We start from the raw sequence: 57,671 nt of genomic DNA, 5'->3' as shown, positions 1-57,671 counted from the left end.
TACAGCCGGAGTCGGCCGTGGCCGAAGACGGGGGTCATGTCATGCCTCCTGAGTGCCGGCGGAGGGGAGTTCCTTCACCAGGTTGGGGCGGTCGTCCGGCTCGGGGCGGCGGAGCACCGTCACCGCGCCGGAGACGGTGGTGACCTGGAGCCTGCCGCTGCCGCTGCCGAGCTGGCCGGAGAGCTTCTTGGCGCCCCAGGTGCCGCCGAGCTTGAGTTCGTCGAAGGTGCTGGTCAGGTCGCCGCTGGTGGTGCCGGCCTCGACCTGGGTGTCGGCGAGCGAGGGCAGCCGGACGCCGACCGCGCCGCTGACGGTGGTGACGCGGATGTCGGCGGCGGTCTCGACGTCCAGGTCGAGGGTGACGTCGCCGCTGACGGAGTTGGCCTGGACCTTCTCGGCCTCGCCGGCGACCAGTGTGACCCGGCCGGAGACGGTGTTGACCCGCAACTCGCCGGCCACCGACTGGGCGTCCACGTCGCCGGAGACGGTGTTGGCGTCGGTCCGGCCGGTGAGGCCGACGAGGGTGGTCTCACCGCTGGCGCCGTTCACCGAGACCTTGCCGGTGAACCCGGAGACGGTGGCGTCGGCCGAGACGGTGCCGACCTTGACCTCGGCGCCGGCCGGGACGGCCAGCGAGACGACGGCCCGGCGCTTGCGGCGCAGCGAGGCGAAGAAGTACTTGACCGACTGCACCGATTTCACGGCCTCGCCGAACTCGCTCCAGCTGAGGTCCTTGTAGGTCACGGTGAGGACGCCGTCCTCCAGGCTGACCAGCAGCGGCTCACCCTCCAGCTCGGTGACCTCCAGGCGGGCCGGGCCCTCGGTGGCGACGACGTTGACCGCGCCGCCGATGGTACGCACGTGCAGGGTGTCGACCTGCTGTCCGTCGAAGCCGATGCGCTGCGGCTCGCTGACCGTCCACTGGTTCATGGTGCTGTCGCCTCCCGTTGAGCGTTTCGCGATGTATCGCGTCTACCTGCCTAAGACGATATATCGCGTAACGGCCAAGTCAAGGTCGCCCCGACCCTGGTCTCTCCCGCAGGGGCGGCGGTCTCTCCCGTAGGGGCAGCCCCGACCGCACGCACGCCGAGGGCCCGGCAGGCGGTTGCCTCCGGGCCCTCGATGCCGCGCGGATCAGTCCTCGTCCTCGTCGTCCAGCCGGGCCAGCCAGGTGGCCAGCCGCTCGACCGGGATCTCGAAGTCGGGGTTGAGGTCGACGAACTCCCGCAGCCGCTCGGCCAGCCACTCGAAGGTGACCTCCTCCTCGCCGCGCCGGTTCTCCAGTTCCTCGATGCCTCGGTCGGTGAAGTACACGGTTCTGCGCTCCGCTCCGATGGGAATTGACCTGGTCAGGATAGCCGCGGGCCCGGCCCCCGCCGGAGCGGGGACCGGGCCCTTCAGTGCCTTGCGAGGCCGTCGACTCAGAGGCTGAAGACCTCGTCGAGGAGAGCCTGCTGCTCGGCGGCGTGCCGCTTGGCCGAGCCGACCGCGGGGGCCGAGGAGGCCGGGCGGGCGACGCGGAGCAGGCGGGCGCCACCGCCCGCGCTGCGGCCGATGACGACCTGCAGGTGGTCGACCAGGTTCATCGCGATGAACGGCCAGGCACCCTGGTTGGCCGGCTCCTCCTGCGCCCAGATGAACTGGACGTTGTCGCCGTAGCGGGCCAGCTCCTCCTGGAGTTCGGCCACCGGCAGCGGGTAGAGCCGCTCCATCCGGACGATCGCGGTGTCGGTGACGCCGCGCTCGGCGCGGGCCGCCTCCAGGTCGTAGTAGAACTTGCCGGAGGTGATGACCACCTTGCGCACGTTCGCCGGGTTCACGGTGGTGTCGCCGATGACCGGGCGGAACGAGCCGGAGAGGAACTCCGAGGTGGCCGACGCCGCCGCCTTCAGGCGCAGCATCGACTTCGGGGTGAAGACGACCAGCGGCTTGTGGTGCGGGTTGTGCGCCTGCCAGCGCAGCAGGTGGAAGTAGTTCGACGGCAGCGTCGGCATCGCGACCGTCATGTTGTTCTGCGCGCACAGCTGGAGGAAGCGCTCCGGGCGGGCGGACGAGTGGTCCGGGCCCTGGCCCTCGTAGCCGTGCGGCAGCAGCAGGGTGACGCCGGAGTGCTGGCCCCACTTCTGCTCGGCGGAGGCGATGTACTCGTCCACCATGGTCTGCGCGCCGTTGACGAAGTCACCGAACTGCGCCTCCCACATGACCAGCGCGTTCGGGCGGGTCAGCGAGTAGCCGTACTCGAAGCCCATCGCCGCGTACTCCGACAGCAGGCTGTCGTAGACGGTGTAACGGGCCTGGTCCTCGGTCAGGTACAGCAGCGGGGTGTAGTCCTCGCCGGTATTGCGGTCGATCAGGACCGCGTGGCGCTGGCCGAAGGTGCCGCGGCGGCTGTCCTGGCCGGCCAGGCGGACCGGGTGGCCCTCCATCAGCAGCGAGCCGATGGCGAGCGTCTCGCCCATCGCCCAGTCGATGGTGTTGTCCTCGACCGAGGCGGCGCGGCGCTGCAGCTGCGGCAGCAGACGCGGGTGGACGGTCAGCCAGTCCGGCAGGTTGACCTGCGAGGCGGCGATCCGCTTCACCATCTCCTCGGAGATGGCGGTCTGGATGGAGACCGGGAAGTCGGCGACCGGCTTGCCGTTGGCGGCCGGAGCCGGGGCGGTGGCGGCCGCGCGGACCTCGGAGAAGACCTTCTCCAGCTGGCCCTGGAAGTCCTGGAGCGCCTGCTCCGCCTCTTCCATGGTGATGTCGCCACGGCCGATCAGGCCCTCGGTGTACAGCTTGCGCACCGAGCGCTTCTTGTCGATCAGGTCGTACATCAGCGGCTGGGTGAACGACGGGTTGTCGGCCTCGTTGTGACCGCGGCGGCGGTAGCAGATGAGGTCGATCACGACGTCCTTGTGGAACGTCTGGCGGAACTCGAAGGCGAGCCGCGCGACGCGGACCACGGCCTCCGGGTCGTCGCCGTTCACGTGGAAGATCGGGGCCTCGATCATGCGGGCCACGTCGGTGCAGTACATCGAGGAGCGGCTGGACGCCGGGGCGGCGGTGAAGCCGACCTGGTTGTTCACCACGACGTGCACGGTGCCGCCGGTGCGGTAGCCGCGCAGCTGCGACATGTTCAGGGTCTCCGCGACGACGCCCTGGCCGGCGAAGGCCGCGTCACCGTGGATCTGGATCGGCAGCACCGGGAAGGTGGTGCCGCCCTGGTCCAGGATGTCCTGCTTGGCGCGGGCGATGCCCTCGACGACCGGGTCCACGGCCTCCAGGTGGGAGGGGTTCGCAGCGAGCGAGACCTTGATGGTCTCGCCGTCCAGGCCGGTGAAGGTGCCCTCGGCGCCCAGGTGGTACTTCACGTCGCCGGAGCCGTGCATCGACTTCGGGTCGAGGTTGCCCTCGAACTCGCCGAAGATCTTGCCGTACGGCTTGCCGACGATGTTGGCCAGCACGTTCAGGCGGCCGCGGTGGGCCATGCCGATGACGGCCTCGTCCAGGCGGTGCTCGGCGGCGGCGTCGATGGTGGCGTCCAGCAGCGGGATGAGCGACTCGCCGCCCTCCAGCGAGAAACGCTTCTGCCCGACGTACTTGGTCTGCAGGAAGGTCTCGAAGGCCTCGGCGGAGTTCAGCCGGCGCAGGATGCGCAGCTGCTCCTCGCGCTCGGGCTTGGTGTACGGCTTCTCCAGGCGCTCCTGCAGCCACTTGCGCTGCTTCGGGTCCTGGATGTGCATGTACTCGATGCCGACGGTGCGGCAGTAGGTGTTGCGCAGCAGGCCGAGGATGTCGCGGAGCTTCATCATCTTCTGGCCGCCGAAGCCGCCGACCGCGAACTCGCGCTCCAGGTCCCACAGGGTCAGGCCGTGCGAGACCACGTCCAGGTCCGGGTGCCGGCGCTGCTTGTACTCCAGCGGGTCGGTGTCCGCCATCAGGTGGCCGCGCACGCGGTAGGCGTGGATCAGCTCCATCACGCGGGCGGTCTTGTTGACCTCGTCCTCGTGGGTGGCGGCGACGTCGGTCGCCCAGCGGACCGGCTCGTACGGGATCCGAAGGGACTCGAAGACCTCGTCGTAGAAGTTGTGCTCGCCCAGCAGCAGCTGGTGGATCGAGCGCAGGAACTCACCGGAGGCGGCACCCTGGATGACCCGGTGGTCGTAGGTCGAGGTGAGCGTCATGATCTTGGAGACGCCCAGGCGGGCCAGCGTCTCCGGGGAGGAGCCCTGGAACTCGGCCGGGTACTCCATGGCGCCGACACCGACGATGGTGCCCTGGTTCTGCATCAGGCGCGGGACCGAGTGGACGGTGCCGATGCCACCGGGGTTGGTCAGCGAGACCGTGACGCCGGTGAAGTCGTCCATGGTCAGCTTGTTGGCGCGGGCGCGGCGGACGATGTCCTCGTAGGCCTGCCAGAAGCCGAAGAAGTCCAGCGTCTCGGCCTTCTTGATGGCCGCGACGACCAGCTGGCGGTCACCGTTCGGCTTGACCAGGTCGATGGCCAGGCCCAGGTTCACGTGCTCGGGCTTGACCAGGTAGGCCTTGCCGTCCTTCACCTGGTAGCTGTAGTTCATGCCCGGGTTGGCCTTGACGGCCTGGACCAGGGCGTAGCCGATCAGGTGGGTGAAGGAGACCTTGCCGCCACGGGCGCGCTGCAGGTGGTTGTTGATGACGATGCGGTTGTCGATCAGCAGCTTGGCCGGGACCGCGCGCACCGAGGTCGCGGTCGGCACCTCCAGCGAGGCGTCCATGTTGCTGGCGACGGCCTTGGCCGGACCGCGCAGCTGGATCAGCTCGGGGCCCTCCGCGGCCGGCGCGGGCGCGGCCGGGGCGGCGGCCTTGGGCGCGGGCGGCGCGGCGGGGGCTGCGGCGAGCGGCGCGGGCGCCGGCTGCACCGGCGCGGCCGGTGCAGCGGGGGCGGGCGCCACGGCAGCGGCAGCGGGGGCGGCGGGAGCAGCAACGGTGGTCGGCGCGGGGCCGGCCGGGGTTGCGGCCTGGGTCACTGGAGTCACCTCGGTACCGGGCTTGTAGTCGGCGAAAAAGTCCCACCAGGCTCGGTCGACCGAGTTGGGATCCTGGAGGTACTGCTGGTAGATCTCGTCGACGAGCCACTCGTTGGGGCCGAAGCCAGTGGAGCTTGCCGAGCTGACAGGGGTTTCAGGGTGTGGCGACACGGGGCAACCGCCCTCTTCCGCTTCCTTTTGGGATGGTGGACAGCGGGGATTAAGGCTACGCCTCCGAACAGTGATCGCGCAGTCCCCAGCCGGGAGGCGTCGTCCAGATCACAGTACCAACCTGCAATTTGGCTGAAAACCTGCGTTAGAACTCTCGGCCAGCGGGTAGGCGGACGTCCTCTCGCTGGGCTGAAACCCCCACAAAATCGGACAATACCGCAGGTCGCTGCCCGATGACACGCGGGGCAGGGCAGGGCCGGACGCCTAGTGTCCCAGTTCTGTGACAGATCGCGGCGATCAGCTCACAGCGGGTTCGTCCGGCTCCTCGGCCGTTCCGGTGCCGGGCAGGGCGACCTCGATCCGGCAGCCCTCGGCCGTCTCGGCCACCTGGATCCGGCCACCGTGCAGGTCCACCGCCCAGCGGGCGATTGCCAGCCCCAGGCCGGTTCCGCCGTCGCTGCCCGGCCCCTGGGCGGTTGCCGTGCCGCTGCGGCCGAACCGCTCGAAGACATGGCTGCGGTCCTGCACCGGGATGCCCGGGCCCTGGTCCTCGACCTCCAGCAGCAGGGCGCCCGGCTGCTCCCCGGCCCTGGCCCGGACCGTCACGGCGCCACCGGTGGGGGAGTGCTTGCAGGCGTTGTCCACCAGGTTGGCGACCACCTGGTGCAGCCGCTCGGTGTCGGCGACACCGGTCAGGTCGGCCGGGCTGACGTCCAGGCGCAGGGTCACGTCGTCGCGCCTGGCGTACGCGCCGCCGGCCGTGGCCCCGTCCACGGTGACGCCGCGCAGCACGCCGTCCAGGAAGGGCCGCACCTCGAAGGGGCGGGCGTCCAGCGGCACCACGCCGTCGTCCAGCTTGGAGAGGTCCAGCAGGTGGGTGACCAGTCGACCGAGGCGTTCGGTCTGCTCCAGGGCGGCGCCCAGGGTCTTCGGATTGGGCTGGACGACGCCGTCCACCACGTTCTCCAGCACGGCGCGCAGCGCGGCGATCGGTGTGCGCAGCTCGTGCGAGACGTTGGCGACCAGCTCGCGGCGGTGCCGGTCGGCGGCCTCCAGGTCGGCGGCCATCCGGTTGAAGGTGGCGGCCAGCTCACCGACCTCGTCCCGGGAGGAGACCTCCACCCGGGCGCTGTAGTCGCCGCTCGCCATGGCCCGGGCGGCGGCGGTCATGGCGCGCAGCGGCGCGGTCAGCCCGTGCGCCAGGAACTGCATGAAGAGCAGCGAGGCGATCATCGAGAAGATCATGATGATCCGGATCTGGGTCTCCGACCGGATCGCGACCACCGCCATACCGGTGGCCAGGAAGACCGACACGCTCACCAGCAGGGCCAGCTTGCCCTTGATGGAGCGGACCGGGTCGAGCGGGCGGATGTCCGTCCAGATGCGGCTGGCGGCGCGCGCCAGCAGACCACGGCGCGGCTGTGCGGCGGTGTCCGCCTCGTGGTGCCGCGCCTGGGTCGCCCCGTTGCGTTGCTGTGGAAAGGTCATGTCGTCCCTGCGTCGTCCCCCGACCTGCCGGACCTGGGCCCCCCGGTGGCCCAAGCGCCGGTTCGGCTAGGAGAGCGGTGCCTCCAGGGCGTACCCGACCCCGTGCACCGTGCGGATCCAGCTGGCGCCGATCTTGCGGCGCAGTGCCTTGACATGGCTGTCGACGGTGCGGGTGCCGGAGGCGTCGGTCCAGTCCCAGACCTCGGCCAGCAGCTGCTCGCGGGTGAGCACGGCGCGCGGCTGGGCGGCCAGGCAGGCGAGCAGGTCGAACTCGGTCGGCGTCAGGTGGACGTCGCCGCTGCCCAGTCGCACCCGGCGCTGGACGTGGTCGATCTCCAGCTCGCCGAAGCGCAGGGAGCCGAGCGCGGGCGTCCTGGCCGCCTGCTGGGCCCGCTCCACGCGGCGCAGCAGCACGTTGACCCGGGCCGCCAGTTCCCGCATCGAGAACGGCTTGGTCATGTAGTCGTCCGCGCCGACGCCGAGGCCGACCAGCAGGTCCGTCTCGTCATCCCGTGCGGTCAGCATCAGGACCGGCACCGGGCGCTGGGCCTGGATCCGGCGGCACACCTCAAGGCCGTCGAAGCCGGGCAGCATCACGTCGAGGACCACCAGGTCCGGCTGCCAGGTGTGGAAGCCGTCCACCGCGCCGGGGCCGTCGTGGGCCACGGCGACCTTGAAGCCCTCGGCGCCGAGCCGGGCCGCGATCGACTCGGCGATCGTCGGCTCGTCCTCGACGACGAGCACCCGTCGCTGTGTGGTCACCGGACTGCCAGTGCCGGTGCTCTCCTGCTGAATTTCTGTCACGGTCACGCCACCGCCCCCAGGGCTGCGGGCCGACTGCCTGTGGGGACAGCGGGCTCCGCTCGTAGTCGTCTTGTTCCGTCATGGGCCGTGTTCGGGCCCGCGGTCCACCCGAAATGCCGTCCGCCGTCGGCACCGGAAGGAAAGGCCCGCAGGTGTGGGTCTGCGAGCCCTCCGCTCTCATCGCAGCGTACGGACACTGCGAGCATCCCGGCAGGTGAACCGGATACAACCGGCCTGTTGGCCGGGGCCGGAGACCTGCCCGGGATTGGGTACGGGGCGATACCTTACCCGGCAAAAATATCGACCGTAACGGTGCGTATGCCCTCGAACGGATGGCACACTTCATTGCGAAGTGACTACTTGTCCGTAAACAAAGGGCTGGTACGGACCAAGGTGGGGAGGGTGTCCGGCCCGGTGTGGCGTGATCTTCACAGGTCCCTCCCAGCAGGCTCTCAGGAGCTCGACGTAACGTGGGCACGACAATGCCACTCGGCCCGCACGACCTGGAGCGGAGGCGGGATGCGGAGCCGCTGGGCGGTGCCGCAGGCGGCCTGGGGGGCCGGTGGGTCGTTGGCCCGCGCGCGGTCGCGGGCGTGCTGTCGGGTGTGGGCGGGGAGCTGGCGTGGCAGGTGAGCGGTGGGTCGGACGGCCGGCGGTGAGCGACCTGCCGGCCCTGGTGCGGCGGCTGGTGCCCACCCCCCGGCGCAATCCCTTCGCGTTCGGCTATCTGCTGGTGCTGCTCGGCATCGCCCTCTTCTCCCATGTCGCCGATCCGGCCCTGGTGTACCGGCTCCAGGCGTTCTCCAGCACTGACGGGCACAACCTGCTGCACCGGACGGTGCTGCCCCTACTGCTCAGCGGACTGTGGGTCGCCGGACCGGTCTGGATGCCGTACCTGTGGGCCTTCGCCGTCACCGTGGCGCCGCTGGAACGGCGGGTCGGCGGGTGGCGGGCGGTGGGCGTCTTCGCCGCCGGGCACATCCTGGCCACCCTGCTTTCGCAACTGGTCGTCGCGGTCGCCGTGGCCTCGGGCCGGCTCGGCTCCGACGCCCTGGACAGTCTCGACATCGGCGTCAGCTACGGCGTGCTGGCCAGTCTCGGCGCGCTCGCCGGACTGCTCCGGGCGCCCTGGCGGCTCGTGGCGCTGGCCGGGGCGGCCGCCGTGATCGGGCACGGCATCCTCGCCGACCGGGACCTGGTCACCGGTGTCGGCCATCCGGCGGCCCTGCTGGTCGGTATCTCGCTCTGGCGATGGCTGCGGCGCGGCGGGCCGCGCAGCGAAGCGTTCCAGGGGCGCGAGGAGTTGTGCGAGCAACCCGCGGTGGCGCGAGCGTAGGCCCCGGTCGGGCGGCGCCGTGGCGGTGCGGCGAGCCGCGAGCGGGGTCGTGCGCCGTCGCGGGGTGGCCGTTTCCTCCGTGTTCTGAGCGGTGCGGCTCGGTGCGTCCCGCTGCTCGGGCTTCCCGCGGTCGAGTCGTTCGCTCAGGGCGAACGCGGCGCTGGGAACATCCCGATGCCTCCAATCCTTAGTCAGGTCAACTCAAGTTCGCTGACTGGGGAGAGATCATGGCATCGACGTCCGCTTCGCTCACCCTGCCCGTACTGCCACTCGACGACGAAGTGGTGCTGCCGGGCATGGTGGTCCCGCTGGACCTGTCCGCCACCGAGGTGCGCGCCGCCGTGGAGGCGGCCAGGGCGGGTGCGGCGGGCGGTGTGAAGCCGCAGGTCCTGCTGGTGCCCAGGCTGGACGGCTCGTACGCGGCGGTCGGCACCCTGGCCACCGTCGAGCAGGTCGGCCGGCTCGCCGACGGCGACCCGGCAGCCCTGGTCCGCGCCGTCCGCCGGGTACGGATCGGTGCCGGTACGACTGGGCCGGGTGCCGCGCTCTGGGTGGAGACCAGCCCGTTCCGCGAGTCCGACCCGGGGCTGCCGGTGGCCGGCCGGGCCGCCGAGCTGGTCAAGGAGTACAAGTCGCTCTCCACGAAGTGGCTGCGCAAGCGAGGGGCCTGGCAGATCGTCGACCGGGTGGCCCAGACGGAGGACGTGGGCGAGCTCGCCGACAACATCGGGTACGCGCCCTTCGCCACCGCCGAGCAGAAGCTCAAGGTGCTGCTGGAGGCGGACCAGCTGGCCCGGCTGGAGTACGCGCTGACGCTGCTGCGCGACCACCTCGCCGAGGAGGAGGTCAACGACACCATCCGCAAGGACGTCGAGGAGGGCGTGGCCAAGCAACAGAAGGAGTTCCTGCTCCGTCGGCAGCTGGAGGCGGTCCGCAAGGAGCTGGCCGAGCTGAACGGCGAGGCGGTCGACGAGGAGGGCGACTACCGGGCCCGGGTGGAGGCCGCCGACCTTCCCGAGAAGGTCCGAGAGGCCGCCCTCAAGGAGGTGGACAAGCTGGAGCGCGCCAGCGACCAGTCACCCGAGGGCTCCTGGATCCGCACCTGGCTGGACACCGTCCTCGAACTCCCCTGGAACGAGCGCAGCGAGGACTCCTACGACATCGCCGGTGCCCGTGCGGTGCTGGACGCCGACCACGCGGGCCTGGCCGACGTGAAGGACCGGATCGTCGAGTACCTGGCCGTGCGCAAGCGCCGGGCCGACCACGGGCTCGGCCTGGTCGGCGGCCGCCGTGGGGGTGCGGTGCTGGCCCTGGTCGGCCCGCCCGGGGTGGGAAAGACCTCGCTCGGTGAGTCGGTCGCCCGTGCGATGGGTCGGAAGTTCGTCCGGGTGGCACTCGGCGGCGTCCGGGACGAGGCGGAGATCCGTGGCCACCGGCGCACCTACGTCGGCGCACTCCCCGGCCGTATCGTGCGCGCCATCAAGGAGGCCGGGGCGATGAACCCGGTGGTCCTGCTGGACGAGATCGACAAGGTCGGCTCGGACTACCGGGGCGACCCGGCGGCCGCGCTGCTCGAAGTCCTCGACCCGGCTCAGAACCACACCTTCCGCGACCACTACCTGGAGGTCGAGCTGGACCTCTCCGACGTGGTCTTCCTGGCCACCGCCAATGTGCTGGAGGCCATCCCCGAGCCGCTACTGGACCGGATGGAGCTGGTCCGCCTGGACGGCTACACCGAGGACGAGAAGGTCGTCATCGCCCGCGACCACCTGCTGCCCCGGCAGCTGGAGAAGGCCGGGCTGACCGGTGAGGAGGTCTCGGTGGACGAGGCCGCCCTGCGCCGGCTGGCCGGCGAGTACACCCGGGAGGCCGGCGTAAGGAACTTGGAGCGCTCGATCGCCCGCATCCTGCGGAAGGTCGCCGCGCAGAGCGAGTTGGGCGAGCGCGAGCTGCCCGCCGCCATCGGTGCCGACGACCTGCGGGCGCTGATCGGGCGGCCGCACCACATCCCCGAGTCCGCCCAGGAGCCCACCGAGCGGCGCACCGCCGTCCCCGGCGTGGCCACCGGCCTCGCGGTGACGGGCGCCGGAGGCGACGTCCTCTACATCGAGGCGTCACTGGCCGACGCCGAGACGGGCGGCACCGGCCTCACCCTGACCGGTCAGCTGGGCGACGTGATGAAGGAGTCCGCGCACATCGCGCTCTCCTTCCTGCGCTCGCGCGGCGCCGAGCTGGAGCTGCCGGTCACCGACCTGCGCGACCGGGGCGTCCACCTGCACATCCCGGCCGGAGCCATCCCCAAGGACGGGCCCAGTGCGGGGATCACCATGACCACCGCACTGGCCTCGCTGCTCTCCGGCCGCAAGGTCCGGACGGACGTCGCGATGACGGGCGAGGTCTCGCTGACCGGCCGTGTGCTGCCGATCGGCGGGGTGAAGCAGAAGCTGCTCGCCGCCGACCGGGCCGGGATCACCACGGTGATCATCCCCAGGCGCAACGAGCCCGACCTGGACGACGTCCCGGCCGAGGTACTGGACCGCCTCACCGTCCACCCGGTGGGCGACGTCCGCGAGGTGCTCAAGCTGGCCCTGGAGCCGGCGGAGGTCCTGGTCGCCGCGGCGTGAGGGGGTCCGTCAGGGACGCGGGGACCTGTTCGGTCGGCCGCACACCTTCATGGTGGGCCGGTCGCGCGGTTCCCCGCGCCCCTGACGGCGAAGCATGCTGACCGCCTGCCAGCTCCGGGCGCCCGCAGGGTGAGTCGACCCCGTACCCCTAATTACTGCGCCGGGACGGACCAGGAGACCGGGGTGCTGCGGAACGCGGCGGGCCGCCGGATAGCGGGCCCGTCCGGCGGGCGCAAGGGCAACCAGGCGGTAATGCCCCGGGCGGGTCTGCGGGGTACCGGCACGAAACCCCAGCGTGCGACACTGCCGAAATGCCGTCACCTACTCAGCGGGCCCTGGCCCTGGTTCCGGCCCGGCTGCACCCCTTCCTGGTACGGCACCGCAAGCTGGTGAAGTTCCTGGTGGTGGGCGGCACCTGCTTCCTGCTCACCATGGCCGTCAACTTCGCGCTGAAGCTCACGGTGCTGCATGCCAAGCCGGTGGCCGCGCTCACCGTCGCGACCGTGATCGCGACCGTCGTCTCCTACGTCCTCAACCGGCAGTGGTCCTTCCGGACCAACGGCCGGCAGCGCGAGGCCCTGCTCTTCTTCGTGGTCAGCGGGGTGGCGATCCTGGTGAACGACGCCCCGCTGGCCGTCTCCCGCTATGTGCTGGACCTGCGCGAACCGGACGTCAGCGCCTTCACCCAGGAGGTGGCCGACTTCGTCAGTGGAATGATCCTCGGCACGCTGCTGGCGATGGCCTTCAGGTACTGGGCGATGAAGCGCTGGGTGTTCCTGCCCGAGTCGCCGCCGGCCGCCGGGGAACGGCGCAGGCCGCAGCAGAAGCACGAACGCGTCTGAGGCCCCCTGCCCCGGCGCGGTGTGCAGGGGGAGGGGGCCTCAGACCTGTTGGACCTACGGTCCGTCAGTTGGCCAGTTCGCGGCCGCCACGGGGACCGCGGAGCACCGCGAGCATCGTGACGGCGATGCCGAGCACGGCCCAGGCGCCGAGCACCAGCAGCGGAGCGGCGATGTTGGTGCTGTCGAAGTAGGCGATCGAACGGGTCGCGTCCGTGCCCGCACCGTTGGGGATCCAGGAGCCGATGGCCCGCCAGAACGGGGGCAGCAGTGGCGGAGCGTAGACGCCGCCCGCACTCGGGTTGCCGAGCACCACGAAGATCAGTACCGCCAGGCCGATGCCGATGACGTCGAACAGCGACTGCAGGGCCATGGTGATCGCCCCGGTCGCGAAGACCACCAGGCTGCCGAGGCCGATCAGCTCCGCGCTGGAGCCCGGCAGGGCGCCCAGGACCGAGCCGACGAGGATCGTGCCGCCGATCCCGGCCGCGACCGAGTAGAGCGCGAGGGCGCCGAGGCGGATCAGCGCCCGGTGGCGGTTGGCGGGCCGGGCGCCCGCGCTGATGCCGAGGATCGAGGCGACCAGGTAGCCGCCGACGCACCAGCCGACGACCAGGTAGAAGGAGGAGAGCCCCCGGCCGTCGCCCGCCGCCAGCGGGGCCACGTCCTGGATCTTCACGGTGCGGTTCTGGGTCTTCTCCAGGCCGGTGACGATCTGCTCGGCAGCGGTGGCGACGGACGCGCTGCGGGCACTGGCGACCAGCAGGGTGTCCTCGGTGCCCTTCGGGTTGAACACCAGGGCCGCGTAGATCTTCTGGTCCTTGAGCAGGTCGGTCGCCGCCTGCGGACTCTCCACCGCGCCCGCCTTGACCGCGTCGTTCGGTACCGACTCGAGGCCCGCGACCAGCTTCGGGCTGACCTGCGGCGGCGCGACGACGGAGATCGACAGCTGGTGCGGGGTCGGGTGGTGCAGGGCACCGACGTACGAGGTGATGAAGCCGAGCTGGAGCAGCAGTACGGCGATCACCATGAGCGCGGCGCGGGGCTTCACCGCGTCCTTCAGTTCTGCGAGGAACCCTTGGTCCGGGCCGGCCATCGACTCTCTCCCCTTACTGATCGAGAACGCGGTCAAAACGGATACTTCATGAGGATGATACTTCATGTCGTGAAGCAGTTCTCGGGCTGGGGGGATCTCGCGCGGTCTGCGGGATACTTGTCGCCATGAGTGACGAGGCGGCTGCCGAAGAGGCGTTCCAGGCGGTCGAGCGCGAGGTCGCGCTGCTGTTCCGGCGCGGCCGGGCCCGCGCGGCGGACATGTCCCGGCTGGTGCATCCGCAGCTGGAGGGCGTCGCCTACAGCATGATGGCCTTCATCGAGGCTGCCGGGCGGGTGCGGATGACCGACATCGGCGTGCACTTCGGGGTGGGCAAGGCCACCATCAGTCGTCAGGTCAAGGTGCTCGAGGCGCTTGGTCTGGTCGCGCGCGAGGTCGATCCGCTGGACCGGCGCTCCTCGCTGGTCTCGCTCACCGAGGACGGTTCCGAGCGCTTCTTGCGGGCCAAGGGGCGGCGGATGGCCGAGTTCCGGGCGATGCTGGGGACCTGGGAGACGGTCGACGTGCGGCAGTTCGGCGAGCTGTTGCAGCGCTTCAACGCCCTGACCGCCGAGTCGCTCGAAGCCTGAGGCTCCGGCTCCGTTCGCATCCAGCCCGCCGTGACCGGCGGGCTTTGCTTTGCCCCAAAGAAGGTTGCCAAATTCAACCATCTCGAATTATGGTTGCCTAAGGCAACGAATCTCAGTGGAGGATCCCGATGAGCGCTTCCCCGACCGAATCCATGAACCATCGCCAAGTCCTGGAAGCCCTGTCGGGTCTGCTCCTCGGTCTGTTCGTCGCGGTCCTCTCCTCGACCGTGGTGTCGAACGCCCTGCCCCGGATCCTCAACGACCTGCACGGCGGCCAGACGGCGTACACCTGGGTGATCACCGCCGCGCTGCTCTCGCTCACCGCCTCCACCCCGATCTGGGGCAAGCTCTCCGACCTGGTCAGCAAGAAGCTGCTGGTCCAGGTCGCGCTGGTGATCTACATCGTGTCGTCCGCCCTGGCCGGCCTGTCCCAGAACACCGGCGAGCTCGTCGCCTGCCGGGTCCTGCAGGGCATCGGAGCGGGCGGTGTCACGGCACTCGGCCAGATCTGCCTGGCTGCGATGGTCCCGCCGCGTGAGCGCGGCCGCTACAGCGGCTACTTCGGCGCCGTCTTCGCGCTGGCCACCATCGGTGGCCCGCTGATCGGCGGCGTCATCGTGGACACCAGCTGGCTCGGCTGGCGCTGGTGCTTCTACGTCGGCATCCCGTTCTCGTTGATCGCCATCCTGGTGCTGCAGCGGACGCTGAAGCTGCCGGTCGCCAAGCGCAAGGTGAAGATCGACTACCTGGGCTCGCTGCTGATCGCCGGCGCCGTCAGCCTGCTGATGATCTGGATCAGCCTGGCCGGCCAGAACTACGCCTGGATCTCCTGGCAGACCGCCGTCATGGTGCCGGGCGGCCTGGCGCTGGCCGCGCTCTTCGTCCTGGTCGAGAGCCGGGCTGCCGAGCCGATCATCCCGCTCGGTCTGTTCCGCTACCGGACCGTCTCGCTGGCCGCGATCGCCAGCGCCCTGGTCGGAATCGGGATGTACGGCGCCACCACCTTCCTGAGCCAGTACTTCCAGCTGGCCCGGGAGAAGTCGCCGACCATGGCCGGGATCATGACCCTGCCGATGATCCTCGGCTTGGCCGTCTCCTCCACCGTGGCCGGGCGGCTGATCACCAGGTACGGCAAGTGGAAGGCGTACCTGGTCTCCGGGACCTTCCTGCTCGCGGCCGGCTTCGGGCTGCTGGGCACCATCCGGGACAACACCGCCTACCCGATGCTCGCCCTCTTCATGGCGCTGACCGGGATCGGTCTCGGTCTGACCATGCAGAACCTGGTCCTGGCGGTGCAGAACACCGTCCCGCGCCAGGAGCTCGGCGCGGCCAGCTCGGCGGTCACCTTCTTCCGGACCATGGGCGGTGCGATGGGTGTCACAGCGCTCGGCGCCCTGCTCTCCAACCGGGTCACCCACCACCTGACCGAGAATCTGATCGCCGCGCACATCAACCCCGCGGCCGCGGCCGGCGGCGGGGAGATCCCCGATCTGCACAAGCTGCCCAAGCCGGTGGTGCCGCTGGTCACCGACGCCTTCGGGCACGGGGTGGCGGAGGTCTTCCTGGTGGCCGCGCCGTTCGCGCTGGTGGCCTTCTCGGTGGTGCTGCTGATCCGCGAGGTGCCGCTGCGGACCCGTCAGGAGGAGGCACCCGTGCGCCGGGCGGACCTGCAGCTCGTCAAGGACTGAGAACCTCGTCAAGGACTGAGAACCGGAGCCGGGTGCTGGGACGGCCCGGGGCGCCACGGACGGTGCCCCGGGCCGTCCCCATACCCGGGAGAAGTCGCCGGGCTTCGGGGGCGTGTGAGCGGGCCTTCGCCGCTGAGACAGGGGCGGGTAGTGCCGGTGCACGCCCGGGCGTGGGGGCTGCGTGAGCGCCCCTCTGAGGGCTTCGGCGGGACTGGCTCGCCGGGGACCGGTCCTGTGCGGCGCTCGGGGTCGTGTGGGCCCCCCTTCTGTGGGAGGTAGGCGCCAGGGCGGCCCGACAGCACTCAGGGGCGCGGGGAACGCGCGCGGCCAGCCCTCGACGGAGGTGCATGGTCGTGCGCGCGTGTTCCCCGCGCCCCTGAAGGTGCGGCTTGCGCTTCCGGCTCAGTGCGGCGTGGCTGCCGTCCCGTCCGCCTCGGCGCGGCTGTCGCGGCTGTCGCGGCTCAGCCGGCGATGAGGCTGAGGCCGTAGAGGACGGCGCCCGCGCAGGCGGTGAAGCAGACCGACGCGAGTGCCAGGCTGCCCTTGCCCGCGGTGGCGCCGCCGGTGCCGGCGGTCTCCAGGGCCGCCTCGCGGCGGCAGAGGGCGAGGACGCCGACCGAGAAGACCGCGACCACGGCGATGGTGACGGCGAAGCTGACGCCCGCGGTCTGGGCCAGGGCGGCCCACTTGATGCTGACGCTCATGAGTGACTGCCTTCCGGTCTCAGGCCGCGACGGTGGTCGAGGCGGCGGTCGGGGTGGTGACGGGGCCGGCGGGGGTGACCTCGACGGTCTCGGTGGCGGTGACCGGGGTCACGTCGTTGACGTTGCCCGCGTGCACCGGCTGGCGGCGGGAGATGAGGTACATCGAGCCGGAGCCGAGCACCAGGGCCGCGCCGATCAGGACGATGCCCCAGGTGCCCTGGTCCACGACCACGGCGGCGAGACCGGAGACGACGGCGGCGGCGGGCAGGGTCAGGCCCCAGGTGTAGACCATGCGGCGGGCCATCGCCCAGTTCAGCCGGGGGTTACGGCCGCCGAGACCGGCGCCCATGATGCCGCCGGAGCAGACCTGGGTGGTGGACAGGCCGTAGCCCATGGCGGAGGAGGTCAGGATGACCGTGGCGGCGGCGCTCTCGGAGGACAGGCCCTGCGGCGGACGGATGTCGGCCAGGCCCGAGCCCATGCTGCGGATGATCCGCCAGCCACCCATGTAGGTACCGAGCGCGATGGCCGCACCGGCGCCGGCGATCACCCAGACAGGCGGCGTCGCACCCTTGTGCAGGGCGCCGGCGGAGACCAGGGTCAGGGTGATGATGCCCATGGTCTTCTGGGCGTCGTTGGTGCCGTGGGCGAGCGAGATCAGCGAGGCCGAGAACATCTGGCCCTTGCGGAAGCCCTTGTCGCTGGTCTTCTCGTCGGTGCCCCGGGTCAGCAGGTACGCCAGCTTGGTGGCGCCCCAGGCGGCCAGGCCGGCCACGATCGGGGAGGCGACGGCCGGAATGACGATCTTGGACAGTACGGTCGCGAAGTTCACGCCGTTGATGCCGGCGCCGACCACGGTGGCACCGATCAGACCGCCGTACAGCGCGTGGGAGGAGCTGGAGGGCAGGCCCTTCAGCCAGGTCAGCAGGTTCCAGAGGATTGCGCCCACCAGCGCCGCGAAGATGATCGACGGCTGGAGGCCCGCCTTCTCGTTGACGATGCCGCCGGAGATGGTGGTGGCGACCTTCACGGAGAGGAACGCACCCGCGAAGTTGAGGACGGCCGCGATGGCGACGGCGACCTTGGGCTTGAGTGCTCCCGTGGCGATGGACGTTGCCATCGCGTTGGCAGTGTCGTGGAAGCCGTTGGTGAAGTCGAAGGCGAGCGCCGTGATGATCACAACGGCCACCAGGAACGTGATGTGTTCCATACCCAAACAATCGTCGTAGGAGTCGACCTGACAGAGCTGTCACCGGCGACCGTAGGGACGGTTGGTGAACGGAAGGTGAACTGGGCCGGGAATCGTGGTTCCGACAGTGGCGTGAGGGTTGCGTGAAGGCGGACGCGGCGTGACGGATAGGCCGTTGACGTGGGCATTTGTCGATGATCAGACGATTTGACGGTGTCTCGGTGAGACGGGGCTCACACTGAATCTGAAAATTCATCAGCACCGTGCGCACGGCCCCTGTCTGTCGTGGTCGGGGCATGGCAGGATCAGCCGGTAACTCGTGGGTAACAGAGGTCCGGCGCCGCCGGGCAGGGGAGGGCCGGCCGATGGGTGCTGCGCAACGGGTCGAGGCAACCGGCAGCGGGACGACCGGCACCAATCCGTGGGTGCGCGCCGCGCTGCGCTGCGGGGCGGCCCTGGTGGCGGCCGCGCTCGCACTGCCGATGGCCGGGACGGCCTACGCGGCCCCGGATCCCGGGCCCACGGCCACCGTCGCGCCCGGCGCCGATCCGCTGGCGAACGCCAAGGCCACCCTGCTGCCGCTGCTGCAGCGGCTGCACCAGCTGTACACCGAGGCCGAGGCCGCCACCGAGACCTACAACACCGGCGTCGACCGGCTCAGGAAGCAGCAGGCCGCGGTCGCGGACCTGGGTGTCCGGCTGACCAGGCAGCAGGCCGCCGTGGACGCCGGCACCGACCTCGCCGCCCAGCTGGCGGGCGCGCAGTACCGCAACGGCAACGTCTCCCAGTTCGCCGACCTGCTGCTGGCCAAGGACCCGTACGAGGCGGTCGTGATCGCCGAACTGCTCCAGGCGGCCGGGCGTTCGCAGGCGGTGTTCCTGGACAAGCTGAAGGCCGACCGGGCCGAGCTGACCGTGCTTCAGCAGCAGGCCCAGGCCGCCCAGGCGCAGGCGCAGGCGCTCGCCGCCCAGCAGGAGAAGGCCAAGAACGAGGCGGCCAAGCGGCTGCAGGACGTCGAGGCCATGGTCGGCTCGCTCACCGGCGCGCAGCGCGACGAGCTGGCGCAGCTGGAGAAGGAGCAGGCCGACGAGGCGCAGCTGGCCCTCCTCGCCTCCGGTGTGCTCGGCAAGGGCGAGCGCACCCCGTCGGCCGCCGGGCGCAAGGCGGTGGCGTTCGCGCTGGCGCAGCTCGGCAAGGACTACAAGTGGGGCGGGGAGGGGCCGGAGGTCTTCGACTGCTCCGGGCTGACCTCGCAGGCGTGGCTGCACGCGGGCCGTCCGATCCCGCGGACCAGCCAGGAGCAGTGGGCGGAGCTGCAGCATGTGCCGCTGAACCAGCTGCGCCCCGGTGACCTGGTGATCTACCACGCCGAGGCGACCCATGTCGCGATGTACATCGGCGGCGGTCTGGTGGTGCAGGCTCCGCACACCGGTTCGGTGGTGAAGATCTCGCCGGTCGCGATGATGCCGATCCTCGGTGCGGTCCGGCCCGACCCGGGGGCGGCGGCGGACGATCAGGGCGGGGCCTGGAAGGTGCCGGACGTCGCGGCATCGGCGGACCAGGTCACGCCGATCAAGCCCGCGAAGCCGTCCACGCTGCCGAAGCCGGCCCCGAGCGACACCCCGAAGCCCGGCGGTACGCCGTCCGGCAGCCCGTCGGCCACGGCGTCGGCCGGTACTTCGGGTACGCCGTCGGCCACGGCGTCCGGGTCCGCCTCGCCCTCGGCGTCCGGGTCCGCCTCGCCCTCCCCGTCACCCTCGAACCGGAGCTGAGGACGGCGGCCGGGACCTCGCCGCCGGCGAGGCCCCGGCCGGGCCCGGCCGTCAGACGCGCAGCGCCGCCCCGTCGGGGGCGGTGTCGGCCTCGAAGCGGATCACCACGGCCTTCGAGGTGGGCGTGTTGCTGATGTCCGCCGTCGAGTCCAGCGGGACCAGCACGTTGGTCTCCGGGTAGTACGCCGCCGCTCCGCCCCGGGCCACCGGGTAGTGCACCACCTTGAAGTGCGGGGCCCGGCGCTCCACGCCGTCCTGCCACTCGCTCACCAGGTCGACGTAGCCGCCCTCGGTCAGCCCCAGCTCGGCGGCGTCGGCGGGGTTCACCAGGACCACCCGGCGGCCGCCCGTGATGCCCCGGTAGCGGTCATCCAGACCGTAGACGGTGGTGTTGTACTGGTCGTGCGAGCGCAGGGTCTGCAGCAGCAGCCGGCCCGCCGGGACCTCGGGGGCGGTCATCGGGTTGACGGTGAAGTTGGCCTTGCCGGTGGCGGTCGGGAAGGTGCGGCTGTCCCGCGGGCCGTGCGGGAGGGCGAAGCCGCCGGGGCGGCGCACCCTGGTGTTGAAGTCCTCGAAGCCCGGCACGACCCGGGCGATCCGCTCCCGGACGGTGTCGTAGTCGGCGGCGAACTCCTCCCAGGGGACCGGGTTCTGCGGTCCGAGGGCGGCGCGGGCCAGCCGGCAGACGATCGCCACCTCGGAGAGCAGCTCGGGGCTCGGCGGGCGCAGCCCGCCGCGCGAGGAGTGCACCATGCCCATCGAGTCCTCGACGCTGACGAACTGGTCGCCCCCGGCGGTGCGGTCCTTGTCGGTGCGGCCGAGGGTGGGCAGGATCAGCGCGCGGGCGCCGGTGACCACGTGCGAGCGGTTGAGTTTGGTGGAGACGTGCACGGTCAGCCGGCAGCGGCGCATCGCCGCCTCGGTCACCTCGGTGTCGGGCGTGGCGGCGACGAAGTTGCCGCCCATCGCGAAGAAGACCTTCACCCGGCCGTCGCGCATCGCCCTGATGGTGTCCACCGAGTCCAGGCCGTGGTGGCGCGGCGGCTCGAAGTCGAACTCCTTGCCGAGGGCGTCCAGGAAGGCCTGGGTGGGCCGTTCGAAGATGCCCATGGTGCGGTCGCCCTGCACGTTGCTGTGCCCGCGCACCGGGCAGACCCCGGCACCCGGGCGGCCGACGTTGCCGCGCAGCAGCAGGAAGTTGACCACCTCGCGGATGGTCGGCACCGCGTGCTTGTGCTGGGTCAGGCCCATCGCCCAGCAGACGATGATCTTCTCCGAGGCCAGGACCAGCCGGGACAGCTCCTCGATCTGCTCGTACGGCAGACCGGTGGCGGCCTCCACCTCGGCGCGGTCGGTGGTCTTCGCCTCGGCCGCGAACTCCTCGAATCCCAGGGTGTGTTCGGCGATGAAGCCGTGGTCGACGGCGCCCTCGGTGGTGAGCAGGATCCGGTTGAGGGCGCGGAAGAGCGCCAGGTCGCCGCCGAGGCGGATCTGCAGGAAGAGGTCGGTCAGCTTGGTGCCCCCGCCGATCAGGCCGCGGGCGTTCTGCGGGTTCTTGAACCGCTCCAGGCCGGCCTCGGGGAGCGGGTTGACGCTGACGACCTTCGCGCCGGCGCGCTTGGCGCGCTCCAGGGCGGAGAGCATCCGGGGGTGGTTGGTACCCGGGTTCTGGCCGGCCACGATGATCAGGTCGGCCTGGTAGAGGTCCTTGAGGTGGACGCTGCCCTTGCCCACGCCCAGGGTCTCGGTGAGGGCCGAACCGGACGACTCGTGGCACATGTTGGAGCAGTCGGGCAGGTTGTTGGTGCCCAGCTGCCGGGCGAACAGCTGGTACGCGAAGGCGGCCTCGTTGCTGGTCCGGCCGGAGGTGTAGAAGGCGGCGCCGTCCGGGGTGTCGAGCTGCCCGAGCTCCTCGGCGACGATGGCGAAGGCGCGGTCCCAGGACACCGGGACGTAGTGGGTGGCGCCCTCGTCCAGCAGCATCGGCTGGGTCAGACGACCCTGCTGGCCGAGCCAGTAGCCGGAGCGAGTGGCCAGGTCGGCGACCGGGTGGGTGGCGAAGAAGTCGGCGGTGATCCGGCGTTCGGTGGCCTCCTCGGCCACGGCCTTGGCGCCGTTCTCACAGAACTCGGCGGTGTGGGTCTTGCCAGGCTCGGGCCAGGCGCAGCCCGGGCAGTCGAAGCCCTTCGGCTGGTTCACCTTGGTGAGGGTGGCGAGGGTGCGGGCCGGGCTCATCTGGGCACCGGCCATGCGGAGGGTGTGGGCGATGGCGGGCAGGCCGGCGGCGGCGCGGTGGGGTGGCGACACCCGGGGCGCGTCCTGTGCCGGGTCGCTCTGCGGGGCCTGCTTGGCCATTACTGCCCACCTCCTGACTCACCAGGTCCCCCGCATCCTTGCAGGGGGCCGGCGGCAATCCTTTCACCTGCGGCACCCCGCCGGGGAGAGGGGATGGGCCCGGAGACGGGCACGAGGCCCGTCGGGGGCGGGAGGCGGCTGTGCGTGGTCGACGACGCGATCGACTTCGGCCGGTGCGTGATCCCGATCGTCCGTGCGGAGGTCGCCGGGCGGGACGCCGAGCGCGCCGCCAGGGGAGGCGGCCCGGGAGAACCACCGGCGGCAGCTGATCGCGTTCCAGGCATGACGCCGCGCACCCGCGGAACACCCGGTCGAACCACCCTGAGCGATCGACGACGTACCCGTCCGGCCGGCGCGGAAGGGCCGGATCCCGTGAGACACCGGACGGCGAGGCCGTGAGGCGCTCCGGGACCGACCCGCCCGGGCCCGTCCGGGCCCGCCCGGACGGGGTGCGGCCGGTGTCCGACGGCTGGTGGTTGCCGGGCGGCGGGCGGCAGCGCAGGCTGGAAGGTACCGATGGCCCGGGTGGCCGGGCCGGGAAGCGAGGCTTCCGATGAGCAGGCTGGAAGAGCAGATCAACATCGATGTCCCGGCGCAGGAGGTCTGGGCGCAACTGCACCGCATCGACGAGTACCCGAAGTTCGTGGAGGGTGTGAAGAGCGCCGCCGCGCACGGCAGTAGCCGAGCCCATCTCGACATCCGGATCGGTGACGGCGAGCAGGCATTCGAGACCAGGCTGGCCGACCGCGGCGGCCAGAAGGTCATGGACTGGACGGTGGACAAGCCGGAGCTGAAGTGCGCCTTCGCCGTGAACCCGCTGGACGAGGAGCACACCCAGCTCCAGGTCCGGCTGGAGTACGACGCGGAGGCCGTGCGGACGGCCTTCGGCGGCCCGAAGGGGTTCGCCCAGGTCCATGCGATCGAGGAGGCGGTCCGGACCGACCTGGAGAAGTTCAAGGACCTGCTGGAGAGCCGGAAGTAGCCCTGGGCGGCTCTCCGCCGGACTCCTGGGAGGACCGGGGTCGAACGATTCGATCGCGCCCGCCTTGCGGCCCGGGTGTCGCCGTTAGTCTGAACGTCGATCCGAACTCTGATCTGAACTTCGTTCGATTCGGCGACACTTGGGTGTCGGGGTGGGGGCGCGATGAAGGCGGGGGACGTGCTGGACGGCCGGTACCAGCTGATCGGCGAACTCGGCCGGGGCGGCTTCGGGGTGGTCTTCCGGGCGTACGACCAGCAGCTGGAGCGCGAGGTCGCGGTCAAGCTCCTCACGGACCGGTACACGGCTTCGCCGCGCGATCTGGCACGCTTCAGGGCCGAGGCGATCGCGGCGGCCAGGCTCAACCACCGCAACATCGTGGCCCTGTACGACTTCCCCAAGGCGCGGCCCGAGCCCTACATGGTGATGGAGCTGATCACCGGCCGCTCGCTCGCGGGCGTCATCGGGGCGGGCCCGACCGAGCTGGAGACCGCGCTCGGCTGGGTCGGCCAGCTCTGCGACGCCCTGGACGCCGCCCACCGGGCCGGGGTCGTCCACCGGGACGTGAAGCCGGAGAACATCATGATCACCGCCGCCGGGGAGGTGCGGGTACTGGACTTCGGCATTGCCCGCCTGGAGAGCCGCACCACCGGTCTCACCAGTACCGGCTCGGTCGTCGGCAGCCCGCACTACCTGGCCCCCGAACGCTGGCGCGGCGAGGACAGCGGTGGTCGCTCGGACCTGTACGCCGTCGGCTGCGTGATGTACGAACTCTGCACCGGCAGGAAGACGTTCCAGGCCGAGGACACCTACGGGCTGATGTACTGCCACCTCGAACGCGAGCCGGACTCCCCGCGCGGTCAGGTGCCCCTGCTGCCGGCGGAGTTGGACCGCCTGATCCTCGACCTGCTCGCCAAGGACCCCGACCGCCGTCCGGCGGACGCCGCCGAGGTCCGGCGCAGGCTGGACGCGATCCGGCCCGGCCGGTGGCGGGAGCTCAAGGCGCGGGCCGATGCCGCCTGGGCGCTCGGCGCGGACGGCGATCCTGCGGCCGCCGTCCGCGAACTGCGCCCGCTGGTCGAGGAGTTCGCCCGCGAGTGCGGTCCGGAGGACCCCCGCACCCTGCGCACCCGGCACGACCTGGCCCTCTGGCTGGCCGCCGCCGGCCGGCCGGATGAGGCCGTCGGCCTGCTCCGCGACGTCCTCACCGCCGCCGGCCCCGGCGGCCCGCTCGCCGAGGCGGCCGCCCGCGACCTCGCCCGCTTCGAACGCGACTGAGGCAGGGGCCAGGGCTGCGGGACGCCCTTGCGACGGGGCCGTGCGCGGCCTGGATGCGCCCTGTCCAGCGTCAAGGCAGCCGATTCGGTGACCCGGCCGACTGGATGGATCGATAGGAATCGGCCGATCCGTGTGGGCCCGCCGGACGCCGACCTTTGCGCGACACGCGGGTCGGGAGCCGCAACCGACCGCCTCGGCTACCCCTCCGCCCGAGGGCCCGCTCCGGCCGGCCGCGCCGACTGCGCCAACGGCGCCAGCTGCGCCACCAGGGCCGCCGCGGAGCCGTCCGCCGGCTCCAGTGCCAGCAGGGCCGCCAGTGCCCGGGCGGTCTGCCCGTCGTGTCCCGCCGCCGCCACGGCCATCGCCACGAACTCGTCCACCAGCCAGGCGCAGAGCGACTCCTGGGGGATCTGCCGCCCCTCGTCGAGCCAGCTCAGCGCGGACGCCTCCACCACCGAGATCCACGCCCGCACCAGCAGCGTCAGCCGGGGGCCGGCCTCCCGGACGCCGAGGTAGCGCAGCGTCTGCCGGAGCGCTGCGCGTCGTACCTCGTCCACGGTCGCCGAGGTGCGCGCCGTCTCCACCACCGAACCGCCGCGCAGTAGTGCGGCATAGCCGGTGTGGTGCTCGGCGACGAAGCCGAAGTACCGGTTCAGCACGGCGGCCAGCCGTTCGGTGGGGGTGCCCTCGGCGGGCACCGAGAGCCTGCTGGTCAGCTCCTCGGCCGCGGTGCGCAGCGCGGCCTCGTACAACTGCTGCTTGCCGCCCGCGAAGTAGCGGTAGACCAGCGGCCTGGACGCCCCTGCGGCCTCCGCCACGTCGTCCAGGCTGACCTCCTCCGGCGGCCGGTTGCCGAACAACTCCAGGGCCACCGCGATCAGTTGCTCGCGCCGCTGTTGCACCGGCAGCCTCCGGTAGCCGGAGCGCCGCGCCCTGGGCTCGCCCGCCGCGGACGTCGCGGTGCCGAAGGCCGGGGAGGCGGCCTCGGGCGCGGGGTCGGGGGTGATCGCTGAGCTGGTTGCCATGCGCGCCAGCGTAGTGGCCCACCCGCCGTTCGGCTCGGGTGCGCGGTCGCCTTCCTCCGCGCGGCCGCCGGTCTGACCATCCGACAGGCGATGCTGCCCCCAAGGCTTCAGCGGTCGGACATCCTCCACCCCAGCGGTCAATCATCCTCCGAAAGACTCTTGAAAACCGGCCCAGCTGCGAAAAGATGGCTGAATGGTTGAAGAACTGATCAACTCTCCCGCGGACGGCACCACCCCTCGCCGTATCGCCGACGCCTATGTGCACGCGCTCGCCGACCTCGATCCGGTGACCGCGGTGTACCTCGGGCTCAACCCCGAGGACGACCGGCTGCCCGACCTCTCCCCGGCCGGCCAGGAGGAACTGGCGGACCTCGCCCGCCGCACCCTCGCGCAGCTGGACGAGGCCGAGGGCGCCGCCGCCGAGCTGGACGAGGCCGAGCGGCGCTGCGCCCGGCTGCTGCGCGAGCGGCTCACCGCCGAGCTCGCCGTCCACGACGCGGGCGAGAACTTCCGCGCGGTGCGCAACCTCGGCTCGCCGCTGCACAACGTGCGCGAGGCCTTCACCCTGATGGCCACCGACACCGACGAGCAGTGGGAGATCATCGGCCGCCGGTTGGCCCGGGTGCCGCTGGCCGTCCGGCAGTACCGCGAACTGCTCGCCGAGGGCATCGAGCGCGGTCTGCTGTCCGGCCCGCGCCAGGTCACCACGGTGATCGGGCAGATCGCCGAGTGGGCGGAGGGCGACGTGGCCGGCGGTTGGTTCGGCTCCTTCGTCCAGGGCGCCCCCGAAGCGCAGCGCGAGGCCCTGAGCGCCACCGCCGTGGCGGCGACCGAGGCCATCGCCGAGCTCCGCGACTGGCTGCGCGACGTCTACGGTCCGGCCGCCGCCGAGACCCCGGACACCGTCGGCCGTGAGCGCTACCGCCGGTGGGTGCGGTTCTGGACGGGCGCCGACCTCGACCTGGACGAGGCGTACACCTGGGCCTGGGGCCAGTTCCACGACCTGGACGCGCAGATGCGCGCGGAGGCCGAGAAGGTGCTGCCGGGCGCCACCCCGATGCAGGCCATGAAGTGGCTGGAGACCGACGGCCCGGCGATCAAGGGCGAGGAGGAGGCCCGCGCCTACCTCCAGGGCCTGATGGACCAGGCGATCAACGACCTGCAGGGCAAGCACTTCGACCTGGCCGACCCGCTGCTCAAGGTCGAGTCGAAGATCGCCCCGCCCGGCAGCGCCGCCGCGCCGTACTACACCGCGCCCTCGTTGGACTTCTCCCGCCCGGGCCGCACCTGGCTGCCCACCCTGGGCAAGGACAGCTTCCCGGTCTGGGACCTGGTCTCCACCTGGTACCACGAGGGCGTCCCCGGCCACCACCTCCAACTCGCGCAGTGGACGTACGTCGCCGACCGGCTCTCCACCTACCAGGTCACCCTGGGCGGCGTCAGCGCCAACCTGGAGGGCTGGGCGCTGTACGCCGAGCGCCTGATGGACGAGCTCGGCTACCTCACCGACCCCGGCCACCGCCTCGGTTACCTGAACGCGCAGATGATGCGCGCGCTGCGGGTGATCGTGGACATCGGCATGCACGCGGACCTGGACTTCCCGGCCGACTCGCCGTACAAGCCGGGCGAGCGGATGCTGCCGGACGACGCCCGGGAGTTCTTCGGCCGCTACTGCGGGCTCTCCACCGACTTCCTGGACAGCGAGCTGGTCCGCTACCTCGGCATGCCCGGGCAGGCGATCGGCTACAAGCTCGGCGAGCGCGCCTGGCTGCGGGGCCGCGCCGAGGCGAAGGCCAGGGCCGAGGCGCGGGGCGAGGAGTTCGACCTCAAGGCGTGGCACATGGCGGCGCTCTCCCAGGGCTCGCTCGGCCTGGACGACCTGGTCGCCGAGCTCAGCGCGCTCTGACCCACGGGCGTGAGGACCCGCGCGACCGGCCCCGACACCTTCGCGGGGGCGCTCGCGCGGCTCCCGCGCCCCGGAGGAGGACCGCCGGGGCGCGATGCGACCGGCCGCCCCGGCACCCGTCTGATGTAACGTCAAAAATCTTTTCGAACGGAGCCCGGTCAGGCCGCCGGGCCTTCGTGGCGAGCGGCGCCGGGCCCCCGATTCTCACGGCTTTCCCAGCATAGGATCACGCGATTTCCAGTTGATCACCGCATAGTCGAAGGTACGCACTTAGATCCGAGCGTGTGGCGAACCGTATGCTGGGCAGGAGTGACCAACCTGATGAGCCGTCATCGAAGGACAGGCCGGCGCATGAATCGTCGCCCCTGGGCGCTGACCACCCTCCTCATTCTCGGTACGGCCGCTGCCATAGCGGGCGCCACCACCATCACCACCGAGACCACCGCCTTCGGCCACCACCTCGCGGCCGCCTCGAGCCACGTCGCCGCCGGTCACACCGCACCCTCCGCCCCCGCCTCCGCGGCCGGTACGCCGAGCGTGCAGGTCGCACCCGGCGAGTCCGCCGCCGCGGGGCCGTCGCCCAGCAGGGACCCGTCCGACCTGCCGTCCCTGCGCCCCGCCCCGGGGACGACCGGCGTCGCCCCGGTCAGCGACGAGTCCTCCCGGGTGGGGGCGCTATACAGCGGCTCGGCGCCCAGCGGCAACCACTTCTGCACCGCCAGCGTGGTGCACAGCGGCAGCAAGAACCTGCTGCTCACCGCCGCGCACTGCGCGTCCAACACCGACAACCTCTACTTCGCCCCGGGCTACCGCAACGGCCAGAGCCCGTTCGGCACCTGGCAGGTCACCAAGCTCTACCAGACCACCGGCTGGACCCAGAACGGCAACCAGGACGAGGACTTCGCCATCCTCCAGGTCGCCCAGAACAACGGCCGCTCCATCGAGGACGTGGTCGGGGCGAACAACCTCGCCCTCAACGTGGACTTCGGCGCCCGGGTCCGCCTCTACGGCTACCCCGCCAACACCGAGGAGCCCATCCTCTGCACCAACGACACCACCAAGCAGAGCGACCACCAGCGCCGGATCGACTGCCCGTCGTTCCCGGGCGGCACCAGCGGCGGCCCGTGGATCGACACCGACACCGACAAGGTGATCGGCGTCATCGGGGGCTACCAGCAGGGCGGCGACACCGACGACACCTCCTACAGCGCCACCTTCGAGAAGGCCGTGGGAGACCTCTACAACCAGGCCGCCGCCGACAGCACCTGACGGCCCCCGGCCCCGCCGGTCCCCGGTGTCACCAGACGCCGGGGATCAGCCGCTTCGTCCGGGCCGCGTACGAGGCGTAGGCCTCGCCCAGCGCGGTGGTCAGCACCCGCTCCTCCACCCGGATCCGGTACCCGACGGCCAGGCCGAGGCAGACCGTCACCAGCAGCCAGGACGCCACGTTCCCGAAGGAGACCGCGAGCGCCGCCGCGGCCAGCAGAGCGCCGGTGTAGGCGGGGTGCCGCAGCCGGCGGTACGGCCCCCGGTCGACCACCCGGTGGCCCTCCTGGATGTGCACGGTGCCCCGGAAGTACCGGCCGAGCGTGTGGATCGACCACAGCCGCAGCCCCATCCCGGCCCAGGTGAGGACCAGTAGCACCGCCGAGGTGGCCGGGCCCACCGGGTACGACAGTGCGGGCAGCGCCCGTCCGATCGGTACGGCGAGTCCGAAACCCGTGACGGACAGCCCGGCGAACACCAGCAGGCTCCGCCACTCGTGCTGCCTGGTCCGCCCGCTCCGCAGCAGCTGCCGGATCTGCAGCACCCCCTCCGCGGCCAGCCAGACCCACATCGTGCTGTCGAAGGCCGTGCGCACCCAGTTCACCATGGCCGAACCCCTTCCAGGAGCTGCCCGCACCTGCGTGCGCGGGTTGCCTCGAAGGTCTCACCGGGGCCGGGTGGAGCGGCTCCACTCCGGGGTGGACTTCCCGGTGGAGCCGCCGCCCTGTTGCCGCGCTCAGTCGCGGACCTTGTGCAGCCAGAGCCCGACCCCGACGCCGTTGCGGGTCAGCACGCAGACCCAGTGGTCGTAGCGGCCGCCACTGGAGTTCACCCGGCCGGGGCCGGCGTTGTTGCAGTTCTCGTACGTCCAGTACCAGGTCTCGTACTCCCAGCACGGGACGGTGTTGTTGTTGTCGTTGCAGCTCGGTGCGGGCTCGGTGTCGGCCGGCCCGGCGGGGGCCCGCACGGCGGCCGGGACGGCCGGGTGGGCGGGCGCCGCGACGGCGTCGGTGAGCCCGAGGCCGGCCAGGGCGGCGGTGACGGCGAGTGCGGTGACGGTCCTGCGGACGGGAGAGCGCATGGGAGCTTCCTTCCTGGTTCCCGGCGGCGGATCTCGCCGATGCCCGGTGCTCCAGGTCTGGCCGCGGCGCTGCGCGCTCACACGGGTTGACCGTTTCCCGTCCGCACGGTCAACGGGAAACCCCCCGGAGCGGCTCCAACTCGCCTTCGGCGCCCGGCGGTTCGGACGGGGAAAAAGACGAAGGCCCAGGTCTGCGGAGTAACTCCGCCACCTGGGCCTTGCCGCACTTCTCGCGAAGTGCCCCCGGTAGGATTCGAACCTACGCACCCGCCTCCGGAGGGCGGTGCTCTATCCCCTGAGCTACGGGGGCCTGCTCGGTGTCGCGTCCTGCACGCTGCGACGTGGAGAACATTACCAGGCTCAAGGAGTGCTCCGTGCACGGGTTTCGGTTCGAGGTGGCGAGGGGGGTGGCGAACGGCCCGTGGGCGGGTGGCGTGCGGGCGACGGAGGGGTGGTGCAAGTCGGGGAAAGCGCGGACGGGCGGGTGCGGGCGCGGATACCCTCGGTGAGGTGGTGTCCGGGACGTCCGGGCGGGTCCTCGTGGTGGATGACAGCGAGGCGATCCGCCAGCTGATCAGAGTCAATCTGGAGCTCGAGGGCTTTCAGGTGGTGACCGCCGCCGACGGGGCCGAATGCCTGGAGGTGGTCCGCCGGGTGCGGCCGGACGTGGTGACGCTGGATGTGGTCATGCCCCGGCTGGACGGCCTGCGTACGGCGGCCAGGCTGCGGGCGTCCACCGCGACCAGCCGGTTGCCGATCGCGATCGTCAGCGCCTGCACCCCGGCCGATCTGGCCAGGGGGGAGTCGGTGGGGGTGGACGGCTACCTCGGCAAGCCGTTCGACCCGGCGGACCTGGTGGCGCTGGTGCGACGGCTGATGGCGCTGCGTGACACCGGCGGGTCGGGCGGCCGGCGCCGCTTCGCGTACGGCTTCGGCGAGGGCTCCGCCGGATTCTGCCCTCAGCGAACAGACCTCCCCTGAGCGAAGGACGGGCGCCCGACGGGCGCGGCACGGGTGTCCCAACCGGCAAACCGGGTGCGGGCGCGCCGCCCCTCTCGCCTAGGCTTGGCGTCGTGACCCCCGCAGAGCTTTCCCAGGCAGTCCAGGCCGCAGTGAGCGCCGCCGTCGAGGCCGGCGAGCTGACCGTCACCGTGCCCGAGCACGTGACGGTCGAGCGGCCCAAGAACAGGGACCACGGCGACTACGCCACCAACGTGGCCCTCCAGCTCGCGAAGCCGGCCGGCAAGCCGCCGCGAGCCGTGGCCGAACTGGTGGCCGCCCGACTGCGAGAGGTCACCGGCATCGCGAAGGTCGACATCGCCGGCCCGGGCTTCCTGAACATCACCCTGGACGCCGCCTCCGCCGGCGAGCTGGCCCGCACCATCGTCGCGGCGGGCGAGGCCTACGGCCGCAACGAGGCGCTCAAGGGCCTGAAGATCAACCTGGAGTTCGTCTCCGCCAACCCGACCGGCCCGATCCACATCGGCGGCGTCCGCTGGGCGGCCGTCGGCGACTCCCTCGCGCGCATCCTCCGGGCCACCGGCGCCGACGTCACCACCGAGTACTACCTCAACGACGCGGGCGTGCAGATCTCCAAGTTCGCCGCCTCGCTGCACGCCGCCGCCAACGGCCGGCCCGTCCCGGCCGACGGCTACGTCGGCGAGTACATCGGCGACATCGCCAAGGCGATCACCGACAGCGTGCCCGGCCTGCTCGACCTGCCCGAGGACGAGCAGCGATCAGTCTTCCGCGAGCAGGGTCTGGCGCTCATGGTCGCCGAGATCAAGCGTTCGATGGAGGAGTTCGGCACCCACTTCGACGTCTGGTTCTCGGAGAAGTCGCTGCACGACTCCGGCGCGGTCGGCAAGTCGATCGAGCGGCTGCGCGAGCAGGGCCACGTCTTCGACCAGGACGACGCGATCTGGCTGCGCACCACGGACTTCGGCGACGACAAGGACCGCGTCCTGATCAAGGCCGACGGCGACACCACCTACTTCGCCGCCGACGCCGCCTACTACCTGAGCAAGCGGGACCGGGGCAGCGAGGTCTCGGTCTACATGCTCGGTGCCGACCACCACGGTTACGTCAACCGCCTCAAGGCCATCGCGGCCTGCGCGGGCGACGACATGAACCGCAACATCGAGGTGAAGATCGGCCAGTTCGTGAAGATGCTTCGCGACGGCGAAGAAGTCCGGATGTCCAAGCGGGCCGGCAACATCATCACGATCGACGACGTGGTCGACTGGATCGGCGTGGACGCCGCCCGCTACACGCTGGCGCGCTCCTCCACCGACTCCACCATCACCCTCGACATCAACCTGCTGACCAGCCAGACCAGCGAGAACCCGGTCTTCTACATCCAGTACGCGCACACCCGGATGTGCGGCGTGCGGCGCAAGGCCGAGAGCATGGGCATCACCAAGGGCTCGGCCGAGGACTTCAAGCCGGAGCTTCTGAGCACCGAGTGGGAGTCCGAACTGCTGGGCGCCCTCGCCGACTTCCCGCGCGTCCTGGCCAAGGCCGGCGAGCTGCGCGAGCCGCACCACGTCGCGCGCTACCTGGAGGAGGACGTGGCCCGGAAGTACCACCGGTTCTACGACCACTGCCAGATCCTGCCCAAGGGCGACGAGGAGGTCACCGACCTCACGCGCGCCCGCCTCTGGCTGGCCGACGCCACGCGCACGGTGGTGGCCAACGGCCTGGCCCTGCTGGGCGTTTCCGCGCCCGAGCGGATGTAGCCGAGGTCCCCGCGCTGCCGGGGGGCGGTGGCGGTCCGGCCGGGCCGCCACCGCCCCCTTCTGCAAGTACCAGCCGCAAGTGCCAGGGAGAGAAGCCAGATGAGCCGCTCCGCCCACCCCGCCGGGCCGCGCCACGGCGACGTGCTGCCCGAGGGCCACTACCAGGCACCGCCGAGTGACCTGAACGCCCTCGATCCCAAGGTCTGGTCCCGTACCGTCGCCCGCGACGGCCGGGGCGTGGTCACCGTCGGCGGGCTCGACGTCCGTTCGCTGGCGGCCGAGTTCGGCACCCCGGCGTACGTCATGGACGAGGCGGACTTCCGCGCCCGCGCCCGCGCCTGGCGGGAGGCGTTCGGGGACGGCGCGGACGTGTACTACGCGGGCAAGGCGTTCCTCTCCAAGGCGGTGGTCCGCTGGCTGTACGAGGAGGGGCTGAACCTCGACGTGTGCAGCGGCGGCGAGCTGGCCGTGGCGCTGGCCGGCGGGATGCCGGGGGAGCGGATCGCGCTGCACGGCAACAACAAGTCGGTGGGCGAGCTGGAGCAGGCCGTCAAGGCGGGGGTCGGGCACGTGGTGCTCGACTCGTACCAGGAGGTCGAGCGACTGGCCGCCGTCGCCGAGCGCCACGGGACCAGGCAGCCGGTGCTGATCCGGGTCACCGTAGGCGTGGAGGCGCACACCCACGAGTTCATCGCCACCGCGCACGAGGACCAGAAGTTCGGCCTCTCGCTCGCCGGGGGCGCGGCGGCCGAGGGCGTTCGCCGGGTGCTGGCGCAGCCGAGCCTGGAGCTGCGCGGCATCCACTCGCACATCGGCTCGCAGATCTTCGACACGGCCGGCTTCGAGGTGGCCGCCCGCCGGGTGGTCGGCCTGCTGGCCGAGGTCCGCGACGAGCACGGGATCGAGCTGCCGGAGATCGACCTCGGCGGCGGCCTGGGCATCGCGTACACCAGCGAGGACGACCCGCGCGAGCCGGCCGAGATCGCCGCCGCGCTGGCCGCCATCGTCCGCCGGGAGTGCCGGGCGGTCGGACTGGAGGTGCCCCGGCTGAGCGTGGAGCCGGGCCGCGCGATCGCCGGCCCGACCGCGTTCACGCTGTACGAGGTGGGCACGGTCAAGCCGCTGGAGGGCCTGCGCACCTACGTCAGCGTGGACGGCGGGATGTCGGACAACATCCGCACCGCGCTGTACGACGCCGAGTACTCGGTCGCGCTGGTCTCGCGTGCCAGCGAGGCCGAGCCGATGCTGGTCAGGGTGGTGGGCAAGCACTGCGAGTCGGGTGACATCGTGGTGCGGGACGCCTTCCTGCCCGCCGACCTGGCGCCCGGCGACCTGCTCGCGGTGCCGGCCACCGGGGCGTACTGCCGCTCGATGGCCAGCAACTACAACCACGCACTCAAGCCTCCCGTGGTGGCCGTCGCGGACGGTTCGGCCCGGGTGATCGTCCGCCGGGAGACGGAGGAGGATCTCCTGCGTCTCGATATCGGCTGACGAAATTCTTGTCTCAGATCATGGACTCGCCGTAGATCGGTGCGGAAAGTCCCCGAGACTGGTATGGACGAATACCGTCGGGCCATCGGGAAAGGCCCGGCGGAGACCGAGAATGCAGAGCGGAGTCGGATGATGCGTACGCGCCCGCTGAAGGTGGCGTTGCTGGGCTGTGGTGTGGTGGGCTCCGAGGTGGCGCGCATCATGACGACGACGGCCGACGACCTCGCCGCGCGGATCGGCGCACCGGTCGAGCTCGCCGGTATCGCCGTCCGCCGCGCCGGTCGGGTCCGGCCCGGAGTGCCTGAGCACCTGATCACCACCGATGCCGAGGCCCTGGTGGGCCGGGGCGACATCGACGTCGTCATCGAGGTGGTCGGCGGCATCGAGCCCTCCAAGCACCTGATCCTGTCGGCCTTCGAGCAGGGCGCCTCGGTGGTCAGCGCCAACAAGGCGCTGCTCGCCAAGGACGGTGCCGAACTGCACCGGGCCGCCGCCGAGGCCGGTGTGGACCTGTACTACGAGGCCGCCGTGGCCGGCGCGATCCCGCTGATCCGCCCGCTGCGCGAGTCACTGGCCGGCGACAAGGTCGACCGGGTGCTGGGCATCGTGAACGGCACCACCAACTTCATCCTCGACAAGATGGACTCCACCGGTGCCGGGTACTCCGAGGCGCTGGAGGAGGCCACCGCGCTCGGTTACGCCGAGGCCGACCCCACCGCCGACGTGGAGGGCTTCGACGCCGCCGCCAAGGCCGCCATCCTGGCCGGGATCGCCTTCCACACCCGGGTGACCGCCGCCGAGGTCTACCGCGAGGGGATCACCGAGGTCACCGCCGCCGACATCGCCTCGGCCAAGGCGATGGGCTGCGTGGTCAAGCTCCTGGCGATCTGCGAGCGCGCCGCCGACGGCGCCTCCGTCACCGCCCGGGTCCACCCGGCGATGATCCCGCTGAGCCACCCGCTGGCCTCGGTGCGCGAGGCGTACAACGCGGTGTTCGTCGAGGCGGAGGCGGCCGGCCGGCTGATGTTCTACGGCCCCGGCGCCGGCGGCTCGCCGACCGCCTCGGCGGTGCTCGGCGACCTGGTGGCGGTCTGCCGCAACAAGCTGAACGGCGCCACCGGCCCGGGCGACTCGGTCTACACCAGGCTGCCGGCCAAGCCGATGGGCGAGGTCGTCACCCGCTACCACGTCAGCCTGGACGTCGACGACCGCGCGGGTGTGCTCGCCCAGGTGGCTTCGGTCTTCGCCGAGCACGGCGTCTCCATCGACACCGTGCGCCAGCAGGGCCGCGACGGCGACGCCTCGCTCGTCGTGGTGACCCACCGCGCCACCGACGCCGCGCTGTCGGCGACGGTCGACAAGCTGCGCGCGCTGGACAGCGTGCGTGACGTGGCCAGCATCATGCGGGTCGAAGGGGAGTAAGGCAGAGATGAACGCAGCGACCGCCGACCGCCCGAGCGGGCGGACCGCATCCCACACCCACCAGTGGCGCGGCCTGATCGAGGAGTACCGCGACCGCCTGCCGGTGAGCGACACCACCCCCGTGGTCACCCTGCTGGAGGGCGGCACGCCGCTGGTCCCCGCCCAGGTGCTCTCCGAGCGCACCGGCTGCGAGGTCTACCTCAAGGTCGAGGGCGCCAACCCGACCGGGTCCTTCAAGGACCGCGGTATGACCATGGCCATCTCCAAGGCCAAGGAGGACGGCGCACAGGCCGTCATCTGCGCCTCCACCGGCAACACCTCGGCCTCCGCCGCGGCGTACGCGGTGCGGGCGAAGATGGTCTCGGCGGTGCTGGTGCCGCAGGGCAAGATCGCGTTCGGCAAGATGGGCCAGGCCCTGGTGCACGGCGCCAGGATCCTCCAGGTCGACGGCAACTTCGACGACTGCCTGACGCTGGCGCGCGAACTGTCCGAGAAGTACCCGGTGGCGCTGGTCAACTCGGTCAACCCGGTCCGGATCGAGGGTCAGAAGACCGCCGCCTTCGAGATCGTGGACATGCTGGGCGACGCCCCCGACATCCACGTCCTGCCGGTCGGCAACGCGGGCAACATCACCGCGTACTGGAAGGGCTACCGGGAGTACGCCGAGGACGGGATGGCCTCCCGCAAGCCGCGGATGTGGGGCTTCCAGGCCGCCGGTTCGGCCCCGATCGTGGACGGCGCCCCGGTGCTGCACCCGCAGACCATCGCCACCGCGATCCGGATCGGCAACCCGGCATCCTGGGACTACGCGCTGGCCGCCCGGGACGAGTCCGGCGGCCTCATCGACAAGGTGACGGATCGTCAGATCCTCTCGGCGTACCGGTTGTTGGCCTCCCAGGAGGGTGTCTTCGTGGAGCCCGCCTCGGCCGCCGGCGTGGCCGGCCTGCTGGCCAAGGCGGAGGCCGGGCTGGTGGACCGGGGGCAGCGGATCGTCTGCACCGTCACCGGCAACGGCCTGAAGGACCCCGACTGGGCTGTGGCCGGTGCGCCGCAGCCGCAGGTCGTCCCGGTCGACCCGGAGGCGGCGGCCCGCCGCCTCGGACTGCTGGACTGACCGGCTTGACCCCGCAGCGGGGTTGACATTATGTCAGCAGTGGGCCGGCCCTTGTGGGACCGGCCCACTCGACGTCTCGCCCTGGCGCCTTTTGTGTCAATTGGCCGACCCTTTTCGTCCCCTTTTCCGTGCACTTTCCGGCCAGAACAGGCAACACGGCAGATCGGGGCCTGTTGGGTGTACCGCTGTGGAACCTCTCTTCGATAGTCTGGACCCGGCGGGTCGCGCCCTGACGTGACCGCCCGCCTCGCCGGGGCTCGCCGCACGGGCCCCGCCCGGGTACCCCCCACCAAGTCGGCCCGACGCGACCGGGCCGCCCACCGTCCGCCGCATGAGGCGCCTCGCGCCCCGCGTGGCAACGCCCGAGTTTCCCCCAGGAGAGTCCGAACACATGGCTGGTCCTGCGTTCCGTGCTGCCGCCGTCCGGGTCCGAGTCCCGGCCTCCAGTGCCAATCTCGGCCCCGGATTCGACGCCTTCGGACTCGCCCTGGGGCTCTATGACGACGTCGTGGTCCGGGTCGCCGAATCCGGTCTGAGCGTGGACATCGCCGGTGAGGGCGCCGAGACGCTGCCCCGGGACGAGAACCACCTGCTGGTCCGCTCGATGCGGGCGGCCTTCGACCGGCTCGGCGGCCAGCCGCGCGGCCTCGAAGTGGTCTGCGCCAACCGGATACCGCACGGCCGCGGCCTGGGCTCCTCCTCCGCCGCGATCTGCGCCGGCATCGTCGCGGCCCGCGCCGTCACCATCGGCGGCCCGTCCGCCCTGGACGACGCGGCACTGCTGGCCCTCGCCACCGAGCTGGAGGGGCATCCCGACAACGTCGCGGCCTGTCTGCGCGGCGGGTTCACCATCGCCTGGACGGACGAGGAGCGGGCCAGCGCGATCCGCCTCGACCCGTCCGAGCAGGTCGTCCCGGTCGTCTTCGTGCCGTCCACCGAGGTGCTCACCGAGACGGCCCGCGGCCTGCTGCCCAAGACCGTCCCGCTCGCCGACGCGGCGGCCAACGCCGGGCGCTCCGCGCTACTGGTCGAGGCCCTCACCCGGCAGCCCGAACTGCTGCTCGCCGCCACCGAGGACCGGCTGCACCAGGACTACCGCGCCTCTGCGATGCCGGACAGCGCCGCCCTGGTCGCCGCCCTGCGCGCCGAGGGCGTCCCGGCCGTCATCTCCGGCGCCGGGCCGACCGTACTCGCCCTCTCCGACGAGGCCGGCGCCGACAGGCTGGCGGAGTTCGGGGGCACGGCGTTCGCCGTCCACCGGCTCAAGCTGGACCGCGTCGGTGCCGCGGTACTGCCGCTGGACCTGTGACGCGTTTCCCACGGGTGGCACGTTGAACAGCGTGAATGCGGCAATTCAATGGACATGGGGCGCGATTCGTGAGAGGGACACGATTCGTGGGACAGACACGATTGACGAGATCAGGGCTGGGGAATGTGTCAGGGGGTCGGTAGTGTTAACCTCATTGCTGCACCAGATGCCCTCCGGGGCGCGGTGCGCCGCGTCCCGAGCCCGCCCCGGCACTGTGGAGCAGTCCGCAGTAGCAGGAACCGGAAGTACGGGACCACGATTCTCCGGGAGCCCGCCACAGCGCGTACGCAGCCTGCCTGCGCGATTGCGGCCGCATCCCGAAGCCGTGACGGCACCTGACCCGCTTTTTCGGCCTCGTCCCTAGTGGCACGGCCGAGCGGGGCCCGTGGTACCGCCGCGCGACGGGGGCCCGGGTATCGCAGGCAGCGAGGTCGGCGGGAGACCGATCCGCAGCCCACTTCGCACCACAGTGCACCGCACATCGCAGCTCCCCGGACTGGCTCCGCCATTCGGGGGATCACCGCCTCGGACCGACGCAGTCGAGCGTTGGTCAGGACAGCACAACCGGTCGCCGAGCCAGACAGGCCGACGTCCGCTCCAGGGAAGGACCCTTAGTGAGCGACACCACCGATCTGATGGGCGCGCGCCCGGACGCTGACGCGTCGGACGCGGCCGCCGCCGCCCCCGCGGCCCCGGCGCGACGCCGCCGTACCGCCGCCGCGGGCCTGGACGGCCTGGTCCTGGCCGAGCTGCAGAAGCTCGCCTCGACCCTCGGAATCAGCGGTACCGGACGCATGCGCAAGAGCCAGCTGATCGAGGCCATCAAGGAGAAGAGCGGCGGGGACCCGCTGCTCGCCGGTGCCGCGGCCGCGCCGGCCAAGCGGACCGCCAAGGCGGCGCCCGCCGCCGCTGCTCCGGCCGCCGAGGAGGCTAAGCCCGCGCGCCGTACCAGGGCCGCCGCTGCCGCGACCGCCGAGCCGGTCGCGCAGATCGAGATCCCGGTCCAGGCCGCCGCCGAGACCACCGCCGCGCCCGCACGCGCCGAGCGCCCCCGTCGCCGGGCCACCGCGGCCGCCGGCGCCCCGGTCGCCGAGGCCGCCGCCGAGCCGACCACCGCCGTGGTCGCCGAGGCCAAGGCCGAGACCCGCACCGAGACCCGCGCCGAGGGCAAGCCCGCCGAGGGGCGCGGCTTCGAGGGCGAGGGTCGCTCCGAGGGCCGCCGCGAGCGCCGCGACCGCCGCGAGCGGCGCGAGGGCGAGCGCGTGGAGGGCGGCGAGGCCCAGGCCGCGCAGGACGGCGACGGGCGGGAGTCGCGCCGCGAGCGCCGCAGCCGCCGGGACCGCCGCGAGGGCGGCCAGCAGGGCCAGCAGCAGGCCGTGCAGGAAGGCGGCCAGGGCCGTCAGCCGGCCGCCCAGCCGGCCGTCGGCGGCTTCGAGGAGGACGAGTACGGCGACGGCCGCCGCGGCCGCCGGGGCCGCTACCGCGACCGCCGTGGCCGCGGCCGCCGCGAGGGCTTCGAGGGCGGCGCCGTCGAACCGCAGATCGGCGACGACGACGTCCTGATCCCGGTCGCGGGCATCCTGGACATCCTCGACAACTACGCCTTCGTCCGGACCTCCGGCTACCTGCCGGGCCAGAACGACGTCTACGTCTCGCTGGCCCAGGTCCGCAAGCACGGTCTGCGCAAGGGTGACGCCATCACCGGCGCCGTGCGCCAGCCGCGTGACGGCGAGCGCCGGGAGAAGTTCAACGCCATGGTGCGGCTGGACTCCGTCAACGGCATGGACCCGGACAGCGGCCGCAACCGCCCCGAGTTCGGCAAGCTGACCCCGCTGTACCCGCAGGAGCGCCTGCGGCTGGAGACCGACCCGGGCGTCCTGACCACCCGCATCATCGACCTGGTGTCGCCGATCGGTAAGGGCCAGCGCGGTCTGATCGTCGCCCCGCCGAAGACCGGCAAGACGATGATCATGCAGGCGATCGCCAACGCGATCACCCACAACAACCCCGAGTGCCACCTGATGGTCGTCCTGGTCGACGAGCGTCCGGAGGAGGTCACCGACATGCAGCGGTCGGTGAAGGGCGAGGTCATCTCCTCGACCTTCGACCGCCCGGCCGAGGACCACACCACCGTCGCCGAGCTCGCCATCGAGCGTGCCAAGCGCCTGGTGGAGCTGGGCCACGACGTGGTGATCCTGCTGGACTCGATCACCCGCCTGGGCCGCGCCTACAACCTGGCGGCTCCGGCCTCCGGCCGCATCCTGTCCGGTGGTGTCGACTCGACCGCGCTGTACCCGCCGAAGAAGTTCTTCGGTGCCGCGCGCAACATCGAGAACGGCGGCTCGCTGACCATCCTCGCCACCGCCCTGGTGGAGACCGGCTCCCGGGCCGACGAGGTGGTCTTCGAGGAGTTCAAGGGCACCGGCAACATGGAGCTCAAGCTCGACCGCAAGCTCTCGGACAAGCGCATCTTCCCGGCCGTCGACGTCGACGCGTCCTCCACCCGCAAGGAGGAGATCCTGCTGGGCAACGAGGAGCTGGCCATCACCTGGAAGCTCCGCCGGGTGCTGCACGCGCTGGACTCGCAGCAGGCGATCGAGCTGCTGCTGGACAAGATGAAGCAGACCAAGAGCAACGCCGAATTCCTGATGCAGATCGCCAAGACCACGCCGGGCTCCGGCGACTGACGATCCGTCCGACCGTAAGCCCCGGACCGCTTCGCGCGGTCCGGGGCTTACGCGTTTCCAAGGGAAATTTAAGAAATTGCCTTACAATCCTCTGCTTCGCTTATGCTCGAAAAGGTGCGCAGGTCGAAATGACGTGCAGGTGGAGGAGCGGGGGCAATATGGTCGACCATCGCAGGAATAGCGGCCGATGGCTGCGGATCGCCGTGTTCACCCTGGCCGGTCTGCTCGTCCTCGGCGGCGCGGCCGCCGGATACGCGTACTGGAAGCTGAACCGCAACATCAAGGGCGTGGACATCAACGCCCAGCTCGGCACCGCCCGGCCGCCCGCGGCCACCGACGGCTCGTTCAACATGCTGGTCCTGGGCTCGGACTCGCGCAGCGGCAGCAACGGCAACCTGGCCGGCGGGAACGCCGACGGCACCGCGCGCTCGGACACCGCGATGGTGGTGCACGTCAACCAGGACCACACCGCGGCCAGTGTGGTGAGCATTCCCCGCGACACGCTGGTGCCCCGTCCCGAATGCCTCACCGCCGGCGGGAAAACCGTTCCCGCCGCGCGGAGCGTGATGTACAACTCCGCGTTCGAGACCGGTGGTCCGGCGTGTGCGGTGAAGACCACCGAGCAGCTCACCGGGATGCGGATGGACCATTTCGTGGAGATCGACTTCTCGGGTTTCGCGAATTTCATAGACGCGATCGGCGGGGTGGACGTGACCACCACGGTGAGCATCAAGGACAAGGACAGCGGCCTCGACCTGCCGGCCGGCGACCACCACCTGGGCGGGACCCAGGCGCTCGCCTTCGTCCGCACCCGGCACGGCGTCGGCGACGGCAGCGACCTCGGCCGGATCGAGCTGCAGAAGCAGATGGTGAAGTCGATCATGAAGCAGATCGGCGGCATCGGGCTGACCTCCGACCCGACCCGGCTCTGGTCGGTGGCCGACGGCCTCACCAGGAGCCTCACCACCGATTCCGACCTGGCCTCGGTCAACGCGCTGGTGGGCATGGCCGGCACGCTCAAGAAGATCGGCCCGAACGAGCTGACCATGGTCACCCTGCCCGTGGGCACCGCTCCCAGTGACCCGAACCGGGTGGTACCGCAGCAGCCGCAGGCAGACCGGCTCTGGACGGCGCTCAGGGCGGACCAGTCGGTGCCACACTCGATAGTGACCACCCAGCCCGCCAACCCGGCCGATGCGAGCCCCAGTGCGAAGGCGGGCCGAGGCCCGGAATAACCGGAAGCGCAACCCGGTTTGGGAAGAAGCGGTCGGTCCTGGCAGACTGGTCCGTCGGTCCCGGTTCACGAGCAGCTCCCTGCTGCCGACCCGGTGCCCTCCCGAACACTAGGAGAACCCCTTGAAGCCCAACGTTCACCCCGAGTACGTGGTCACCAAGGTGACCTGCACCTGTGGCAACGAGTTCACCACCCGGTCCACCGAGACCAGTGGCGAGATCCGCGCCGAGGTCTGCTCGCAGTGCCACCCGTTCTACACCGGCAAGCAGAAGATCCTCGACACCGGTGGCCGCGTGGCCCGCTTCGAGGCCCGCTTCGGCAAGCAGCACAGCGCGAAGGCCTAGCGCTCACTCGGCGCCGGTCTCCGGTGCCCCCGTACTCGGCGGGGGCACCGGGACCGGCGCCGTTCGTGTCTCTCCCCCGCAGCCGTCACCCGCGCGTCACCCCCCGGCGGCGCGTCTCTCACGGAAGTAGGCCCATCCCATGTTCGAGGCAGTCGAAGAGCTCCTCGTCGAGCACGCCGACCTCGAGAAGAGGCTGGCCGACCCGTCCGTCCACGCCGACCAGGCGAACGCCCGCAAGCTGGCCAAGCGCTACGCCGAGCTGACCCCGATCACCCGGACCTACCTGTCCTGGAAGCAGGCCGGCGACGACATCGAGGCCGCCCGCGAATTCGCGGCGGAGGACCCGGACTTCTTCGCCGAGGTGAAGGACTCCGAGGCCCGCCGCGAGGAGCTGACCGAGGAACTGCGGCTGCTGCTCGTCCCCCGCGACCCCAACGACGACAAGGACGTCATCCTGGAGGTCAAGGCGGGCGAGGGCGGCGAGGAGTCCGCGCTGTTCGCCGGCGACCTGCTGCGGATGTACCTGCGGTACGCCGAGCGGGTCGGCTGGAAGACCGAGATCATCGACGCCAACGAGTCGGACCTCGGCGGCTACAAGGACGTCTCGGTCGCGGTGAAGACGAAGGGCGGCACCGAGCCCGGCAACGGCGTCTGGGCCCGGCTGAAGTACGAGGGCGGCGTGCACCGGGTGCAGCGGGTGCCGGCCACCGAGTCGCAGGGCCGGATCCACACCTCGGCGGCGGGCGTGCTGGTCACCCCCGAGGCCGAGGAGGTCGAGGTCGAGATCCACGCCAACGACCTGCGGATCGACGTCTACCGCTCCTCCGGTCCTGGCGGCCAGTCCGTCAACACCACCGACTCGGCGGTCCGGATCACCCACCTGCCGACCGGTATCGTGGCCTCCTGCCAGAACGAGAAGAGCCAGCTGCAGAACAAGGAGCAGGCGATGCGCATCCTGCGGTCGCGCCTGCTGGCCGCCGCGCAGGAGGAGGCCGAGCGGGAGGCCTCCGACGCCCGCCGCAGCCAGGTCCGCACGGTGGACCGCTCGGAGCGGATCCGTACGTACAACTTCCCGGAGAACCGCATCTCCGACCACCGCACGGGCTTCAAGTCGTACAACCTGGACCAGGTCCTGGACGGCGACCTCAATGCGGTGATCCAGTCCTGCGTGGACGCCGACGCGGCAGCCAAGCTGGCCGCCGCCCAGGAGAACTGAGTACCTAAGGGGTCGGTCGGATGAACCTGCTGCTCGCCGAGGTGGCCCAGGCCACCCAGCGGTTGGCCGCGGCCGGCGTGCCGTCGCCGCGCTTCGACGCGGAGGAGCTCGCGGCGTACATCCACAACGTCAAGCGCAGCCAGCTGCACACGGTCAAGGACGCCGACTTCGACGCCCGGTACTGGGAGGCGATCGCGCGCCGGGAGGCGCGCGAGCCGCTGCAGCACATCACGGGGCGGGCGTTCTTCCGCTACCTGGAGCTGGAGGTGGGCCCCGGGGTGTTCGTACCCCGGCCGGAGACCGAGACGGTCGTCGAGTGGGCCATAAACGCCGTGCGCGACATGGACGTTGCCGAGCCCCTGGTGGTCGACCTGTGCACCGGCTCCGGCGCCATCGCGCTGGCGCTCGCGCAGGAGCTGCCGCGCTCCATCGTGCACGCCTTCGAGATGGACGAGAAGGCGCTGGAGTACACCCGCCGGAACATCGCCGCCAGTTCCGACCGGGCCCGCGTCACCCTGCACGCCGGGGACGCGACCCGCGCCTTCGAGGACGACCGCTCCTGGGACGGCCGCTTCGACCTGGTGATCAGCAACCCGCCGTACATCCCGCTCACCGAGTGGGAGTACGTCGCCCCCGAGGCCCGCGACCACGACCCGGAGCTGGCCCTGTTCTCCGGTGAGGACGGGCTGGACACCATCCGTGGCATCGAGCGGGTCGCGGCCCGCCTGCTGCGGCCGGGCGGCGCGGTCGTCATCGAGCACGCCGACACCCAGGGCGGCCAGGTGCCGTGGATCTTCAACGAGGATGCCGGCTGGACGGACGCCGCCGACCACCGGGACCTGAACAACCGGCCGCGCTTCACAACCGCCCGGAGGGCGTCGTTGTGAGCCGTCGAGCAGAGCACGACCGCCCGGGTGTGGCGTGGTGAACGACCGAGCAGAGCACGACCGCCCGGGCGCGTCGTGGTGAACGACCGAGCAGAGCACGACCGCCCGGGCGCGTCGTGGTGAACGACCGAGCAGAGCACGACGGCCCGGAGGGCGTCGCCGTGATACACGCCGTCCGGACCGACCTGAGCCATCCTGGAAGGGGACCGTACCGATGAGCCGCCGATACGACTGTGCCGATGCCGGTGACCGGGCCACGGGCCTGCGCGAGGCCGCCTCGGCGATCCGCCGCGGCGAGCTGGTGGTGCTGCCCACGGACACCCTGTACGGCATCGGTGCCGACGCCTTCAGCCCGGAGGCCGTCGGCGGGCTGCTGGCCGCCAAGGGGCGAGGCCGCAACATGCCCTCGCCGGTGCTGGTCGGCTCGCCGACCACCCTGCACGGCCTGGTCACCGACTTCTCCGAGCAGGCCTGGGAGCTGGTCGACGCGTTCTGGCCGGGCGGTCTGACCCTGGTCGCCAAGCACCAGCCCTCGCTGCGCTGGGACCTCGGCGAGACCCGGGGCACCGTCGCGGTCCGGATGCCGCTGCACCCGGTCGCCATCGAGCTGCTCAACAACACCGGTCCGCTGGCCGTCTCCAGCGCCAACAAGAGCGGCAGCCCGGCGCCCGCGACCTGCGACGACGCCTTCGCCCAGCTCGGCGAGTCGGTCGCGGTCTACCTGGACGGCGGTACGGCCGAGCACGCCACCCCCTCCACCATCGTGGACGTCACGGGCAAGGTCCCGGTCCTGCTGCGGGCGGGCGCGGTCAGCGTCGAGCAGCTGAGGGAGGTCGTCCCGGACCTGGAGGCCGGCAGTTGACAGCGGCCTCGCTGCACGGCGCCGGTCCGGCCTCCGGCATACCCGAGTACCCCGGGTACCTCACCGTCTCGCCCCGGCCGCTGGAGACCTTCCGGATCCTGTTCGTCTGCACCGGCAACATCTGCCGGTCGCCGATCGCCGAGCGGCTGACCCGGCACGAGCTGGACGTCCGGCTGCGCGGGTCCGCCGCCGACCGGATCCTGGTCGAGAGCGCCGGCACCTGGGGGCACGAGGGCGCGCCGATGGAGGCCCACGCGGCGACGGTGCTGGACGAGTACGGCGCGGACAGCGCGGGTTTCGTCGGCCGTGAACTACTGGACGAGCACGTGGTCGAGGCCGACCTGGTGCTCACCGCAACCCTGGACCACCGGGCGCAGGTCATCTCGATGGGCCACACCGCCGGGCTGCGGACCTTCACGCTGAAGGAGTTCACCCGGCTGGTGCGGCGGATCGACCCGAGCACGCTGCCGGACCCGCGGCAGGGCGCGGACGTCACCCAGCGGGCCCGGGCGCTGGTCCGCTCGGCGGCCGCGCTGCGGGGGTGGCTGCTCGCCGCCTCGCCGGAGGCGGACGAGGTGCACGATCCCTACGGCGCACCGATCGGGATGTTCCGCAACTGCGGCGAGGAGATATTCGACGCCGTCGAACCCGTGGTCACCGCCCTCACCGGCGTTCCCGGCCACGCGGCCTGAATCGCGGGGGCGCTCGGCGACGGCGAGGCGCCCCCGGCCCGGCCGATCACCCCCGGGCCGGGGGCGCCACCGCCCCGTGGCCCGTACCGGCGCTTCGACGAAACCACGGCCCGCCCCCCGAAGCAGTGCCCCGGCGAAGGGCGGTACTCCCGCCCCCGAGCAGTCCCCCGACCGGCTCGGGAGCGGCAGGACTCATCCCCGCAGGTGCCCCAGCACCGACCGCATCGCGTGCTCCACGGCGGCGCGTGCCTCGTCGGTGTGGTCGAGCGTCTCGAACCCGTGGTGGCCGAGCGGCACGTCGATCACCTCGACATCGGCCCCGCAGTCCTCGGCGGCGGCCAGGAACTCCTCGCCCGACGCCGCGATCTCCGGGATGTCCAGCTCCACCCGGGTCAGCACGATCGGCAGCCGGCCCGCGGAACGCAGCGCGGCCGCCGGACGGAACCGGGACTCCCCGAGCCCCCAGGCCGGCATCGGCGCGAGCATGGCGTAGGTCGCCGCCACGCACCGCAGCCACGGCGGCGGCGTCGCGAGCCAGTCCGCGGACAGCAGTGCGCCGCCGGAGAAGAACCACAGGGCGACCCGTTCCCCGTCGACGCGCGGATCGGCTCGGACGAGTTCGACCGCCGCCGCGACGTCCTCGGCGGACTGCTCGTAGGAGCGGGTGTCGTGCAACCGGTGCTCCATCGTCACGCCGACCGCTCCCAGACTCGCCGCGTACCGGCCGTAGCCCACGAAGGCCGGCCACTCCCGCGGCCTGGGCCGCATGCCGGGGGGAACGGGGCCGCCGTGGACGAACACCACGGCCGGCCTGGGGCCGTCGGCGTCGGGCAGGTACAGGTCGACGTGCCCCACCCGCTCGCGCCCACGCTCCGGTACGTCCAGCACGAAGGGCCGGTGGAGTGCGGGCTGCTCCGGTGCGGACAGCCGGTGCCCTTCGCCCGCGGCGGCCCGGAGCAGTACCTCGGCCAGCTCGTCGGGGCAGGACAGCATCGGCCAGTGCCCGGTCGCGAGTTCGAAGATGCCCACCCTGGGGTCGAGGAGCGGCTTGAAGCGCGGCTCTCCCATGCGTGCCACGGTCTCGACCATGGCGATGCTCAGCCCGTTGGCGGTGCACAGGATGCCGGACGTCGGAATCCCGGAGGCCGCCCCCGACAGCCGCAGCGGCCGGCTGAACGTGCCCAGCGGCTGCGGTGCGGCAAGCTCGACCAGCCGGGCCAGTGAGTCCGCCGGGACGCCGGCGGTGCTGCCCAGGGACGGCCAGTCGTCGAGCGACGGCGGGGAGATCAGTCCGCTGTCCTCGGCCTGCCGCAGCAGCCGGTCCCGGACCGCCGGGTCGGGCAGCAGGTCGAGGACCGACTCACCGTCCAGGACCAGGCCCGCGTCCAGGTAGACGATCCGGGAGATCCGCTCGGGGCGCCGGTCGGCGGCGCCCAGCACGGGGTGGATGCCGTAGTCGTGGCCGACGATGACCAGTTCCGGAGCGTCCACCTGGTCGATCAGTCGCACCAGGTCCTCGATGTGGGTGTCCAGATCCGTGTCGGGACCCGCGAGATCGCGGCCCTCGCCCATGCCGGTGAGTGTCACCGGGTGCACCTCGGCCCCCGACTCCCGCAGCCGGGCGGCCACCTCCTGCCAGATCCAGCCGCCGGTGTAGCTGCCCGGCACCAGCACGAACGCAGTCATGATCGTCTCCTTGCACGTCTCGGTCCGCACGGTCGGCCCCGGAGGCCGCCCGCGCTCCCCGGTACGGTAGGAACTCCCCCTGAGGGAGGTTCAAGCCTTGAGTCCTGAAAGCACGTTGAGCATCGGAGAACTGGCCGAGCGCGCGGGCGTCACCGTGAAGACCGTCCGCTTCTACTCGGACCGCGGACTGCTGCCCGAGGCCGGCCGCAGCACCGGGGGGCACCGCCGGTACGCCCCCGAGGCGCTCGGGAGGCTCCGCCTGATCCGCTCGCTGCGCACCCTCGACCTGCCGGTCCCGGAGGTGGGCCGGGTCCTGGACCGGGAGGGCGCGCTGGAGGACGTCATCGCGGGGCAGCTGAAGGAGCTCGGCTCGCAGCTGGCCGCCCTGCGCTGGCGGGAGGCCGCCCTCCAGCTGCTCCGGGACTGCACCGCCGAGGAGCGCGTCGACCGGCTGCGCCTGATCGGTGCCGTGGCCACCCCGCCCAGCACGGCCCCGATGGTGCGGTTCTGGCGCCAGGTACTGCCCGCGCGGCTGCCGGCCCGGTTGTTCTCCTCGATCGTCGAAGCGGCGGTTCCGCAACCGCCCGCGGATCCGACCCCGGCCCAGGTGCTGGCCTTCGCCCGGCTGCACGCCCTCACCTCCGAAGCCCGCCTGGGCCACTGCCGACCGGAATCCCACTGCCAGGGCAAGGACCCGGCCGTGCTCTACGACGGCCTGGCCGAGGCGTACGGGCTGGCCGCTCCGGACCTGCGGGCGCGGGCGCGGCCGTACGAGGGCGAGGCGCTCGACTGCTTCGTCGCCGCCCACGCCCGCTTCCACCGGACGCGGGACACCCCGGCCTTCCGCAGCCGGCTCAGCGGCCTGCTGGCCCAGTCGGCGGACTCCGTCATGGACGGCTACTGGCAGCTCGGCGCCGAACTGTCCACGTCGGCGGAGCCGACCCTCGGTGCCACCGACGACTGGCTGCGCGCCGCCCTGGACAGCCAGGTCGACCAGGCGGCGCGCTGACGCCTTCGGGGCGCGGGGCCGGCGCGGGAATCCGCCGGACAGGCCCGAAAGGTGTCTGCTGGCTCGCGTCGGCGGGCCGGAAGCGGGGCCCGGTCCTACGCTGGAGGGGATCCGCCCGCCGCTGCCCGGGAGTGCCGCCATGACCGTCACCGATGCCGCACAGGTGCACTGGGAGGCCGCAGCGGCCCTGCGGCAGGCCGACCCCCAGCTGGCCGATCTGCTGGCCGCCGAGGCGGTCCGCCGGGCCGAGAGCCTGCAGCTGCTGGCGGGGGAGAACGTCACCAGCCCGGCGGTGCTGGCGGCGCTGGGCGGACCGCTGATCGACAAGTACGCCGAGGGCTACCCGGGGCGGCGGCACCACGCGGGCTGTGCGCTGGCGGACGCCGCCGAGCTGCTGGCGATCGACCGGGCCAGGCAGCTGTTCGCCGCCGAGCACGCCAACGTCCAGCCCCGGTCGGCCACTTCGGCGATGCTCGCGGCCTACGCGGCACTGCTGCGGCCCGGTGACGTGGTGCTGGCGATGTCCCTGCAGCACGGCGGGCATCTCAGCTGCGGCTCGCGGGCGAACTTCTCCGGCCGCTGGTTCGACTTCATCGGTTACGGGGTGCGCGAGGACGACCAGTTGATCGATCTCGACCAGGTGCGCGAACTGGCGAGACTGCACCGGCCGAAAGCCATCGTCGCGGGCGGAATTTCCTATCCCCGACATCTGGACTGGGCCGGATTCCGGAAGATCGCAGACGAAGTGGACGCCTATCTGATCGCCTCCGTCGCCCAGATCACCGGACTGATCGCCGGGGGAGTGGCCCCCTCGCCGGTGCCGTACGCGGATGTGACCGTGGCCGCCACGCACAAGCTGCTGCGCGGCCCGCGCGGTGGGCTGCTGCTCTGCTCGGCCGAGTTGGCCGAGCGGGTGGACCGGGCGGTGTTCCCGTTCAGTCAGGGCGGGGCGGCGATGAACGAGGTGGCGGGCAAGGCGGTGGCCTTCGCCGAGGCCGCAACGGCGGCGTTCGCCGAGTACCTGCACCGGGCGGTGGACGGTGCCCGCGCCCTGGGCGAGGTGCTGGCGGCCGCGGGGGCCCGGCCGCAGACCGGCGGCACCGACACCCACCTGGTGACCGCCGACGTCAGCCCGCTCGGGCTGAGCGGCCGGGAGGCCGAGCAGCGCTGCGCGGCGGCCGGGCTGATGCTCGGCAAGTGCGCGCTGCCGTACGACCCGGCACCCGCGGCCGAGGGGTCGGGCATCAGGCTCGGTACCGGCGCGCTGGCCGCCCAGGGCCTGGGGCGGAGCGAGTTCGCCGAGGTCGGGGCACTGATCGGGCGGCTGCTGACCGACGGCCCCGACCCCGTGATCGGCGCCCGGGTGCGGGAGCTGGCGGCGGCCTTCGGGGTGCGCTGAGCGGGGCCGGGGTCGCGTCGGCGGCGGAGAAAACGGGGGTGAGGCGAACCGCGGTGCGCACCTGCTCGTCCGACTCAATAAGGTGTGCACCGTGGCGTCGCACCTCGAACCCCTGACAAGCACGGGAGTACCTTCGGTACTCGACCGTCGGACCGTCGCGCTGGAGGCCAGTGGTGCGTGAGTATCTGCTGGTGCTGTTCGTCACCGCGGCCGTCACCTACCTGCTGACCGGTCCGGTACGGAAGTTCGCCATCGTCGCGGGTGCGATGCCGGCGGTCCGCGAACGCGACGTACACCGGGAACCGACGCCCCGGCTCGGCGGGATCGCGATGTTCGGCGGTCTGTGCGCCGGGTTGCTGGTGGCCTCGCAGCTGACCAACCTGGGCCACCTGTTCATCCAGACCGCCGACGTGCGGGCGCTGCTCTCCGGTGCCGGGATCATGTGGATCCTGGGCGTGCTGGACGACAAGTGGGGCGTGGACGCCCTGGTGAAGCTCGGCGGTCAGATGATCGCCGGCGGTGTCATGGTCTGGCAGGGCGTGACCGTGATCTCGATTCCGGTCCCCGGCTTCGGCACGGTATCGGTCACCCCGACCATGGGGATGATCATTTCGGTGACCCTGGTCGTCGTCATGGTGAACGCGGTGAACTTCATCGACGGCCTGGACGGCCTGGCGGCCGGCATGGTCTGCATCGCCGCGACCGCGTTCTTCCTGTACTCCTACCGGCTCTGGTACGGGTACGGCATCAACGACGCCGCCCCCGCCGTGCTCTTCAGCGCGGTGCTGATCGGGATGTGCCTGGGCTTCCTGCCGCACAACCTGCACCCGGCGCGGATCTTCATGGGCGACTCGGGCTCGATGATGCTCGGACTGATGCTCGCCGTGGCGGCTATTTCGATCACCGGTCGTGTCGACCCCGATCTGATCACCGACCAGACCGGTTCGCAGACCACCACCGTGCACGAACTGGTGCCGATCTACATTCCGCTGCTGCTGCCGCTGACCGTGATCGCGCTGCCGCTGGCCGACCTGCTGCTCGCCGTGGTGCGCCGCACCTGGGCCGGCAAGTCGCCGTTCGCGGCCGACAAGCAGCACCTGCACCACCGCCTGCTGGAGGTCGGCCACTCGCACAGCCGGGCCGTGCTGATCATGTATTTCTGGGCCGCGCTGATCGCCTTCGGCACCGTGGCCTTCTCCTCGATGCCGGGCGCCGGCCGGGCGCTGGTGCTGAGCATCGCCGGGCTCTGCCTGGTCGGCATCGTGGTGCTGCTGATGCCGCGCTTCCGGCCGCACGCCCCGCGCGCCGTACAGGCGTTCGTGCCGCCGCGGTACCGCAAGGCCGTCGGCCGCGGGGCCGAGGCCGCGGCCGAGCTGCCGGCGATGGCGGAGCTGTCCGCCGAGGACAAGGAGCTGCTCGGCCGGATCGGCACCGGGGCCACCGCGGCCGGTGGTCGAGGTGACCGGAACAGCTGATTGGCCGTCAACTTCCGTTCACTCGATGGACGGTATCGTTGAGCCGTCGGTGTGACAGGGGCCACACCTTCATGGTAAAGCTCTAATCAAATAGTTTGTGATACCGTTCACGAGTACCGAGAACACGCCGAAAGATCTGACAGCTGCAGGACTCCTGTCCCTGGTCGGTCTGCCTCGACGGTCCCGCTGTCGAGTGGCCGGACTCCGGCGGACGTTCTCGGTGCGGTGTCATCACCGCGTACTCTGTGCCCGTCCCCATTTCGCCGACATGCCGCCGGAGCTGCCGACATGCCGTCCCACGACGCCCGGATTCCTCTCCGTGGCGCCGCAATCCCCACTGCGGTCGCCGGAGTTGTCGCCCTTGCGATCTCCACCGCACTGGTGGGGTCCAAGGGGCTGATCGGTGCACTCTTCGCAACCGTCCTGGTACTGGCCTTCTTCGCCTCGGGACAGATCGCCCTGGATCGGCTGACCAGGAACAATCCGCAGATGCTGCAGGCCGGTGGGCTGCTCGTCTACATGACGCAGATCCTGCTGGTGGGCATCGTGCTGGCGGTGTTCAAGGACACCACCCTCTTCGACACGAAGGCCTTCGGCCTCAGCCTGCTCGGCTGCGCCCTGACCTGGACGGGCTTCCAGGTGCGCGCCGCGATGAAGGCCAAGATCTACTACGTGCAGACCGACTCCGACGAGAAGCAGGATGCGCCGTCGGGGCGTCAACCGTGACAGGACCAGACTGTCCCCCGAGCGAGGGGGGCGGTGTTTATGCGGTACTGACGGACTGCTATCGTCCGTCGCAGCAGCGGAGTGCGGGATGCGGCCAGGTCCCTCCGGTAGTCGGACGGATCGCCCCCCGGACTCGTGAAGTCTTCGAAGGCCCCGCAGCGTCAACCGCAGCGCCGGGCCGGCGAGAAACCCAACTAGTTCCAGTGCCGCTCCGTGGCCCGAGGCCACGCCGACACACCGAGGTTGCCGTAACCATGCGTCATGACGAAGGAGTCTGTGGTGGGTGCTGACGTACAGCTCGCCTCTGAGGCCGGATGCCACCTGTTCTCCGGTTGCGGCTTCCCCGCCCCTGGCCTGAACGAGTTTCAGTTCAAGCCGATCTTCTCGATCGGCGGCGTCGACTTCAACAAGCCGATGCTGCTCTCGATGGTCGCCGCCCTGCTGGTGGTCGGCTTCTTCTGGACCGCCTTCGCCAAGCCGAAGCTCGTTCCCGGCAAGATGCAGCTCGTCGGTGAGATCGCCTACGACTTCGTCAAGCGCAGCATCGTGCTGGAGACGATCGGCAAGAAGGGCGAGAAGTACGTCCCGATGCTGGTCTCGATGTTCTTCTTCGTCTGGTTCATGAACATCATGTCGATCATCCCGTTCGCACAGTTCCCTGTGACGGCGGCGATCGCGTTCCCGGCGGGCCTGGCGGCCATCGTCTGGATCACCTACATGACCCTGACCTTCAAGAAGCACGGCTTCGTCGGCGGTCTGAAGAACCTCTGCTGGCCGTCGGGCATCCCCGGCTGGGTCATGTTCATCCTGGTGCCGATCGAGTTCTTCTCCAACATCTTCGTGCGCCCCTTCACGCTCGCGGTCCGAGCCTTCGCGAACATGTTCGCCGGCCACCTGCTGATCGTGATGTTCTCCGTCGCCTCCTGGTACCTGCTCAGCCCGAGCATCGGTGCGCTGTACGGCAGCGTCTCCTTCGTGGTCGCCGTCGGCCTCACCGCCTTCGAGCTCCTGGTCCAGTTCCTGCAGGCCTACATCTTCGTGATGCTGGCCAGCAGCTACATCGCCGGTGCGCTTGAGGAAGCGCACTGAGCCCGCTGAACCACCCGCTCCACCCCTAGTCGTCCGGTGGCCAATCACCACCGGGTTCCACCCCCCTGAAAGGGACAGCTGAAAATGAGCGCTCTCGCCGCCTCCTTTGGCGTCTACGGTTCCGTTGCCTCCATCGGTTACGGCCTCGCCGCGATCGGCCCCGGCATCGGCGTTGGTCTGATCTTCGGCAACGGTGTGCAGGCCATGGCCCGCCAGCCCGAGGCTGCCGGTCTGATCCGCTCCAACATGTTCATCGGCTTCGCCCTCACCGAGGCGCTCGCCCTGATCGGCATCGTCATGCCGTTCGTCTTCGGCAAGGGCCCGCAGTAAGCCCGCTTAGACCCTTCAGAGGGAAGGTCCAGATATGAGCATCGCGACTCAGCTCGCGGAAGAGGCGCAGATGAACCCGCTTCTTCCGGACACGGTCGAGATCATCATCGGCCTGCTCTGCTTCTTCATCGTCTTCGGCATCCTCGGCAAGAAGCTCCTCCCCAGCATTGAGAAGGTGCTGTCGGAGCGTCGGGACGCCATCGAGGGCGGCATGGAGCGTGCGCAGACCGCCCAGGCCGAGGCTCAGGCCCTGCTTGAGCAGTACCGCGCTGAGCTCGCCGAGGCGCGTCACGAGGCCGCCCGCATCACCGAGCACGCTCGCGAGCAGGGCGCCGTCCTGATCGCCGAGATGCGCGAGGAGGGCCAGCGCCAGCGCGACGCGATCGTCACCGCCGGCCACGCCCAGATCGAGGCTGACAAGAAGCAGGCGACTGCCGCCCTGCGCCAGGACGTCGGTTCGCTCGCCACCCAGCTGGCGACCCGCATCGTGGGCGAGTCCCTGGAGGACCACGCCCGCCAGAGCGGCGTGATCGACCGCTTCCTGGACGAGCTGGAGGCCAAGGCCGCCGTTGCCCAGGGCGCGGCCAAGTGATCGGCGCCAGCCGCGAGGCCCTGGCGGCCGGTCGCGAGAACCTGGAGAGCCTGACCGACAACACCTCGGTGGACTCGGCCAAGCTCGCCGAGGAGCTCGCCGCTGTGACCGCTCTGCTGGACCGCGAGGTCTCGCTGCGCCGCGTGCTGACCGACCCTTCGCGGTCGGGCCAGGACAAGGCCCAGCTGGTCTCCTCGCTGCTGTCCGGCCAGGTCTCCGGCGAGACGGTGGACCTGGTCTCCGGACTGGTCCGGTCCCGTTGGTCCGGTTCCCGTGACCTGGTCGACGCCGCCGAGGAACTCGCCGCCTACGCCGAGATCATCGCGGCGGAGAAGGCCGGCTCGCTGGACGACGTCGAGGACGAGCTGTTCCGCTTCGGCCGCGTGGTCGCCGGTTCGCACGAGCTGCGGTCCGCGCTCACCGAGCCCAAGGCCGGTGTCGCCGAGAAGACGGCACTGATCAAGAAGCTGCTGGGCGGCCGTGCCAACCCGGGCACCGTCCGCCTGGTCACGTCCCTGGTCACCAACCCGCGTGGCCGTAGCCTGGAACAGGGCCTGGAGTCCTACTCCAAGCTCGCCGCCGCCCGGCGCGACCGTGTGGTGGCCCTGGTCACCGCGGCCGTCCCGCTGTCGGACCGCCAGAAGGAGCGGCTCGCCGCTGCGCTGGGCGGGCTGTACGGCCGCCAGGTGCACCTGAACATCGACATCGACCCCGAGGTCGTCGGCGGTGTCCGGGTGCAGATCGGTGACGAGATCATCGACGGCACCGTGTCGAGCCGCCTCGAAGGCGCTCGCCAGGCCCTCGAGGGCTGAGCACCAGCACCATCCGACCCTCGGTCGGGCGCCGGCTCAACAAGAGCCGGTAAATCGTACGGCCGGTTCATACGACCCGGCCGAGAGTCGAGTACTTGCGGCCCTCAATGGCGGGCCGAGGATCGCAAACTAGGAGAGCAGGGAAGCCTGATGGCGGAGCTTACGATCCGTCCGGAGGAGATCCGGGACGCGCTGGCCGACTTTGTCCAGTCGTACCAGCCGGACGCCGCCTCGCGTGAAGAGGTCGGCACGGTCACTGACGCGGCAGACGGTATCGCCCATGTCGAGGGTCTGCCCTCGGTCATGGCCAACGAGCTGCTGAAGTTCGAGGACGGCACCCTCGGTCTCGCGCTGAACCTCGACAGCCGTGAGATCGGTGTCGTCATCCTCGGCGAGTTCGGCGGCATCGAGGAGGGCCAGACGGTCCGCCGCACCGGCGAGGTCCTCTCCGTCCCGGTCGGCGAGGGCTACCTCGGCCGCGTCGTCGACCCGCTGGGCAACCCGATCGACGGCCTGGGCGAGATCGCCTCCGAGGGCCGCCGCGCCCTGGAGCTGCAGGCCCCCGGCGTCATGGTCCGCAAGTCGGTCCACGAGCCGATGCAGACCGGTATCAAGGCCATCGACGCGATGACCCCGATCGGCCGCGGCCAGCGTCAGCTGATCATCGGCGACCGCCAGACCGGCAAGACCGCGGTGGCGATCGACACGATCATCAACCAGAAGGACAACTGGCGCTCCGGCGACCCGAAGAAGCAGGTCCGCTGCATCTACGTCGCCATCGGCCAGAAGGGCTCCACCATCGCGTCCGTCCGCGGCGCCCTGGAGGAGGCCGGCGCGCTGGAGTACACCACCATCGTGGCTGCTCCCGCCTCCGACCCGGCCGGCTTCAAGTACCTCGCCCCGTACACCGGTTCGGCCATCGGCCAGCACTGGATGTACGACGGCAAGCACGTCCTGATCATCTTCGACGACCTGTCGAAGCAGGCCGAGGCCTACCGCTCCGTCTCCCTGCTGCTGCGTCGTCCGCCGGGCCGTGAGGCCTACCCGGGTGACGTCTTCTACCTGCACTCCCGCCTCCTGGAGCGCTGCGCCAAGCTCTCCGACGAGCTGGGCGCCGGCTCGATGACCGGTCTGCCGATCATCGAGACCAAGGCCAACGACGTCTCGGCGTACATCCCGACCAACGTCATCTCCATCACCGACGGCCAGTGCTTCCTGGAGTCCGACCTGTTCAACGCGGACATCCGTCCGGCCGTGAACGTCGGCATCTCGGTCTCCCGCGTCGGTGGCTCCGCCCAGATCAAGGCCATGAAGTCGGTCGCCGGCCGTCTGCGCCTGGACCTGGCCCAGTACCGCGAGCTCGAGGCGTTCGCCGCCTTCGGTTCCGACCTGGACGCGGCCTCCAAGGCCCAGCTGGAGCGCGGTGCGCGCATGGTCGAGCTGCTGAAGCAGGGCCAGTACCAGCCGTTCCCGGTCGAGGAGCAGGTCGTCTCCATCTGGGCCGGCACCACCGGCAAGCTGGACGACGTCCCGGTCGCCGACATCCGTCGTTTCGAGCGCGAGTTCCTGGACCACCTGCGCATCGAGAAGAAGGACCTGCTGGCCGCGATCGTCGAGACCCAGAAGCTCGAGGACGGCACCATCGACGCCCTGACCGAGGCGATCAACGCCTTCAAGCTGGGCTTCACCACGGCTGACGGCAAGCTGCTCTCCGAGCAGGCCTGAGTCCGGTAGCGAGGGAAAGGACTTAAGCGACCCATGGGAGCACAGCTTCGGGTCTACAAGCGCCGGATCCGCTCTGTCACCGCGACGAAGAAGATCACCAAGGCGATGGAGATGATCTCCGCAGCGCGCATCGTCAAGGCGCAGCGCGCGGTGGCCGCCTCCACTCCGTACGCCGATGAGCTCACCCGGGCGGTGACGGCGGTGGCCACCCGGTCCAACGCCAAGCACCCGCTCACCACCGAGAAGCCGGGCGCCTCGCGCGCCGCGGTCCTGCTGGTCACGGCCGACCGTGGTCTGGCGGGCGGTTACTCGACCAACGCCATCAAGCAGGCGGCCGCTCTGACCGAGCGGCTGAAGGCCGAGGGCAAGGACGTGGTGACGTACATCGTCGGCCGCAAGGGTGTCTCGTACTACGCGTTCCGCAACCTCGAGGTCGCGAACTCGTGGACGGGCTTCTCCGACAAGCCGACGTACGCGGACGCCAAGACCGTGGCGAGCGAGCTGATCGAGGCCTTCACGGCCGAGACCGGCGGCGTGGACGAGCTGCACCTGGTCTCCACCAAGTTCGTGTCCATGCTGACGCAGAACGCGGTGGACGCCCGGCTGCTGCCGCTGAAGCTGGACGAGGTCCAGCTCAGCGACGAGTCGGAGGCCAAGCACCAGATCTTCCCGCTGTACGACTTCGAGCCGTCGGCCGAGGGCGTCCTGGACGCCCTGCTGCCGCGCTACGTCGAGAGCCGGATCTACAACGCTCTGCTGCAGTCGGCCGCTTCGGAGCACGCCGCTCGCCGGCGCGCGATGAAGAGCGCGACCGACAATGCCGGCGAGCTCATCAAGTCGCTGACGCGGCTTGCCAACTCGGCCCGCCAGGCCGAGATCACCCAGGAAATCAGCGAGATCGTCGGTGGCGCCAACGCGCTCGCTGACGCGAGCCGCGGGAGCGAATGAGTATGACCACCACTGTTGAGCCGACGGGCGCCGGACTGGCCACGGGCCGCGTCGCCCGGGTCATCGGCCCGGTCGTCGACGTGGAGTTCCCCGTCGACGCGATTCCGGAGATGTTCAACGCCCTGCACGTCGAGGTGGACAACCCCGACGGCACGGGCAAGAAGAAGCTGACCCTCGAGGTCGCCCAGCACCTCGGCGACGGCGTGGTCCGCGGCATCTCGATGCAGCCGACCGACGGTCTGGTCCGTGGCGCCCAGGTCGTCGACACCGGTGCGGCGATCTCCGTCCCGGTCGGTGACGTCACCAAGGGCAAGGTGTTCAACGCCCTCGGCGACGTGCTGAACGTCGACGCGGACGAGTTCAACGCCCAGGTCACCACCCGCTGGCCGATCCACCGCAAGGCCCCGAACTTCTCCGAGCTCGAGTCCAAGACGGAGATGTTCGAGACCGGTATCAAGGTCATCGACCTGCTGACCCCGTACGTCCAGGGTGGCAAGATCGGTCTGTTCGGTGGTGCCGGTGTCGGCAAGACCGTTCTGATCCAGGAGATGATCTACCGCGTCGCCGAGAACTTCGGTGGTGTGTCGGTCTTCGCCGGTGTCGGTGAGCGTACCCGTGAGGGCAACGACCTGATCGACGAGATGGTCGGCTCCGGCGTTCTGGACAAGACCGCCCTGGTCTTCGGCCAGATGGACGAGCCGCCGGGCA

48 protein-coding genes and 1 tRNA gene (2 of these 49 cut by a window edge) are annotated in these 57,671 nt (G+C 71.1%); 34 read left to right on the top strand and 15 right to left on the bottom strand.

The window, feature by feature from the left end; translation table 11 throughout:
• The 6 genes from ACWDAK_RS11235 to ACWDAK_RS11210 all read right to left on the bottom strand — a co-directional run.
• Positions 1-38, bottom strand: partial view of a PadR family transcriptional regulator gene (locus ACWDAK_RS11235; RefSeq protein WP_427393802.1) — the beginning only. Its footprint begins 985 nt before the window's first position; only the first 38 of its 1,023 coding nucleotides appear in the window; the start codon lies at positions 36-38; its stop codon lies off the left edge, out of view.
• Position 39: 1 nt separating this feature from the next.
• Complete coding sequence (locus ACWDAK_RS11230; RefSeq protein ID WP_344638286.1) at positions 40-930, bottom strand: DUF4097 family beta strand repeat-containing protein; 891 nt, start codon at positions 928-930, stop codon at positions 40-42.
• Positions 931-1,134: 204 nt separating this feature from the next.
• Positions 1,135-1,314, bottom strand: coding sequence for a DUF6104 family protein (locus ACWDAK_RS11225; protein ID WP_344638285.1), 180 nt, complete (start codon positions 1,312-1,314; stop codon positions 1,135-1,137).
• 107 nt (positions 1,315-1,421) lie between these two features.
• Complete coding sequence (locus ACWDAK_RS11220) at positions 1,422-5,159, bottom strand: multifunctional oxoglutarate decarboxylase/oxoglutarate dehydrogenase thiamine pyrophosphate-binding subunit/dihydrolipoyllysine-residue succinyltransferase subunit (RefSeq protein ID WP_427393801.1); 3,738 nt, start codon at positions 5,157-5,159, stop codon at positions 1,422-1,424.
• 297 nt (positions 5,160-5,456) lie between these two features.
• Entirely contained in the window at positions 5,457-6,647 is a 1,191-nt protein-coding gene (locus ACWDAK_RS11215) for a sensor histidine kinase (protein WP_427393800.1), read from the bottom strand.
• A 66-nt stretch (positions 6,648-6,713) separates the two neighbouring features.
• The gene (locus tag ACWDAK_RS11210) at positions 6,714-7,451 is read right to left on the bottom strand and encodes a response regulator transcription factor (RefSeq protein ID WP_280695361.1); all 738 of its coding nucleotides are present in this window, start codon (positions 7,449-7,451) and stop codon (positions 6,714-6,716) included.
• A gap of 622 nt (positions 7,452-8,073) precedes the next feature.
• Here ACWDAK_RS11210 and ACWDAK_RS11205 point away from each other — a divergent pair.
• From ACWDAK_RS11205 to ACWDAK_RS11195, 3 genes are all read left to right on the top strand, one after another.
• Positions 8,074-8,787 (top strand): rhomboid-like protein, encoded by a 714-nt coding sequence (locus tag ACWDAK_RS11205; protein WP_344639426.1) that lies wholly within the window; start codon positions 8,074-8,076, stop codon positions 8,785-8,787.
• A gap of 227 nt (positions 8,788-9,014) precedes the next feature.
• Positions 9,015-11,411 carry an endopeptidase La gene (gene lon, locus ACWDAK_RS11200; RefSeq protein ID WP_344639427.1) on the top strand — a complete coding sequence of 799 codons (2,397 nt, stop codon included), beginning with the start codon at positions 9,015-9,017 and terminating at the stop codon, positions 11,409-11,411.
• A gap of 311 nt (positions 11,412-11,722) precedes the next feature.
• Complete coding sequence (locus ACWDAK_RS11195; protein ID WP_427393799.1) at positions 11,723-12,253, top strand: GtrA family protein; 531 nt, start codon at positions 11,723-11,725, stop codon at positions 12,251-12,253.
• Between the two features lie 64 nt (positions 12,254-12,317).
• Here ACWDAK_RS11195 and ACWDAK_RS11190 read toward each other — a convergent pair whose 3' ends face one another.
• Positions 12,318-13,346, bottom strand: coding sequence for an ABC transporter permease (locus tag ACWDAK_RS11190; RefSeq protein ID WP_344639429.1), 1,029 nt, complete (start codon positions 13,344-13,346; stop codon positions 12,318-12,320).
• Positions 13,347-13,471: 125 nt separating this feature from the next.
• Between ACWDAK_RS11190 and ACWDAK_RS11185 the strand changes: the two genes are divergently transcribed.
• Positions 13,472-13,933: a MarR family winged helix-turn-helix transcriptional regulator gene (locus ACWDAK_RS11185; protein ID WP_344639430.1), complete on the top strand. Its 462-nt coding sequence runs from the start codon at positions 13,472-13,474 to the stop codon at positions 13,931-13,933.
• Between the two features lie 128 nt (positions 13,934-14,061).
• Entirely contained in the window at positions 14,062-15,621 is a 1,560-nt protein-coding gene (locus ACWDAK_RS11180; RefSeq protein WP_427393798.1) for an MDR family MFS transporter, read from the top strand.
• 461 nt (positions 15,622-16,082) lie between these two features.
• Here ACWDAK_RS11180 and ACWDAK_RS11175 read toward each other — a convergent pair whose 3' ends face one another.
• Complete coding sequence (locus ACWDAK_RS11175; RefSeq protein WP_344639432.1) at positions 16,083-16,325, bottom strand: hypothetical protein; 243 nt, start codon at positions 16,323-16,325, stop codon at positions 16,083-16,085.
• 19 nt (positions 16,326-16,344) lie between these two features.
• Positions 16,345-17,535, bottom strand: a complete 1,191-nt coding sequence (locus ACWDAK_RS11170; RefSeq protein ID WP_344639433.1) for an inorganic phosphate transporter — start codon at positions 17,533-17,535, stop codon at positions 16,345-16,347.
• 344 nt (positions 17,536-17,879) lie between these two features.
• On the opposite strand from ACWDAK_RS11170, the gene ACWDAK_RS11165 reads away from it, so the two are divergent.
• Positions 17,880-19,286, top strand: a complete 1,407-nt coding sequence (locus ACWDAK_RS11165; RefSeq protein ID WP_344639434.1) for a C40 family peptidase — start codon at positions 17,880-17,882, stop codon at positions 19,284-19,286.
• Positions 19,287-19,337: 51 nt separating this feature from the next.
• Here ACWDAK_RS11165 and ACWDAK_RS11160 read toward each other — a convergent pair whose 3' ends face one another.
• The gene (locus ACWDAK_RS11160) at positions 19,338-21,641 is read right to left on the bottom strand and encodes an FdhF/YdeP family oxidoreductase (protein WP_344639435.1); all 2,304 of its coding nucleotides are present in this window, start codon (positions 21,639-21,641) and stop codon (positions 19,338-19,340) included.
• A 553-nt stretch (positions 21,642-22,194) separates the two neighbouring features.
• On the opposite strand from ACWDAK_RS11160, the gene ACWDAK_RS11155 reads away from it, so the two are divergent.
• Positions 22,195-22,623, top strand: coding sequence for an SRPBCC family protein (locus ACWDAK_RS11155; protein WP_344639436.1), 429 nt, complete (start codon positions 22,195-22,197; stop codon positions 22,621-22,623).
• A 162-nt stretch (positions 22,624-22,785) separates the two neighbouring features.
• Positions 22,786-23,898: a serine/threonine-protein kinase gene (locus ACWDAK_RS11150; RefSeq protein WP_427393797.1), complete on the top strand. Its 1,113-nt coding sequence runs from the start codon at positions 22,786-22,788 to the stop codon at positions 23,896-23,898.
• 197 nt (positions 23,899-24,095) lie between these two features.
• Here ACWDAK_RS11150 and ACWDAK_RS11145 read toward each other — a convergent pair whose 3' ends face one another.
• Positions 24,096-24,923, bottom strand: a complete 828-nt coding sequence (locus ACWDAK_RS11145; protein ID WP_344639438.1) for a TetR/AcrR family transcriptional regulator — start codon at positions 24,921-24,923, stop codon at positions 24,096-24,098.
• Between the two features lie 193 nt (positions 24,924-25,116).
• Between ACWDAK_RS11145 and ACWDAK_RS11140 the strand changes: the two genes are divergently transcribed.
• Together ACWDAK_RS11140 and ACWDAK_RS11135 are read left to right on the top strand one after the other, a co-directional pair.
• The gene (locus ACWDAK_RS11140; RefSeq protein ID WP_344639439.1) at positions 25,117-26,829 is read left to right on the top strand and encodes a DUF885 domain-containing protein; all 1,713 of its coding nucleotides are present in this window, start codon (positions 25,117-25,119) and stop codon (positions 26,827-26,829) included.
• Between the two features lie 351 nt (positions 26,830-27,180).
• Positions 27,181-28,098 carry a trypsin-like serine peptidase gene (locus tag ACWDAK_RS11135; RefSeq protein ID WP_344639440.1) on the top strand — a complete coding sequence of 306 codons (918 nt, stop codon included), beginning with the start codon at positions 27,181-27,183 and terminating at the stop codon, positions 28,096-28,098.
• 28 nt (positions 28,099-28,126) lie between these two features.
• Here the strand turns inward: ACWDAK_RS11135 and ACWDAK_RS11130 are convergent, their stop codons facing one another.
• The 3 genes from ACWDAK_RS11130 to ACWDAK_RS11120 all read right to left on the bottom strand — a co-directional run bounded on the left by ACWDAK_RS11130 (position 28,127) and on the right by ACWDAK_RS11120 (position 29,486).
• Positions 28,127-28,702: a methyltransferase family protein gene (locus ACWDAK_RS11130; protein ID WP_427393796.1), complete on the bottom strand. Its 576-nt coding sequence runs from the start codon at positions 28,700-28,702 to the stop codon at positions 28,127-28,129.
• Between the two features lie 129 nt (positions 28,703-28,831).
• The gene (locus ACWDAK_RS11125; RefSeq protein ID WP_344639442.1) at positions 28,832-29,176 is read right to left on the bottom strand and encodes a hypothetical protein; all 345 of its coding nucleotides are present in this window, start codon (positions 29,174-29,176) and stop codon (positions 28,832-28,834) included.
• Positions 29,177-29,414: 238 nt separating this feature from the next.
• Positions 29,415-29,486 (bottom strand) — tRNA-Arg (locus ACWDAK_RS11120).
• Between the two features lie 203 nt (positions 29,487-29,689).
• On the opposite strand from ACWDAK_RS11120, the gene ACWDAK_RS11115 reads away from it, so the two are divergent.
• The 13 genes from ACWDAK_RS11115 to ACWDAK_RS11055 all read left to right on the top strand — a co-directional run bounded on the left by ACWDAK_RS11115 (position 29,690) and on the right by ACWDAK_RS11055 (position 45,172).
• The gene (locus ACWDAK_RS11115) at positions 29,690-30,157 is read left to right on the top strand and encodes a response regulator (protein ID WP_344639507.1); all 468 of its coding nucleotides are present in this window, start codon (positions 29,690-29,692) and stop codon (positions 30,155-30,157) included.
• A gap of 92 nt (positions 30,158-30,249) precedes the next feature.
• On the top strand, positions 30,250-31,914 hold the full coding sequence (gene argS, locus ACWDAK_RS11110) for an arginine--tRNA ligase (RefSeq protein ID WP_344639443.1): 1,665 nt from the start codon (positions 30,250-30,252) through the stop codon (positions 31,912-31,914).
• Between the two features lie 99 nt (positions 31,915-32,013).
• Complete coding sequence (lysA, locus tag ACWDAK_RS11105) at positions 32,014-33,405, top strand: diaminopimelate decarboxylase (protein ID WP_344639444.1); 1,392 nt, start codon at positions 32,014-32,016, stop codon at positions 33,403-33,405.
• Positions 33,406-33,534: 129 nt separating this feature from the next.
• On the top strand, positions 33,535-34,827 hold the full coding sequence (locus ACWDAK_RS11100) for a homoserine dehydrogenase (RefSeq protein ID WP_344639445.1): 1,293 nt from the start codon (positions 33,535-33,537) through the stop codon (positions 34,825-34,827).
• A 7-nt stretch (positions 34,828-34,834) separates the two neighbouring features.
• Positions 34,835-35,941 (top strand): threonine synthase, encoded by a 1,107-nt coding sequence (gene thrC, locus ACWDAK_RS11095; RefSeq protein ID WP_344639446.1) that lies wholly within the window; start codon positions 34,835-34,837, stop codon positions 35,939-35,941.
• 391 nt (positions 35,942-36,332) lie between these two features.
• Positions 36,333-37,250: a homoserine kinase gene (thrB, locus tag ACWDAK_RS11090; protein WP_344639447.1), complete on the top strand. Its 918-nt coding sequence runs from the start codon at positions 36,333-36,335 to the stop codon at positions 37,248-37,250.
• 614 nt (positions 37,251-37,864) lie between these two features.
• Positions 37,865-39,937 carry a transcription termination factor Rho gene (rho, locus tag ACWDAK_RS11085; protein ID WP_344639448.1) on the top strand — a complete coding sequence of 691 codons (2,073 nt, stop codon included), beginning with the start codon at positions 37,865-37,867 and terminating at the stop codon, positions 39,935-39,937.
• 158 nt (positions 39,938-40,095) lie between these two features.
• Positions 40,096-41,172: an LCP family protein gene (locus ACWDAK_RS11080; RefSeq protein WP_427393795.1), complete on the top strand. Its 1,077-nt coding sequence runs from the start codon at positions 40,096-40,098 to the stop codon at positions 41,170-41,172.
• A gap of 121 nt (positions 41,173-41,293) precedes the next feature.
• Positions 41,294-41,515, top strand: a complete 222-nt coding sequence (rpmE, locus tag ACWDAK_RS11075) for a 50S ribosomal protein L31 (RefSeq protein WP_344639450.1) — start codon at positions 41,294-41,296, stop codon at positions 41,513-41,515.
• Positions 41,516-41,654: 139 nt separating this feature from the next.
• Positions 41,655-42,731: a peptide chain release factor 1 gene (gene prfA / locus ACWDAK_RS11070; RefSeq protein WP_344639451.1), complete on the top strand. Its 1,077-nt coding sequence runs from the start codon at positions 41,655-41,657 to the stop codon at positions 42,729-42,731.
• 20 nt (positions 42,732-42,751) lie between these two features.
• Entirely contained in the window at positions 42,752-43,618 is an 867-nt protein-coding gene (gene prmC, locus ACWDAK_RS11065) for a peptide chain release factor N(5)-glutamine methyltransferase (protein WP_344639452.1), read from the top strand.
• Positions 43,619-43,832: 214 nt separating this feature from the next.
• Entirely contained in the window at positions 43,833-44,480 is a 648-nt protein-coding gene (locus tag ACWDAK_RS11060; protein WP_344639453.1) for an L-threonylcarbamoyladenylate synthase, read from the top strand.
• Positions 44,481-44,518: 38 nt separating this feature from the next.
• Entirely contained in the window at positions 44,519-45,172 is a 654-nt protein-coding gene (locus ACWDAK_RS11055; RefSeq protein WP_344639508.1) for an arsenate reductase/protein-tyrosine-phosphatase family protein, read from the top strand.
• Between the two features lie 192 nt (positions 45,173-45,364).
• Here the strand turns inward: ACWDAK_RS11055 and ACWDAK_RS11050 are convergent, their stop codons facing one another.
• Positions 45,365-46,858, bottom strand: coding sequence for an alpha/beta fold hydrolase (locus tag ACWDAK_RS11050; protein ID WP_427393794.1), 1,494 nt, complete (start codon positions 46,856-46,858; stop codon positions 45,365-45,367).
• 97 nt (positions 46,859-46,955) lie between these two features.
• Between ACWDAK_RS11050 and ACWDAK_RS11045 the strand changes: the two genes are divergently transcribed.
• The 11 genes from ACWDAK_RS11045 to atpD form a co-directional block, all read left to right on the top strand.
• Positions 46,956-47,867, top strand: a complete 912-nt coding sequence (locus tag ACWDAK_RS11045) for a helix-turn-helix domain-containing protein (protein WP_427393793.1) — start codon at positions 46,956-46,958, stop codon at positions 47,865-47,867.
• A gap of 139 nt (positions 47,868-48,006) precedes the next feature.
• Positions 48,007-49,266 (top strand): serine hydroxymethyltransferase, encoded by a 1,260-nt coding sequence (locus ACWDAK_RS11040; RefSeq protein ID WP_344639456.1) that lies wholly within the window; start codon positions 48,007-48,009, stop codon positions 49,264-49,266.
• Positions 49,267-49,439: 173 nt separating this feature from the next.
• Positions 49,440-50,741 carry an MraY family glycosyltransferase gene (locus ACWDAK_RS11035; protein ID WP_344639457.1) on the top strand — a complete coding sequence of 434 codons (1,302 nt, stop codon included), beginning with the start codon at positions 49,440-49,442 and terminating at the stop codon, positions 50,739-50,741.
• Between the two features lie 288 nt (positions 50,742-51,029).
• Positions 51,030-51,467 carry a hypothetical protein gene (locus ACWDAK_RS11030; protein ID WP_344639458.1) on the top strand — a complete coding sequence of 146 codons (438 nt, stop codon included), beginning with the start codon at positions 51,030-51,032 and terminating at the stop codon, positions 51,465-51,467.
• Between the two features lie 261 nt (positions 51,468-51,728).
• Complete coding sequence (gene atpB / locus ACWDAK_RS11025) at positions 51,729-52,556, top strand: F0F1 ATP synthase subunit A (RefSeq protein WP_344639459.1); 828 nt, start codon at positions 51,729-51,731, stop codon at positions 52,554-52,556.
• Positions 52,557-52,640: 84 nt separating this feature from the next.
• Entirely contained in the window at positions 52,641-52,886 is a 246-nt protein-coding gene (gene atpE / locus ACWDAK_RS11020; RefSeq protein ID WP_344639460.1) for an ATP synthase F0 subunit C, read from the top strand.
• A gap of 34 nt (positions 52,887-52,920) precedes the next feature.
• A complete protein-coding gene (locus ACWDAK_RS11015) occupies positions 52,921-53,478 on the top strand; it encodes a F0F1 ATP synthase subunit B (RefSeq protein ID WP_344639461.1) in 558 nt (185 codons plus the stop codon).
• Positions 53,475-54,290, top strand: a complete 816-nt coding sequence (locus ACWDAK_RS11010; protein WP_344639462.1) for a F0F1 ATP synthase subunit delta — start codon at positions 53,475-53,477, stop codon at positions 54,288-54,290. The genes ACWDAK_RS11015 and ACWDAK_RS11010 overlap by 4 nt, the downstream gene beginning before the upstream one ends.
• 150 nt (positions 54,291-54,440) lie before the next feature.
• Complete coding sequence (gene atpA, locus ACWDAK_RS11005; protein ID WP_344639463.1) at positions 54,441-56,015, top strand: F0F1 ATP synthase subunit alpha; 1,575 nt, start codon at positions 54,441-54,443, stop codon at positions 56,013-56,015.
• 33 nt (positions 56,016-56,048) lie between these two features.
• Complete coding sequence (locus ACWDAK_RS11000; protein WP_344639464.1) at positions 56,049-56,963, top strand: F0F1 ATP synthase subunit gamma; 915 nt, start codon at positions 56,049-56,051, stop codon at positions 56,961-56,963.
• Positions 56,964-56,965: 2 nt separating this feature from the next.
• A protein-coding gene (atpD, locus tag ACWDAK_RS10995) for a F0F1 ATP synthase subunit beta (protein WP_344639465.1) crosses the window boundary here: on the top strand, positions 56,966-57,671 show its beginning. Its footprint extends 749 nt past the window's final position; 706 of the gene's 1,455 nt are visible here — the first part of the coding sequence; its start codon is at positions 56,966-56,968; its stop codon lies beyond the right edge, outside the window.

The organism is Kitasatospora sp. NPDC001175 (assembly GCF_053598215.1).
The sequence above is the reverse complement of the archived record's forward strand: the minus strand, read 5'-3'. Positions and strand labels throughout refer to the sequence as shown.

Bases quoted from the DNA above. Each gene is read 5' to 3' on its own strand.
- ACWDAK_RS11230 (WP_344638286.1), bottom strand. From the start codon at position 930: ATGAACCAGTGGACGGTCAGCGAGCCGCAGCGCATCGGCTTCGACGGA.
- ACWDAK_RS11215 (WP_427393800.1), bottom strand. From the start codon at position 6,647: ATGACCTTTCCACAGCAACGCAACGGGGCGACCCAGGCGCGGCACCAC.
- lon (WP_344639427.1), top strand. From the start codon at position 9,015: ATGGCATCGACGTCCGCTTCGCTCACCCTGCCCGTACTGCCACTCGAC.
- ACWDAK_RS11195 (WP_427393799.1), top strand. From the start codon at position 11,723: ATGCCGTCACCTACTCAGCGGGCCCTGGCCCTGGTTCCGGCCCGGCTG.
- ACWDAK_RS11190 (WP_344639429.1), bottom strand. From the start codon at position 13,346: ATGGCCGGCCCGGACCAAGGGTTCCTCGCAGAACTGAAGGACGCGGTG.
- ACWDAK_RS11185 (WP_344639430.1), top strand. From the start codon at position 13,472: ATGAGTGACGAGGCGGCTGCCGAAGAGGCGTTCCAGGCGGTCGAGCGC.
- ACWDAK_RS11180 (WP_427393798.1), top strand. From the start codon at position 14,062: ATGAGCGCTTCCCCGACCGAATCCATGAACCATCGCCAAGTCCTGGAA.
- ACWDAK_RS11175 (WP_344639432.1), bottom strand. From the start codon at position 16,325: ATGAGCGTCAGCATCAAGTGGGCCGCCCTGGCCCAGACCGCGGGCGTC.
- ACWDAK_RS11170 (WP_344639433.1), bottom strand. From the start codon at position 17,535: ATGGAACACATCACGTTCCTGGTGGCCGTTGTGATCATCACGGCGCTC.
- ACWDAK_RS11165 (WP_344639434.1), top strand. From the start codon at position 17,880: ATGGGTGCTGCGCAACGGGTCGAGGCAACCGGCAGCGGGACGACCGGC.
- ACWDAK_RS11160 (WP_344639435.1), bottom strand. From the start codon at position 21,641: ATGGCCAAGCAGGCCCCGCAGAGCGACCCGGCACAGGACGCGCCCCGG.
- ACWDAK_RS11155 (WP_344639436.1), top strand. From the start codon at position 22,195: ATGAGCAGGCTGGAAGAGCAGATCAACATCGATGTCCCGGCGCAGGAG.
- ACWDAK_RS11150 (WP_427393797.1), top strand. From the start codon at position 22,786: ATGAAGGCGGGGGACGTGCTGGACGGCCGGTACCAGCTGATCGGCGAA.
- ACWDAK_RS11145 (WP_344639438.1), bottom strand. From the start codon at position 24,923: ATGGCAACCAGCTCAGCGATCACCCCCGACCCCGCGCCCGAGGCCGCC.
- ACWDAK_RS11140 (WP_344639439.1), top strand. From the start codon at position 25,117: ATGGTTGAAGAACTGATCAACTCTCCCGCGGACGGCACCACCCCTCGC.
- ACWDAK_RS11135 (WP_344639440.1), top strand. From the start codon at position 27,181: ATGAATCGTCGCCCCTGGGCGCTGACCACCCTCCTCATTCTCGGTACG.
- ACWDAK_RS11130 (WP_427393796.1), bottom strand. From the start codon at position 28,702: ATGGTGAACTGGGTGCGCACGGCCTTCGACAGCACGATGTGGGTCTGG.
- ACWDAK_RS11125 (WP_344639442.1), bottom strand. From the start codon at position 29,176: ATGCGCTCTCCCGTCCGCAGGACCGTCACCGCACTCGCCGTCACCGCC.
- lysA (WP_344639444.1), top strand. From the start codon at position 32,014: ATGAGCCGCTCCGCCCACCCCGCCGGGCCGCGCCACGGCGACGTGCTG.
- ACWDAK_RS11100 (WP_344639445.1), top strand. From the start codon at position 33,535: ATGATGCGTACGCGCCCGCTGAAGGTGGCGTTGCTGGGCTGTGGTGTG.
- thrC (WP_344639446.1), top strand. From the start codon at position 34,835: ATGAACGCAGCGACCGCCGACCGCCCGAGCGGGCGGACCGCATCCCAC.
- thrB (WP_344639447.1), top strand. From the start codon at position 36,333: ATGGCTGGTCCTGCGTTCCGTGCTGCCGCCGTCCGGGTCCGAGTCCCG.
- ACWDAK_RS11080 (WP_427393795.1), top strand. From the start codon at position 40,096: ATGGTCGACCATCGCAGGAATAGCGGCCGATGGCTGCGGATCGCCGTG.
- prfA (WP_344639451.1), top strand. From the start codon at position 41,655: ATGTTCGAGGCAGTCGAAGAGCTCCTCGTCGAGCACGCCGACCTCGAG.
- prmC (WP_344639452.1), top strand. From the start codon at position 42,752: ATGAACCTGCTGCTCGCCGAGGTGGCCCAGGCCACCCAGCGGTTGGCC.
- ACWDAK_RS11060 (WP_344639453.1), top strand. From the start codon at position 43,833: ATGAGCCGCCGATACGACTGTGCCGATGCCGGTGACCGGGCCACGGGC.
- ACWDAK_RS11050 (WP_427393794.1), bottom strand. From the start codon at position 46,858: ATGACTGCGTTCGTGCTGGTGCCGGGCAGCTACACCGGCGGCTGGATC.
- ACWDAK_RS11040 (WP_344639456.1), top strand. From the start codon at position 48,007: ATGACCGTCACCGATGCCGCACAGGTGCACTGGGAGGCCGCAGCGGCC.
- ACWDAK_RS11030 (WP_344639458.1), top strand. From the start codon at position 51,030: ATGCCGTCCCACGACGCCCGGATTCCTCTCCGTGGCGCCGCAATCCCC.
- atpB (WP_344639459.1), top strand. From the start codon at position 51,729: ATGACGAAGGAGTCTGTGGTGGGTGCTGACGTACAGCTCGCCTCTGAG.
- atpE (WP_344639460.1), top strand. From the start codon at position 52,641: ATGAGCGCTCTCGCCGCCTCCTTTGGCGTCTACGGTTCCGTTGCCTCC.
- ACWDAK_RS11015 (WP_344639461.1), top strand. From the start codon at position 52,921: ATGAGCATCGCGACTCAGCTCGCGGAAGAGGCGCAGATGAACCCGCTT.
- atpA (WP_344639463.1), top strand. From the start codon at position 54,441: ATGGCGGAGCTTACGATCCGTCCGGAGGAGATCCGGGACGCGCTGGCC.
- ACWDAK_RS11000 (WP_344639464.1), top strand. From the start codon at position 56,049: ATGGGAGCACAGCTTCGGGTCTACAAGCGCCGGATCCGCTCTGTCACC.